Genomic DNA, 57,671 nt, shown 5'->3' with positions numbered 1-57,671 from the left:
TGATGCTGCGGGCCGGGGCGCTGCCCGCGCCCGCTCACGTGGTGGAGGAGCGTACCGTGGGCCCGACCCTGGGCCAGGACTCCATCGAGCAGGGCTTCAATTCCATCGTCATCGGCTTCCTGCTGGTGGTGGCCTTCATGGCCGTGTACTACCGGCTGTTTGGCCTGGTGGCCAACGTGGCCCTGGTCCTCAACCTGGTGTTCATCGTGGCCGTCATGTCCCTGCTCCAGGCCACCCTGACCCTGCCCGGTATCGCCGGTATCGTGCTCACCGTTGGCATGGCCGTGGACGCCAATACCCTGATCTTCGAGCGCATCCGCGAGGAGGTGCGCGTGGGCAACACCCCCCACGCCGCCATCAACGCCGGCTACGGCAAGGCCCTGTCCACCATCGCTGACGCCAACATCACCACCCTGATCGCGGCCCTGGTGCTGTTCCAGTTCGGCAGCGGCCCGGTGAAGGGCTTCGCCGTTACTTTGTCGGTGGGCATCCTCACCTCCATGTTCACCGCCATCATGGTGACCCGGGCCATCATCAATCTTTCCGTGGGCCGCCGTCGGCTCGCGCGGCTATCCATCGGGGAGGGCTGAGCCATGCACCTGGTACCCCAGGACACCCATTTCCCCTTCCTTGGGCATCGCCGCAAGGCCTTCGCCTTCTCCATCCTGCTCCTGCTGGTGGCTATGGGCAGCCTCCTGACGAAGGGGCTGAACTTCGGCATCGACTTCACCGGCGGCACCCTGGTGGAGGTGGGCTACAGCCAGGAGATCTCGGTGGCGGAGGTGCGCGAGGACCTGCACGCGACCGGGATCGACCGGGTCATCGTGCAGACCTTCGGGGCCCCCGAGGACATCCTGGTGCGGGTACCCACCACCCAGGGCCGGGATTCGGCCACGGTCTCCAACGAGGTCCTCGAGGCCCTGCGTACCGGGGCCCCCGAGGGGGTCTCGGTGGAAATGCGCCGGGTGGAATTCGTAGGCCCGCAGGTGGGGGAGGAGCTGACCCAGCAGGGCCTCATGGCCTTGCTCTACGCCCTGATCGGCATCCTGATCTACGTGGCCTGGCGTTTCGAGCTGCGTTTCGCCGTGGGCAGCGTGGCCGCCCTGCTGCATGATGTCCTGATCACTCTGGGGGTGTTCTCCCTCACCGGTCTGGAGTTTGATCTGCCCGTGGTGGCGGCGGTGCTGGCGGTGATCGGCTACAGCCTCAATGACACCATCGTGGTGTTCGACCGGATCCGCGAGAACTTGCGCAAGATGCGCAAGGCGGGGACCGAGGAGGTGATGAACGCCAGCGTCAACCAGACCCTCGCCCGGACGGTGGTCACCTCCTCGACCACCCTGCTGGTGCTGCTCAGTCTGTTCTTCCTGGGCGGTCCCGTGATCCACGGCTTCGCCACCGCCCTGATTACTGGCGTGCTGATCGGCACCTATTCCTCCGTCTTCGTCGGCGCCCCGCTCGCGCTGGTCCTCGGGGTGACCCGGAGCGACATGATGAGCCGCAAGCCCAGCGAGGAACCGGAGGCCGGAGAGGTGCACGGTCCCTGAGCCGTTCCCCGCCCGTGTCCTATTGGGCCGTCCCTCCGGGGGCGGCCTTTTTTTACTCCGTGCTCGGAATTCCTCGTCAGCCCCCGCCGTCCACCGGTGTTTGGGGTGTTCTATTTCCGGAACAGCCAGATCACCAGACTGACCAGCAGGCTGATGAGGATGGAGGTGGTGAGGGGGAAGTAGAAGTGGAAGTTGTCCCGCTGGATGACGATGTCCCCCGGAAGGCGGCCCAGCCCCGCCTTCTGGAGCAGGGGCCAGAGCAGGCCCGCGGCGATAAGGACGACACCGAGGACGATCAGGATCCGCGACATCCGGCTCCGCTCCTTGCCAGGGTGGGGAAATACGAAGATGGGGCCGGAGGAGGCGCTTGGCAAGGCCGGGTTGGAGCCGGATGGGCGTGGGGAGCGGGCCGGACTCAGGAGCGCAGGGCGTCGATCTTGGCGGCGAGGATGAAGTCGTTCTCGGAGAGGCCGCCGATGGCGTGGGTGGTCAGGCGGACCACCACCTTGCCGTAGCCCACTTCCAGGTCCGGGTGGTGGCTCTCCTCCTCCGCGACGTCCTTGATGCGGTTGACGAAGTCCACCGCCTCCACGAAGTTCTTGAGCTTGAAGCCTTTCTTGAGCTGCCGCTCGTCCGCGGTTACGGTCCAGGGGGTCTTCTGGGCCTCGGCAGAGGCGTTGAGCTCCTGGAGCAGGGACTGGGCCTCCTCGCCGGAGAGGGGAGGGGTGCCGCCCTCGCAAGGGGCGCAGCGTTTATCGGTCAGTTCCATGGGATCGGCTCCGTTGGGGTTGGCCGGCCGGGCGTACCGCCGGGATCCGTTATATCCTGGAACAGGTACCATTGGCCCAGAGGCGGGTCAAACCGGGCCCCTTCGCCGGCCCGGTGCCCAGCAGGCGAGGTATGGCGCATGGAAGATCGTCTCTACACCGCTGAGGAGGTCCGCCGTCTGGACCGGGCGGCCATGGACGCCGGCATCCCGGGCCTGGTGCTCATGGAGCGGGCCGGGGAGGGGGTCGTGGACGCCATCGACACCCGCTGGCCGCGGATTGGCGAGCTCCGCGTGGTGGTCCTGGCCGGGGGCGGCAACAACGGCGGTGACGGCTACGTGGTGGCGCGCCGGCTCCGCGAGCGGGGATGCCGGGTGGACCTGATCGCCGCCTCGGACCCCGACCGTTTGCAGGGGGATGCGGCCCAGGCCGCCCGGCGCTGGCGGGAGGAGGGCGGCGAGGTACTGCCGGCCTCCGCCTCCCCGGCAGGGTACGATCTGGTGGTGGACGCTCTGCTGGGTACCGGCCTGGATCGGGAGGTCCGTCCGCCCTACCGCGAGCTCATCGAGGCGGCAAACGCGGACACGGCCCCGGTGGTGGCCGTGGACATTCCCTCCGGGCTCCATTCCGATACCGGGCAGGTTCTGGGGGTGGCTGCCGCGGCCGAGCTGACGGTTACCTTCGTCGGCCTGAAGCGGGGCCTGTTCACCGCCGAGGGGCCCGGGACCGCCGGGGAAGTGCGCTTCGAAGGGCTGGGCATTCCCGAGGGGATCCGTTCCGCCCGGCCCGCCGCGGGCCGTCGCCTGGTCGCCGCGGCCCTACGGCTCGAGGCGCGGCGCGGGAACGCCCACAAGGGCGATTTCGGCCGCGTGGTGGTGGCCGGTGGGGCGACCGGGACCACCGGCGCCGCGGTCATGGCCGCCTGGTCGGCCCTGCGGGGCGGAGCCGGGTGGGTGGTATGCTGCCTTCCGCGGGAGGCCTCCGCGCAGGCGACCGCCAGTCGCCCCGAGCTGATGACCGCGGCGTGGGATTCGGACACGGGGTTGCCCGAGGCGGCCACCGCGCGGTCCGGGGTCCTGGCGGTGGGGCCGGGGATGGGGCGCTCCGCCCAGGCCCTCACCCTGCTGGAAGACGCCCTGGCCCAACCCGTACCCGTTGTCGTGGACGCCGACGGCCTGAACCTGCTGGCGGAGCACCCGCATCTGGTCGAGGCCGCGGCCTGCCGGGACGCCCCGACGGTGCTCACCCCCCACCCCGGGGAGGCCGCGCGGCTCCTCGGGACGGAGCCCGGCCGCGTCCAGGCGGATCGCTTCGAGGCCGCCCAGCGGATCGCGGAACGCTACGATGCCGTGTGCTGCCTGAAGGGCGCGGGTTCCGTTGTCCGCGCCCCGGATGGCCGCTACGCGGTGAATCCCACCGGCAATCCGGGGATGGCCATGGCCGGCCAGGGGGACGTTTTGACCGGGATCGTGGCGGCCCGCCTGGCTGCGGACCGGGGCGATGCTTTCCAGGCGTCCTGCCGCGCCGTCTGGGCCCACGGACGGGCGGCCGACCGGGTTGCCGAGGAGCGTGGGCCCTTCGGATACACCGCCACGGAATGTGCCGACGCGCTGCCCGGGGTCTGGGCGGAGCTTGTCCCTGCACCCCGCGCAGCGGCCAACAACTAGAACGGAGCAAGCATGCCCAAAGCACGCGAGATCATGACCCCGGACCCGGTAACCGTTACCGAGGACACCGGAGTCCAGGAGGTGGCCGAGCTGCTACTGGAGACGCAGCACCACGGCGTCCCGGTGGTGGATGAAGACAACCGCCTGGTGGGCCTGGTCACCGATTCGGACCTGGTGGACAGCAACAAGCGCATCCATCTGCCCACCATGATCACCATCCTGGACACCCTGATCCCCATCTCGGGGGTCAAACAGTACGAGGAGGACTTGCGCAAGGCCACCGCCACCACCGCCGGGGACCTGTGCACCCGGGACGTGGACTACGTGACCCCCGAGGCCGATCTCTCGGAGGTAGCCACCCTGTTGTCCGAGCACCACATCCACATCGTTCCCGTACTCGATGAGGACCAGAAGCTCCTCGGGATCGTCACCAACACCGACATCATCCGGGCGCTCAGCCAGCGGGGATAGCGTCCTTGGAAGCGGAGCGCCGCATCGAGGGGGAACGGGTCCAGGAGGGGCTGGGGGAGCATCTGGCCGCCTCCCTGCGCCCGGGCATGGTCATCCACCTGCGCGGGGAGATCGGAGCGGGCAAGACCACCCTCGTGCGCGGACTGCTGCGCGGACTGGGGGTCGAGGGCCCCATCAAGAGTCCCACCTATACGCTGGTGGAACCGTACAAAGGGTATGCCGGACCCATTTACCATTTTGATCTGTATCGGCTGTCCGACCCTGAAGAGTTGCAATTTTTTGGGGCCGAGGAGTACTTTTGCCCGAGATGCATTTGTATTTTGGAATGGGCGGAACGGGCCGGGGGTGTCCTGCCCCCTCCGGACGCAATTATTGAAACCAGCTACCTGGATGCCGAGGGCCGGAGGATCCGGTTGAAGGCGGGATCCGAGGCTGGACGCTCCCTGGTGGAGGCTTTCACCGGCTATGGCGGGGATACCGATGCGGATTAAGATTCCGGGCCGTTTCCTGGGGATGGCCCTTATAATGGTAATTCTTTTCCCGTGGTCCCTTGCCGCTAGCGGAAATACCGTAAGGGATATCCGGATGTGGACGGCCCCGGACCACACCCGGGTGGTCCTGGATCTGGACGGCCAGGTGGACCATCGCCTCTTCCGCCTCAAGGACCCTGCCCGGGTGGTGGTGGACCTGGAAGGGGTGGAGAGCCGGGCCGACCCCGAGGATCTGGAGCTCCCCGACCCCGTCCTGGAAGCCGTGCGCACCGGCTATCCGGAAAGCGGCACTTTCCGGGTGGTGATGGACCTGCGGCAGGACGTCAAGCCCAAGACCTTCCAGCTCAAACCCCACGGCCGGCACGGACACCGTCTGGTGATCGACCTCTACCGTGAGGAGGGGGGCGATCGCCCGGTGGCCGAGGCCCGCGAGCGCACCGGTGCGGACGAGGTGCTGGTGGCCGTGGACGCCGGGCACGGCGGCGAGGATCCCGGGGCCATCGGCCCCGGTGGGGTGCAGGAGAAGGACGTGGTGCTCGAGCTCGCCAAGCGGGTGGCGCGGGAGCTTGACAGGAAGCCGGGTGTCCGGACTTTCCTGATCCGGGACGGAGACTATTTCGTGGAGCTGGAAGAGCGGACGAAGATGGCCCGGGAGGCCAACGCGGACCTGTTCCTGTCCGTCCACGCGGACGCCTTCCACACCCCCAATGCCCGGGGGGCCTCCGTGTACGCCCTGTCGCGCAAAGGGGCCACCGACGAGGCGGCGGCCTGGCTGGCGCGCAGCGAGAACAAGGCGGACCTGGCTGGGGGGGTGGATTTGGGGAAGGTGGACGAGGTGGTGGCCTCGGTACTCCTCGACCTGTCGCAGACGGCCACCATCAGCGACAGCCTGGCGTTGGGAAGCGGCATCCTTGATCAGTTGGAGAGCTTCACCCGGCTGCACAGCGATGAGGTGAGCCAGGCCCCGTTCCGGGTCCTGAAGTCCCCGGACATCCCGTCCATCCTCATCGAGGCTGGCTTCATCTCCAACCGGGAGGAGGCGCGGCGCCTCCAGAGCGACCAGTACCAGAACCGCATCGCCCGGGCGGTCGCCAACGGCAGCGCCCGCTTCCTGAAGGAACGGGGCATGCAGCCGATGATCGCCAGCGGGAATGGCTCCGCCATCGAATACACCGTGCAGGAGGGGGACACCCTCTGGTCCATCGCCGAGCGCCACCAGACGAGCGTTTCCACCATCAAGAAGGCCAACGACCTCCAGGGCTCCACGCTCCTGGTGGGGAAGGTGCTGGAGATTCCCTGAGGGGTTAGAATGGCGCCCCGGAAGGGGCGCCGCCCCGCAACCACACGGTCTCCGGACCCCTGCCCCGAACGACCCGTTATGTCCATACGCCAGTTGCCCGAGCACCTTGCCAATCAGATCGCTGCCGGGGAGGTCGTGGAGCGCCCCGCCTCCGTGGTCAAGGAGCTGGTGGAGAACAGCCTGGACGCGGGGGCCGACCGCATCGCCATCGAGGTGGAGCAGGGCGGCGGGAAGCTGATCCGGGTGCGGGACAACGGGCAGGGCATGGACCCCGAGGAGGCCCCGCGCGCCCTGGCTCCTCACGCTACGAGCAAGCTCCGGGACGTCGCCGACCTGAGCCGGATCGCCACCCTCGGCTTCCGGGGGGAGGCGCTGCCGAGCATCGCCTCCGTGTCGCGTCTAACGCTCACCACCCGCGAGGCCGGCGGGGAGGAGGGCGTGAAGGTGGCTCCTGGTGCGGACGGGCTGGAGGTGGTCCCCTCGGCCCATCCGCCGGGCACCACCGTGGAGGTCCGGGACCTGTTCCACAACACCCCCGCCCGGCGCAAGTTCCTGCGCACCGAGAAGACCGAGCTCAGCCACGTGGTGGAGGCGGTGCGCCGGGCTGCCCTGGGCACCATGGACACGGCCTTCATCCTGTCCCACAACGGCCGCAGCCACTTCCAGCTGCCGGCGGTGGAGACCTGGGAGGACGCCGAGCGCCGGGTGGGGCGCCTGCTGGGGGACCAGTTCGCCGAGAACGCGGTGCACCTGGTGCAGGACAGTGGCGACGGCCTGCGACTGTCGGGCTGGGTCATACTCCCCACCGCCGCCCGGGGCCAGCGGGACCAGCAGTACTTCTTCGTGAACCGGCGCCCGGTGCGGGACCGGTTGTTGGGTCATGCCGTGGCGGAGGCCTACCGGGACGTGCTCTACCAGGACCGCCACCCCGCCTACGCCTTGTTCCTGGAGGTGGATCCCGCGGAAGTGGACGTCAACGTCCACCCCACCAAGCACGAGGTGCGCTTCTCCGACGGCCGGCGGATCCATGCCTTCATCCGCCACGCGGTGGAGGAGGCCCTGGGGGCGGTTCGCCCGGGGGAGCCCGCGGCCCGCCGGGAGCAGGCCGAAAGGGCGCCCGCGCCGGGGTCCGCAGGCGGCCCCGGCGGGCGGCCGGATGGCTCGGGTTCCCCTCCGGCGGGGGGCCAGGCGCGTCTCGGCCTGCGCGAGGCCTCCGCCGCCTACGCGGAGCTCTACGGGTCCGCAGCCCTGGCGCCCGCCGTCGAGGAAGCGGAGGCCGGGCCCGGGGAGGGGCCGGAATCCCCCGGGAGCGCGGATGAGGGTGGTGCCCCGGCCCTCGGCCACGCGCTGGCCCAGATCCACGGGGCCTTCATCCTCGCCCAGACCGAGGACGGGGTGGTGCTGGTGGACCAGCATGCCGCCCACGAGCGGATCACCTACGAGCGCCTGAAGCGGGCCTACCAGGAGGAAGGGGTGGAGCGCCAGGCGCTGCTGGTGCCGGTTGCCGTCAATCTCGCCGAACGGCAAATGGTCCTCCTGGAGGAGGAGGCCGGGACCCTGGAGCGCCTTGGCTTCCAGGTGGACCCCGCCGGACCGCGCCGCGCCCTGATCCGGGAGGCACCGGCCATGCTCGCGGAGGCCGACCTGGGGCTCCTCCTGGAACGGACGCTGGACACCCTGGCCCGGTACGGCTCCGGGGCCCCCGTGGCCGAGGCGGCCAACGAGGTGCTGGCGGAGATGGGCTGCCACGGCTCCGTGCGGGTCAACCGGCGCCTCACCCGGGAGGAGATGGACGCGCTCCTGCGGGACCTGGAGCGCACCGAGCGGGGCGGACAGTGCAACCATGGCCGGCCCACCTACGTACACCTGTCCATGCAGGCCCTGGACCGCTTTTTCCTGCGCGGGGAGTAGCTGGTGGGGGAGCGCTGCGCGCTGTTCCTCATGGGGCCCACCGCCACCGGCAAGACCGATCTGGCCCTGGCGATCGCCGACGAATTCCCGGTGGCCCTGATCAATGCCGACTCCGCCCAGGTGTATCGGGGCATGGACGTGGGCACCGCCAAGCCCTCCCCGGAGGTGCGCGCCCGGTATCCGCACGCCCTGATGGATTTCCGCGATCCGGCCGAGCCCTTCTCGGCGGGGGGCTATGCGCGGGCCGCGCGCCGGGAGGCGGAGGCATGCCTGGCCCGGGGCCGGGTGCCGCTGCTCGTGGGCGGGACGGGATTGTACTTCCGCGCCTTCGCCGAAGGGCTGGCGGAGCTGCCAACCGCGGACCGGGAGCTGCGGGACCGGCTGCGGGGGGAGGCCGAGCGCGAGGGGTGGGCCGCCCTGCACGAGCGCCTGCGGCGCCTGGATCCGCAGGCCGCGGCGCGGATCCATCCCCGCGACGGCCAGCGCGTCCTGCGCGCCCTGGAGGTCTGCGAGGCCACGGGAAGACCCCTTTCGGAGCTCCAGCAGGAGGAAGGCCTGCCTCCCGCGGATTTCCCTATCCTGCGCCTGGCCCTGTGGCTGCCCCGGAAGGAGCTGTGGCGGCGTATCGAGGCGCGCTTCCGTGCCATGCTGGAGCAGGGGCTCGAGGAGGAGGTCCGCGCCCTGGTGGAGGCCGGTGTGGATCCGGACTCGCCAGCCCTGCGCTCCGTGGGCTATCGGCAGGTGCGGGAATGCCTGGAGGGGCGGCGGAGCCGCGAGGAGCTCCTGGAGGCGGGCGTGGTGGCCACCCGGCGGCTGGCCAAGCGTCAGCTTACTTGGCTGCGGCGCGAGCCGGGGGTGGAATGGTACCGCCCCGAGGAGCGGGAGGCGGTGCTGGAGCGGGTGCGGGAGTTTCTTCGTCCTCTGGGCTGGACAGGCCGGTGAGAAGGCTTGTCCTGTGCCTTTTTCCCCCCTAAACTGCCCGATTCTACGGTAACTGCAATGCACTTGATGGCCACTTCAGGAGGGTGAACGTGGCATGGAATGAGCCCGGCGGCCCCAACAAGGGAAACGACAAGAACCCCTGGGGGCAATGGGGCGGGGGCGGCAGCGGTGGCGGCGGCCAGCAGCCCCCCGACCTCGATGAGATTATCCGCAAGCTCAAGGCCAAGTTCGGCGGCTCCTCCGGAGGTGGCGGGGGTGGAATCCTCGGCGGCGGTGGGCCCGGCTTCAGCGGTCGTGGCATCGCCATCGTGGTCGGCATCGCCCTGCTGTTGTGGTTGGCCAGCGGCATCTATGTTGTGAACCCCGCCGAGCAGGGCGTGGTGAAGCGGTTCGGCAAGCACACCATTACTACCGAGCCGGGCCTCCACTATCACCTGCCGTGGCCCATCGAATCCGTCCATACGCCCAAGGTCACCCAGGTTCGCCGCATCGAGGTGGGCTTCCGGGACCGGCCCGGCCGGCAGGACTCCATGCACGTTCCCAAGGAAGCCCTGATGCTCACCGGGGACGAGGCCATCGTGGACCTGCAGTTCGCCGTGCAGTACCACATCTCCGATGCCGCCAAGTACCTCTTCGAGGTCAGCGACCCCGACGGCACTGTGCGCTCCGCGGCGGAGACGGCCATCCGCGAGGTGGTGGGGCAGCGGCCCATCGACGACGTCCTGACCCAGGCCCGGGCCGAGGTCGCCCAGCAGACCCAGGAGCTGATGCAGTCCATCCTCAACCACTACAACACCGGCCTGCAGGTGGACGACCTCGCCCTGCAGAGCGCCCAGGCGCCTGATCCGGTGCGGCCGGCCTTCCGTGACGTGATCAGCGCCCGGGAGGACCGCACCCGGGCCGTGAACGAGGCTCAGGCCTACGCCAACGACATCCTCCCTCGGGCCCGTGGTCAGGCCGAGCGGATTCTCCAGGAGGCCGAGGGCTACCGGGCCCGTATCGTGAACGCCGCCCAGGGCAGCGCCTCCCGCTTCCGGGACGTCTTCGAGGAGTACCAGAACGCCCCCGAGGTCACCAGCCAGCGCCTGTACCTGGAGACCATGGAGCGGGTCCTGGAGCGTAACGAGAAGGTGATGGTGGACATCCCCGAATCCGGCAACCTCCTCTACCTGCCCATCCAGGAGGTGCTGAAGCAGCGCCAGGGCGACTCCGGCAAGGCCCAGAACGGCCAGGACCAGCAGGCTTCCGGGCAGGACGAGGGGCAGGCGGGACGCACCGAACGGGTCCGGCAGCAGTTTGAACGACGTCTCGAGCGTATCCAGGAGGGAGAGAGCCGATGAACCGCATAGTCGGAATCGCCATCGCCGTGGTCCTGGTACTCGGGGCCATCACGGCGGCCTTCTCCCTCTTCACCGTGGACGAGACCGAGTCCGCGGTGGTGCTGCAGTTCGGCGAACCGCGGGCCTCCGTGACCGAGCCCGGGCTGAACATCAAGCGGCCCTTCGTCCAGAACGTGAAGTACTTCGACGCACGCGTGCTGGACTTTGACGACGAGGCGCGGACCTACGTCACCAGCGACAAGAAGAACCTCATCATCGATTCCTACGCCAAGTGGCGGATTCGGGATCCGCTGCGGTTCTACATCAGCGTGACGAACCAGATGACCGCCCGCAGCCGCCTGGGCGATCTGATCCGCTCCCAGCTGCGCGAGGAGATCGGCCGGCGGAACCTCCAGCAGACGGTATCCGGGGAGCGCCGGCAGGTGATGGAGAACCTCACCAGGGTGGTGAGCCAACAGGCGGAAAAGATGGGTATCGAGGTTCTGGACATCCGCATCAAGCGGACCGACCTGCCGGAGGAGAACGAGCAGGCCGTCTACGACCGGATGATCAGCGAGCGCGAGCGCGAGGCCCGCGAGTACCGGGCCGAGGGCGCCGAGCAGGCCGAGGAGGTGATGGCCAAGGCGGACCGGGAGCGCGAGGAGATCCTCGCCGAGGCCCGGCGCAAGGCGGAGGAGGTCAAGGGTCAGGCGGACGCCGAGGCCACGGAGATCTACAACTCCGCCTACACCCTGTCGCCGGAGTTCTTCGCCCTCTACCGTTCCCTGCAGAGCTACGAGAAGGCCTTCGACGGTGGCGAGCTGATGCTGCTCAGTCCGGAATCGGAGTTCTTCCGCTACTTCCAGAAGTCGGAGGCGACGGAATAAGAAGCCCGCACCGTGTGGCAGGAGCTGCTGTCTGCGATTGCGCTGGTGATGATCCTGGAGGGACTGCCGTACTTCATCAGTCCCTCCGCCATGCGCCAGGCGCTGGCCCGGATCTTTACCCTGCCGGACCACGTCCTGCGGAGCGCCGGGCTGACCTTCATGGTCCTCGGCGTGCTCCTGCTGTTCCTGGTGCGCCGGTTGCTGTAGCCGCGCGTTCGCATTCTTCGACGTAAGCCACTAGCCTTCGGGACGGGGGGATCCGATGGGGCTTCCATGGGCACCACCATCCGGCTTTGAGGGCGCATCCCCGTGGCGAAGCTCAAGAAAATCCGTCTGGGCGACCTCCTGGTCAAGTACGGGGTCATCTCCGAGGCCCAGCTCGGCGAAGCCCTGCGTATCCAGCAGGAAAGCGGCAAGAAGCTCGGCAAAATCCTGGTCGAACGGGGCCTGATCACCGAGCAGCGGCTGCTCGAGTTCCTTGCCGACCAGCTGGACGTGGAGCTTGTCGACCTCGCCCAGTACCGGGTGGACCCGGACGCCGCCCATTCCCTCTCCGAATCCCAGGCCCGCAGGTTCCGGGCTCTTCCCCTCAAGCGAAAACCGAACGGCACCTACCAGGTGGCCATGGCCGACCCCACCAACGTCATGGCGGTGGACCGCCTTGAGCACCTTCTCGGTGCGGAGGTGGAGCCGGCGGTGGCGTCGGAGTCGGCCCTCCTGCGGGCGCTGGATCGGGTGTTCACCCGGAGCCACCAGATGAGCTCCCTCGCCGACGAAATCGGCGCGGAGCTCGGGGAGGAATCCCAGCGCGGTCTCCCCGAGGTGGAGCCGGGCTCCGAGGACGCCCCGGTGGCCCGCCTCATCAATGCCCTGTTTACCCAGGCCGTGCAGATGGGCAGCTCCGACATCCATGTAGAGCCCGACGAGGACGCCCTACTGGTCCGCTGCCGGATCGACGGTGTGCTGCAGGAGCGGATGCGGACCGATCGGCAGGTGGCCGAGGCGGTGGTCTCGCGGCTCAAGCTGATGGCCGAGCTCGACATCGCCGAGCGCCGCCTCCCCCAGGACGGGCGCTTTCGGATCACGGTAGGTGGGCATCGCCTTGATGTGCGGCTGTCCACCATGCCCATCCAGAACGGCGAGGCCGCCGTGATGCGCCTCCTTGACCAGTCCGCGGGCCTCATCGGGCTGGAGGAGCTGGGCATGGAGGAAGAGGTCCGCCGGCGGTTCGAGCACCTCGTGCGGATTCCCCACGGCATGGTGCTGGTGACCGGGCCCACCGGCTCCGGCAAGACCACCACCCTCTATGCCGCCCTGAACCGGATCAACGACACCGGCCAGAAGATCATCACGGTGGAGGATCCGGTGGAGTACCAGCTGCCCCTGGTCAGCCAGGTGCAGGTGAATCCCCGCATCGACCTTACCTTCGCCCGCGTCCTGCGCTCCATCCTGCGCCAGGACCCGGACACCGTCATGGTGGGCGAGATCCGCGACCAGGAGACGGGCAGCATCGCCATCCGTGCCGCCCTGACCGGCCACCTCGTGTTCTCCACGCTCCACACCAACGACGCACCCGGCACCGTCACCCGCCTGATCGACATGGGCCTGGAGCCCTTCCTGGTGGCCTCCAGCCTCCGCGGTGTGGTGGCCCAGCGGCTGGTGCGCCGCATCTGCCCCAGCTGCCGGGTGGAGGACCGGCCCTCCGCGGCCGTCCTCCAGGGGTTGGGCCTGGATCCACGGGAGGCCGAGGGCACCATTTTCTACCGCGGGGAGGGCTGCGTGGAGTGCAACAACACCGGCTTCCGGGGTCGGGTGGGGATCTACGAGCTGATGGAGGTGGACGGGCCGGTGCGGGAGGCCATCAGCCGCAACGATCGCGGGGCGGTGGAGTGCGCCCTGGAGGGCCAGGAGGCCCACCGCACCCTGCGCGAATCGGGCCTGGCGAAGGTCAGAGCCGGCGTCACCAGCCTGGAGGAGGTGCTGCGGGTCACCGCCGAGGACCAGGAATACGCCCACCTGGGAACGCCCTGAATGCCTACCTTCCGCTACCGGGCCCAGGACGCCCAGGGCCAGACCGTCATCGGCACCCTGGAGGCCGAGTCCTCTCGGGACGCTGCGGACCGTCTGTCGGCGGACAACGCCGTGCCCCTGGAGATCGTGAAGGCCCGGGGCGGGGAGGGGGCGGACGGGGCGGCGCTGCGCAACCGTCTGCTTTCCCGTAAGGTTCCCCTGGAGGCGCTCATCCTCTTCAGCCGCCAGATGGCCACCCTGCTCCGGGCTGGGGTGCCCCTGCTGCGGGCGCTGGCTGGCCAGGTGGAATCGGTGCCCAATCCGCGCCTGGGCGAGGTCCTGCAAGGGGTACGTGAGACCGTGGAGGCCGGCCGCACCCTGGCCGACGGCCTGGAGCAATATCCCGACGTCTTCCCCGAGCTCTTCGTCCACATGGTCCGGGTGGGCGAGGCGAGCGGCGAGCTCGCGGAGGCCTTCGAGCGCCTCGCCGGCTACCTGGAGCACGAGAAGGACACCCGCGACCGCGCCAAGCAGGCTTTGCGCTATCCGGCCATGGTGGTGGTGGCCATCGCGGTCGCCATGGTGATCCTCAACGTGGTGGTCATCCCCAAGTTCGTGGGCCTGTTCGCCGACCTGGACACCGAGCTGCCCCTGCCCACCCGGCTATTGATCGGCTTCTCCGACTTCACCCGCAGCCAAGGCTGGCTGGTGGCCCTGCTTGCCATCGCCGGCCTCCTCGCCTTCCGCCGCTACATCGCCACGGAGGGGGGGCGACGGCGCTGGGACCGCTGGAAGCTGCGCCTGCCGGTGGTGGGGGACATCCTCTACAAGCTGGCCATGGCCCGTTTCACGCGCACCTTCGCCACCACCGCCGCGTCCGGGGTGCCGGTGGTGGAGGGGCTCACCGTCGCCGGCCGCGCCGTGGGCAACCGCTACGTGGAGGAGCACGTGGCGTCCATGCGGGCGGGGGTGGAGCGGGGCGACTCCCTGCACCGCGCCGCCCGGAGGGAGGAGCTGTTCCCCCTGACGGTGCTGCAGATGATCGAGGTGGGGGAGGAGGCCGGGGCCGTGGACGAGATGATGGACCGGGTGGCCGACTACCACGAGCGCGAGGCGGACCTGCGCATCGACACCCTGTCGAGCCTGATCGAGCCGGTGCTCATTGCCGTCATTGGCGCCATGGTCCTGGTGCTGGCCCTGGGGGTATTCCTGCCCATGTGGGACATGGCGCGGGCCGTCTAGCATGGCGGGAGCCGGGTACGCAGCAGGCGCCGGGGAGGAAAGGGCGAGGGATGCGGGACGCCTGGAGGGCCGCGGTGTCCTGACCCTAACCCTGCTGGCCGCCGCCTTCGGCACCGGCCTGTTCTTCAACGGGCTGCACATCCCCCTCCTCGCCGCCACCGGGATCCTGCTGGCCTTCTGCCTGGCCCTGGCCCTGGGCCCGGGCATCCACGCCGGCTGGCGGGTTCCGCGCTCGCCCGCCGCTGGGTGCCTGGTGACGTGGTGGGTCTTTCTGGCGGTCAGCCTGGCGTGGTCCACCGTGGTCTACACCAGCAGCCTCTACTACTGGTGGTTGAGCGCCCTGCCGCTGACCTTCTTTACTCTGGTGCTGGCGCCGCGTCCGGAGGTCTGGACCCGGGCGGCTCTGGGCGGTTTCTTCGTGGCCGCCGGGCTCCTGGCCCTGTGGGCCCTGGTCCAGTTCTTCGCCCTCCCCGAGGTCTACGGCTACCGGGCCCACCATCCCCTGATCAACCCCAACAACCTGGCCGGGCTGTTCAATCTGGCCCTGCTGCCGGTGGTGGCCGGCTACCTGCGCACGGCCGGGCGCCGCCGCGCCGGCTGGCTGCTGGCCGGGGCGTTGCTGCTGCTCGCCGGGGTCATCGCCACCCAGAGCCGGGGTGCCTACCTGGGGGCCGGCCTGGGGCTGGCGGTGCTGCTGGCGGTCTCCCGGGGGGCGCCGGGGGCGACCTGGCCGCGGCTGGTGGCCCTGGCCCTGGGCGGCGGAGCGGTCTTCGCCTTCATGAACGGCTGGGCGGGTGGGGTGGTGGGTCAGCGTCTGGAGACCCTGGGGGCGGTGGGGGCGCAGACCAGCCTCCTGACCCGGTTCGCTATCTGGGAGGGGACCTGGCACATGGTCCTCGACCGGCCCTGGCTGGGCACCGGGCTGGGCACCTTCTTCCTCTACTACCCCCGCTACCGCCTGCCGGAGGACAGCGGATCGGGCGGCTTCTACGCCCACATGGACCCGCTGCAGCTCTGGACGGAAGTGGGGGTCGCCGGACCTGCGCTGTTCTACCTGTTCCTGATCGCGGTGCTCGTGCAGACGGTGCGGGCGGTCCGTGCCGAGGGTGTCGGGCCAACCGGGCGCCTGCGGATCCTCGGCCCCTTCGCCGGCCTGCTGGCGGTGGCGGTGCACACCCACGCGACCTTCCACCTCTACATCCTGCCCATCCTCATCGGCGCCGGCGTGGTCCTGGCCGCCTGGCAGCTGCGCTGCGAGGCGGCGCTGGGCCGGGAGCGGGCGGCCGTGGCCCTGCCGCGCCGGGCCCATCCGCGGGTCTGGGCCGCCATCCTGGCGGGGGGGGTGGCCCTCGTGGGTATGAACCTGGGCGCGGCCGCCGCCGGGGATCGGCTGATCCGCTGGGGCAAGGCGGCGGTGGAGGCGGGCGAAACCGGGGAAGCACTGCGCTACTTCCGCTACGCCCGGGCGATCATCCCCAACAGCGACACCCCCTGGGCCCTGGGTGCCGAGATCCGGGTGGCCGCCCTGGGGGCCCCGGAAAGCGGGCTGGACGTCGGCCAGCGCCGGGCCATCTACCGCGAGGCCCACCACCTGCTCGATCGCGCCCAACGGCGCAACCCGGCCCGGGCGGAGCTGGACCGGCTTCGTGCCCGGCTCTATCAAGTGGCCCCCGAGGCCATGGAGGACGCGCCCCGGCAGCGGGCCGCGGCCGCCTTGGAACGCGCGCTGGCCAAGGACCCGCGGCTCTTCGGGGCCCGTCTGGCGCTGGCGGACCACCATCAACGGTCCGGGCGCCTCGAGGCGGCCCGGACCGTGCTGGAGGAGGGGCTGCCGTGGCGGTACCCGGGCACGCAAGGGGCGCAGCTCCTCCTGCGCAGCGCGGAGCTGCGGGAGCGCACCGGCGATCCCGCCGGCGCCCTGGCTCTGACCCGGTCGGCCCTGGCGCGGGTGCCGGAAGGGTCCGGGGAGGCCCGGTCCGCCCTCCGCACGCGCATCCGGGACATGGAGGACGGGCTTGGAGCGCCTTGACGTCCGGCCCCACCGCGCCCGGGCCCTGGAATGGGCGCTGGTGCTGCTCTTTATCCTCATCATGAGCGGCGTGGTCCTGGACCGCTACGAGGCCCTGGAGGAGCGCGGCCTGGCCACGGTGGCCCAGCACGAGCACCGCCTCCTTGAGCTGCGCGTCCAGCTTCACCGCTACCGGCACGGGGAGTGGCCCGGGAGCCTGCGCGAGGTGCTGGGCGAGGACCCCCGGGACATCATCGGTGGCGCCCTCGATCCCCGGCGGGACACCCTGGTGGACGACCGGGGCCGGGTGCTGGACCCCTTCGGCCGCCCCTACCGCTACGACCCGGACAGCGGCGAGCTGGCCCCGCCCCGGGATCTTGAATAACCCCGCAAGGTTTGACGTCTTTTGACAAACGCGTTTTAATCTGTCCGCAATTCGAAGTGTTCTACGGGACGGCGGGGGGGCGATCCCGTTCCAAAGCGACGCGCAAAAGGAGCGGAGAGCCCATGCAGAAGGGACAAGGGGGTTTTACCCTCATCGAGGTGGTGGTGGTGATCGTGATCCTGGGCATTCTGGCCGCCGTGGCCCTGCCCCGGTTCGTGGACCTCACCGACGAGGCCAATCAGGCGGCCTATCAGGGGGTGGAATCCAGCCTGCAGGGAGGCCTGTCTTTGGCCCACAGCAAGTGGTTGGCCCAGGGGCAAAGTGGCGATGTGACCATGGGATCCGAAACTATTACCATGAATAGTAGTGGATGGCCCACCGATGGTTCCAACCTTTTAAACACCCTTCAGAGCAACCCTGCGGACAATTCCAACTGGACTGATGCGGGATGGGGGAGTGATGGGGATCCACTCCTGGATTTCAGCCCGGGTAGTAGCTCGATCTACTACAACGCCACGGCCGGAACTATCAGTTCTGACTGAATTGATGGAGCTGTAATCTTGCCTGTGACGGTGGGGGGAGTTTCGGCTCCCCCTATTTCGTTTGTGGAATGGATTTCCTGCTATGGGGATCCTTGCCAACCTTTTTCCTGGAATATGAGCAGCCTTGGTTGGCGGGTAGGGATTCCATCGGCCCCCTGGTAGAAGGCGCCTGGGCGGTCTTCTTCTATCTTTTGACTTGACTGAAAATGGGCCATATCCCGGGCATGATCCCCCGAAACCAACGCGGCTTCACCCTGGTGGAGATGGCGGCCGTCCTGGTGGTCCTCGGCGTGCTGGCGGCGGTTCTGCTGCCGCGGATGCCGGGGGTAGGGGGCTTCCAGGTGCGGGCCGGTGGTGACCGGCTGGTGTCCGGCCTGCGCTACGCCCAGCAGCAGGCCATGTCCCGTGCCCGCTACGTCCGGGTCTCGCCCGGGGACCCCGGGTCGGGGGCCTTCCGTATAGGGCGGTGCGCGAGCGGGGCGCAGCGGCCCGCCGACTGCGCCTGGGAGCCGCTGCCGCCCCCCGGCGGAAACGGCGCGCATTGGACCCTGGGCCCGGGCTTGGCCTTCGGCGCCGCGGACACGGTGTACTTCGACCCCCTGGGCCGCAGCGTGGACGGTGATGGCGCGGTGGTCGACCGGGGGCTGTCGGCGGGCGGGGGCCGGGTGTCGGTCACGGTCCTCGGCGAGACCGGCCATGTCCGGGATGGCTAGGCCGGAGGCGGGGCTGACGCTGGTGGAGCTGGTGGTGGCCATGGTGGTCATCGCCGTGGGCGCCACCGCCGTCCTTCTGCTGCTCGGCCAGGGCTTCCGCTCCAGCCCCGATCCCCAGCTGCGCATCAAGGCCGTGGAGCTGGGGCAGTCCTACATGGAGGAGGCCTTTACCAAGGCCTGGGACGAGGCCACGCCCCCCGGCGGAGGCTGCGTGGACGCCGGCGACACCGCCTGCTCCGGCGGCCCGGCGGCGGTCTGTCCCGGTTCCTGCGGCCGCGACGGCGGGGAGGACCGCGGCACGGAGAACGACGTGGACGATTTCCACGGCCTCGCAGAAGGGACGGCGTGTGGCCACGCCGCGCCGCTGCGCGACGCCTCCGGGAACGAGCGCCCCGGCCGCTACGCCGGCTATTGCGTGGAGATCGCTGTGGCCGTGGGGGTAGGTTCGGAGCTGCCGGACGTCCGGCCCGACGACGCCAAGCGCATCGACGTGACCGTCACCGACCCGCGCGGCCTTTCCACCACCTTCTCCACCTACCGCCTGAACTTCTAGCCATGCTCCCCGCGCGCCATACCGACTCCCGCGGCTTCACCCTGGTGGAGCTGGTGGTGGTCGTGGTGCTGGTGGGGATCCTGGGCTACGTGGGGGCCAGCCTCCTCGGCGGCATGGTGCGGGGCTATACGGACGCCGAGGCTCGCCAGGATCTGGCGGGAAGCGGGCGGGTGGCCGTGGAGCGTGCGGTCCGCGAGCTGCGTCGGGGGGTTCCGGGCTCTTACCGCTGCGACGACGGCGCCTGCGACGGGGCGGCGCGCATGAGCTTCCTGGCCGCCAGCGCGGGGGGGCGCTACGTGGCCACCGGACCCGCCGCCTCCCGGCTGCAGGTCCGCCGGGACGGCGACACCTTCACGGCCTTCGGCCTGGAGGGCCTGGGGCCGGACTGGCAGTTGGTGGTGTACCCCTTGGACGGCGACGATCTCCACACCGGGGCGGGGCAGGGACCCCGCTCCCGGATCGCTGCGGTGGACGACCGCTCCTCCGGCGAGACCATCGAGCATCGCCTCACCCTGGACGGCTCCGATTCCTTCCCGCGCCATTCGCCCGCCCGCCGGGTCTACGCCGTGGACCGGCAGGTCACCCTGTGCTGCGCCCCCGCGGAGGGGGAGCTGCGGCTGGCGGTGTCCGGACCCCTGGGAGGGATGGACGGGCTGGACTCCCCCACCGACCATTGCGCCGCCCACGGCGTGGTGCTCGCCGAGGGGGTGGCCGAGTGCCGCTTCACCCACAAGCCGGCCACCCCGACCCGCAGCGCCCTGGTGCGCCTCTATCTGGCCCTGGAGCATCCCGGCTCCGGGGAGACGCTGGATTTCCTCCAGGAGGTGCAGGTCCGCAATGCGCCCTGACTGCCGAAACGAGCGAGGAGTGGGCCTGATCGCCGCCATCTTCGTCATCGTGGTGCTGGCCATGCTGGGCACGGCCCTGCTGCGTCTGGTGACCACCGAGCAGCGGGCCGTGTCCCGGGAGATGGCCTCCATCCAGGCCCTGCACGCGGCGGAATCGGCGGGGCAGTGGGGGCTGTATCAGGCCCTGGCCCGGGGCCGGTCGGACCTTGGCCCCGAGGGCGACCTGCTGGCCGGGGCCGCGGGCGGCCTGTCCCCCTGTGGCCCCACGCGCATCGGCGGCAACGATCCCAATGGGCTGGAGCGCTTCGGGACGGTAACCGCGCCGGGTGGCGAGGTGGCGCTCTTTCGCATGGAGGTGGTGGGCGAATGCCATCCGGGGGATGCCGACATGCTGACTCGGCGGCGGCTGGAGGTGCGCTTCCAAGAATGAAGCCCATGACCGGATACAAGTCCCGCTTCCCAAGCGCGACGGGCCGGGTGGCGGCGCTGGCGGCGGTTGTCCTCCTCTTGGCCGCCGGGCCGGCCGGCGCGGATGTCTCCCTGCCGGGCGAGCAGCACATCGGCGACGACGAGCTGGGCGGAACCTTCGTGCCGTTGGACCCGGTGCTGTTCGACCGGATGGGGGTTTATCCCACCCATTTCCACCTTACCGAGGAGGTGACCGTTACCGAGGTCCGCTTCGAGGGACTGGTCATGGAGAACGACAATGGCCGGCCCTACGTGACCATCGACGGCACCGACTACAGCGGCAACTGGGATGCCGGGAACGACACCCTGGCTCTGGACCCCGCCCCGACCCTTGCCCCCGGCCTGCACACTCTGGCCGTCACCAGCGACTGCATCAAAAGTAATGGCGGTATCGGAAACTGCACGGGGGTCAGCCGGACCGAGAACGACCTGAGCTTCTCGGAAATGACCCTGGTGACCCAGTCCGGGGCGGCCACCCAAAGCATGCATTGGGTCCGCCGGCGGCATGCCGGGGACGGCCAGGATCTTCAAGACGACGACTACGAAGACCTGGGCAATTCCGGTCAGGAGCCGTTTTTCTACCCGGATTCGGGGGAGGGAGGTCCCATCACCGTGGGCTTCTCGTTGGGGGCGGATACCTATTTCAATGCGCTCTGGATGTTCCGGCTTCGTGAGGTGACTGGGTCAGGCGGCGAGCTGACGCTGCGTCGGGGCGGGACCGAGGTATGGAGCGACACCATTACCGGGGACAGCCCCGACCTGCAGGACACGCCGGCCGCCTTCCCCATCGATACGACCCTGGAGGCGGGCGACTATACGCTCGAGATCGCCGCGTCCGAGGATTTTTCCTGGGACAGCGTCATCCTGAAGGCACCCGGCCCCACCTCCGGCACGGTAGGGCTGGGGGGGTTCAACGCGTTGGAACCGGGTGCCGACGCCATCGACGGGCCCCTCCACACCAAGGTTTCTGGGGGCAGCTTCGACGTGGACTTGGTTTCCCTGAACAACGCCGGAAACCCCCAGAATTTCAATGGGGATGTGGAGCTGGAGCTGGTGGACGCCACCAGCGCCTCCGACTGCGCCGACCTGACGGCGGTGGCCTCCTTAGGCACGGCCACCTTCAACAACGAGAGCCGGACCACCGTTTCCGGGCTCACCTACGGCAATGCCATCGGGGCCGCCCGGATCCGCGTCACCGAGGCCAATCCGGGAGGGAATTCCGCCCCCGCCCAGGGCTGCAGTCAGGATTCCTTCACCGTCCGTCCCCACCACCTGACCGTTGAAGCCCGGGACGCGGACTGGGAGACGGCCGGCACCGGACGCCGTCTGGACGGAACCAACGACGCTGCATGCCAGGCCGCCGGCGGCTCCGAGCCCTGCCACAAGGCCGGGCGGGCCTTCACCCTGGAAGGGGCGGCCTTCACCGCCGGCGGTACCGCCGTCAGCGGCTTCGACCAAGCGACCTCCATGAACTGGGGCCTTATGGAGCCGCCCCACGATGGCGGCGACACCCTGGGTACCCGCAGCCCCTCCCAGGTGACCTTCGCCGGGGACAGCACCGGCTACCGGACCGACAGCGCGAGCTACGAGGAGGTGGGGGTCCTGGAGCTGACCCTGACCGACCAGGGCAACTTCGCCGCCCGCAGCGGGGACCGCTCCGACGACCATTGCGTCACCGGATCGAGCAGCAATGACCCGAGCGCGGACCCGGCCGGAGAGGGCCGCTTCGGCTGCCAGGCCGCCACCGAGGCGCCGGCCACGGCCGGCCGTTTCGTTCCCGACCGCTTCGAGCTGGCCCATTCCGGGTTCGCCTTCGAGCCGGCCTGCGCCGGGGGCTCCACCTACTTCGGCGAGCCCTTCGGCTGGGCGGGTGCGCCCGAGGTGGTGGTTACGGCGGTGGCGGGCGACGGTTCCACCACGCGCAACTACGAGGACCCCTTCTGGCGCCTACCGGACTTCGCCGACCGCTACGAGGACGACTCGGGGACCGAGGAGGCCGCCGACGACGGCGACGACCACGCGCTGGATGCTTCCGGCGCCACCCATCAGCTCCCGGACACCGCCGAAACCGCCGGCCAGGCGACCATCCCCTACCAGGGCACCCTGGTCTACGACCGTCCCTCCGCACCCGCGGCCCCCATCGGGGCGGGGGACCAGTGGGTCAAGCTGCGCTTCGACGTGGAGGATGGGGACGGCATCCGTTACGAGGGCGGGGCCAGCCCGCCCACCTACGAGATCTCCCCCATCCGGGGAGCCGGCCCGGTCCGGTTCGGGCGCCTGGCCCTGGAGAACGCCCACGGCTCGGAGCTCACGGACCTGAACGTCCCGGCCCGCGCCGAGTACTACGACGGCGAGCGTTTCGTGGCCAACCGCGAGGACGATTGCACCCCCATCAGCATGAGCGGGGCCGCCGATGCCGTCCGGCTGCAGCTGGACGATGGGGGTTCCTGGGTGGCCGCCGAGGGGGAAGTGGGCCTGCTGGGGGGCACCGGAGGGACCACCCAGGGCACGGCGACAACCGGCCTGGCCGGTGGGTACGGTACCCTGACCCTGGCGGCGCCGGGCGAGGGGAGCACGGGATATGTGGACGTTCGCGCCGACCTGGTGGAGCTGCCCTGGCTGGAGGTGGACCGCGACGGCGACGGCTCCTTTACGGAGTACCCGCAGGTGCGCGCCACCTTCGGCCGCTACCGGGGGGATGACCGGATCCTGTACTGGCAGGAGGTTTTCCCTTAGGGGTTAATCCTTAGACCGGGTGGAAGTTTTCCTATAGGATTAGGGTAGATCTGTGCCGGGGGGGATTCCAGCAACGGATCTTTCCGGGCTCTGGGGGGAGGCAGGAAGGCATCCGGAACATTTTTCGGGGATATCCGGCCAACCACCAGGACTCCGGCTCTGCAATTGCCCATCTTCAAGAAGAAGCGCCGCTGCGAAGGCCTCAGCGTTGCGGTGGATGTGCGCCAGGACGCTCTGCTCCTGGCAGCCCTGCGGGGCGGCGGATCCGTCCCCCTCTCGGCTTCCCTGTCCCGTATCCCACTGCAAGGTACCGGGAGGCCCGGCCCGGAGCGACTGACCCAACTGCTGGCCCCGTTCGTGGAGCGCCTCGGGCTTCGGGGCTGCCCTGCCGTTTCCCTGCTTTACCGTCCCCAGTTCCACCTCATCCTGACCGACGCCCCCGACCGCGTGGAGGAGGCGGACCTGCCCGCGGCCATGAGGTGGCGGGTACGGGATCTGCTCGACTTCCCGGCGGACGAAGCCGTGGTGGATGTCTTGCCCATTCCGGTTCGGGAGCTCCCCGGGGAAGGGGCGCCGGTGTTCGTGGTGGCCGCGCGCCAGGAAACCGTACGGTCCCGGGTGACCGCCTGTCGGGAGGCAGGGCTGGAGCTGCGGGATGTGGACATCCCCGACATGGCCCATCGCAATCTGGCCCTGCTCCTGCCCCGGGAGGAATCCCCGGGAACTTGCCTGGTAATCCTCAACCCCGAAAGCCCGCTCATCACCATCAGCCGGGACGGCGAGCTGATCTTCAGCCGTCTCCTGGGCGTGGACGTACGGGAGGAGCTGGGCGCCCTGTCCCTGGCCGGTGAGGAAGCCACGGAAGCCGAGGGGGACGGGGGCCTGCATTTCGAGGAGGGGCCTTCGGAAGGGGAGCGAGAAAGCCGCCAGGAGGCCTTGACCGGCTACGCCGAGCGTCTGGCCCTCGAGATCCAGCGCTCCCTGGACTACTACGATTCCCGCTTCCGGGAGGCCGGGGTGCAACGGATCCACCTGGCCGGGGAGGGGGCCCTGGTGGAGGGGCTGGTGGAGCGCCTTGAGGAAGTGCTGGGACGCGGCTTCCGCTTCCTCGATCCCCGGGACCTTATGGACATCTCCATGGATTCCGAGCCGGAATCCGACCCCGGGGAGGTGCGGGCCCAGGAGGCCATCTACGCCCTCGGGGCCGCCTTGCGGCTACAGGGTACGGAGGCGCCCTGATGCGGCAGATCAACCTCAACAAGGCCGAGCTCTGGCCCCGCCCCGTCCCCTTTGCGGCCCGCCGCATGGCCCAGGCCGGCCTGGTGCTGGCGGCCCTGGTGGGGGTGGTTCTGGGCGGCGCGGTCTACCTGGTGGAGATGCAGGGCGAGGCCCGGGAGGAGGCCCAAGCGGAACGGGCGGAGGCGGAGGCGCGACTCGCCCCCCTACGGGAGGCAATGCGGGAACGGCGCGCTGAGCTGGACCGGCTCCAGGAGGGGAACCGGTCCCTCGAGGGGGAGCTGCGCTCGTTCCGGCGGGCCCGCAGCGCCCTGGAGGGGCGTCTGCGTGCCACCGGGCACAAGGCGGCCCTGGTCCGGGACCTGGGCATGGCGAGCTCCGGCCTTCAGGACCTCTGGCTGACCCGCTTCCGGCTCAATGGCGTCGAGGAAGTGGCCATGGAGCTGGAAGGACAGGCCCGCACGCCGGAGTCCATCCCCCGATACCTCCAGGCGGTGGCCGACCGGATCGGGTTCCCGGGTGGGGACTTCCGGGAGCTTTCGGCCCATTCCCTGGAGAACGGGGGAGGGGCCGGAGGGCTGCTCGAATTCACCGCGCACACCCGGTTTCCCTTTAACGGGGGCGAGGGCGGTGGGGGCGATCCATGAGGGAGGGCTTGAGGCGGCTGGCGGCCACCCTCGATGGCCGGACCCTCCGCGAGCGGGTCCTGATCTTCGCGGCGGGCGGGGCGCTTTTGCTGACCGCCGCGTATCAGCTCGCTCTGGGGCCAGTCCTCGCCCAATGGCGGGAGCTGCGCGGCGATACCGAGCGCATCCGGGCCGAGGCGGCGGAGCTGCGCGCCGAGAGGTCCCGTCTGGAGGGCTCGGCGCTTCAGGCGGAACGGGCCGAGCTGGAGTCCCGGCGGCAGGAGCTGTCCGGCCGGCTCCGCGAACAGCGGGAAGGCCTGCGGGAGCAGGTGGGGAGCTTCATCCGCCCCGCCCGGCTGATGGGGTTCTTTGAGGAGCTGCTGGACTCGCGGACCATCGGCAATTGCGAGGTTAAGCGGGTCACCGGCCTGGAGCGGGAGGAGCGCAGCTTCGGGGGCTCGGGCGGGGGACAGGCCCCGCCGGTGACGCTGGTCCGGAAAGGCGTTGAGGTGGTGGTGGAGGCGGACTTCCCCAACGCCCTGCGCTTCCTGAAGGAGGTGGAGGAGCTGCCCTGGGCCGTGCAGGTAACCACGCTCGATTACGAGGTGACCGAATATCCGCGCGCCCGCATGAAGCTCAAAGCCCATACCTTCCTCCTCGGCACACGGGAGGCCGGAAATGCGGGTTAGGTGCCTCCGGAGGCCGGGCGGCCCCGTCCTGTTACCGGCCGCCTTCGCGGTGCTATTCGCGGCGAGCCCCCTGGCGGCCGGCGAGCCGTCCCTGCCGGATCCCACCCGGCCCCCGGAGGTTACCGGTGGATCCGGACCCTCCCCGGAGACCGTGGGGCCACCCGAGGAATTGAATCTGCAGTCCCTCCTGCACGGCGGCGAGCGCGCCCTGGCGATCATCAATGGGCGGAGCCTGCGGGTGGGGGACCGCATCCACGGTTACACCGTAGAGGAAATAGGGCGGGACCGGGTGGTGCTCGCAGGGGGGGAAGGCACGCGGGTCCTGCGGTTGATTTCCACACCAGGAATGAAAAAGGTCCCCGAGCATTGATCCCCCGCATCCCCATCCTGCTGTTTACGGTCGGTCTGCTGGCCGGCTGCGGCACCACCCAGCCTGCGCGCGACCTTCCCGGTAGCCTCCCCGGGCAGGGGAGCTCCGGACCCGCGGCCAATGACCGGCAGGCCGCCGCCGAGGAGTCCACCCGCGATTCCGCTCCCAACACCCGGGAGCCCGCGCCACCCGCGGAGCAGGCGCCGGAGGCGAAGCGTTTCGACCTGGCTGCGCGGGGGGCGCCGGTTCGGGAGGTGCTCCTGGGGCTCGTGGACGGGACGGACTACAGCGTGGTCATCGACCCGGAGGTGAGCGGCGAGGTGGCCCTGGACCTCCGGCAGGTGACGGTGCCGGAAGCCATGGACTTCCTGGCCCGCAGCTACGGCTACGGGGTGGAACGGGTCGGCCGGCGGTTCCTGGTTCAGCCGGCGGACTTCCAGACCCGCACTTTCCGGGTTAACTACCTCAGCATGGACCGCAGCGGCTCCAGCCAGACCCGGATCAGCTCCGGGCAGGTAACCCAATCGGCGGCCAACGATTCCAACCGGGGGGGCAACGGATCCGACAGGGTCATGGGCAGCCGCATCGAGACCGACTCCGAGGAGGACTTCTGGGGACAGCTTCGGGAAGGTCTGGAGGCCATCCTCGCCGACGGCCCCGGCGATGAGAGCCATCTGGTGATGCACCCCGGCGCGGGCGTGGTGCTGGTGCGGGCCATGCCGGCCACCCTCCGAAACGTGGGGGAATATCTCGAGGCGGTGGAAGGGGGGGCACACCGGCAGGTGGTTATCGAGGCCAAGATCCTCGAGGTGCGCCTGGACGACGCCTTTGAAAGTGGCATAGATTGGGCCACCCTGGGCAGAGCCGGGGAAGCCGGTATCGCCACCCGCATGACACCGTCCGAGCGTGGCGGGGCGACCGTGGGCGAGGCCCTGGTGAACGGCGGCGAAGGGCCGGGGCTGCTGCCCCAGCTCCAGGGCCTGGAGAGCGAGGGAGTCTTCTCCGCTGCGGTGGCCATGGACAACTTCTCCGCCGTGCTCTCCCTGCTGGAGACCCAGGGCGACGTCAACGTGCTTTCCAGCCCCCGGGTGGCGACCGTCAACAACCAGAAGGCGGTAATCAAGGTCGGACAGGACGAATTCTTCCTGACCGACGTGGACCTCCGGGATACCATCACCTCGGCGGGAGAGCGGCAGAACTTCGATGTGGATCTGACCCCGTTCTTCAACGGGATCGCCCTGGATGTTACCCCCCAGATCAGCCGCGAGGGCATGGTAACGCTCCACGTCCATCCCTCGGTGACGGAGGTGACCTCCCAGCAGAAGGTGTTCCAGCTCGGTGAGGATCGGGTCTTTCAGTTCCCGCTCGCGCGCAGCGACGTCCGGGAGTCCGATTCCGTGGTCCGCGCCCGGGACGGGGAGATCGTGGTCATCGGTGGCCTGATGTCCGAATCCACCACCGAGAACCAGACCAAGGTGCCTGTGCTGGGGGACATCCCCCTGCTCGGGGCGCTGTTCCGCCACCAGGAATCCGTCCAGACCAAGCGCGAGCTGGTCATCCTCCTGCGCCCCCGGGTCGTTTACGGGACGCCCCAGGATGGAGCGCGCCGCGAATCCCTGCGGCGGATCTGGGAGCGTGGACTGGAGGAGGGGCAGTCGAACCGATGAGCGCGGCCGCACAGCAAAAAGGGGAGGGCCGGTGTACAGGGATTTCTACGGACTGCGGGATGAGCCGTTTGCCCTGACCTCGGATACGGCGTTCTTCTTCAACGATCCGGTCCGTCGGGAGGCCTTCGGCACCCTGGTGCAGGGCGTTCGGTCGGGAGGCAGCCTCATCAAAATCGTCGGCGAGGTGGGCACGGGGAAGACCACCCTGGGGCGGCGCTTCCTGCGGGTCATGGAAGGCGAGGCCGCTCTGGCCTACATCCAGGACCCCGTCCTACGTGGGGGGGAATTGGTGGGTGCCCTGGCGCGGGAGCTTGGGCTCAACCCCGAGGGGCGCGATCTGGCCGATCTGCTGGAGGCCGTCAAGGGCAGCGTGCTGCGGTCGTGGGAAGGGGGCCGGCCGGTGGTGCTCGTGCTGGACGAGGCTCAGGCCCTGCCCCTGGAGACCCTGGAGCAGCTGCGTCTCCTGGCCGGACTGGAGACGGCCCGGGCCAAGCTCCTGCGCATCGTGCTCATGGGCCAGCCGGAGTTGGACCTCCGGCTGGAGGACCCCGCCCTGCTTCCCCTGCGGGAGAAGGTGACGCATTCCTTTCGGCTCGTGCCGTTGCGCCGCGAGGACCTGGGCAGCTATCTGGAGCACCGGCTGCGCGTGGCGGGCCGGCGGGGCGACCCCCTGTTTCGGGCGGATGCCTTGCAGGCCCTGTACCGGCGCACCCGGGGAATCCCCCGTCAGGTCAACATCCTCGCCCACAAGGCCCTGCTGGCCGCTCACGCGGAGGGCGAGCCCCAAGTTCGCAAGCGCCATGTCCGCGCGGCGGACCAGGAGGCGGAGGTGGGGCCGCCCGCGGGGGGACCGCCCCTGGGCGGTGCGTGGGCGCCGCCGTTCCTGCTCTCCGGGGAGATGGTGCTCCGCATGGCGCGGATGGCCGGCAAGGCCTAGGTTGCCGCGATTGACACCGACTCCCAGGCGTGGTTTCGTTTGCGCCTTCAATACGCCATCCTAGCAAGGCACACTGGCTGTTCGGGATGGGGCGGCGCCCTGTCTCGGCGTCCTGCGTAGTCTTGCTGGATGGGAGGCCGGCTGCCCGCGCCTCCGCCAGCCTCCCCGGATCCGCGGCGGAGGCGGTCCCCCGCCCGACCTTGGCCAGGAAACCAGGCGCGTCGGACCCGCGATCGGGGTCCGGCGCATCCGGAAAGGAATGACCGCGAATATGAACCGTTGGCTCCTCCCGCAGGGGATCGAGGATGTGCTCCCCGATCGGGCCGAGGCCATAGAGGGCCTCCGCCGGAGGGTTCTGGACCTCTACCACCGATGGGGGTACGCCCTGATCATGCCGCCGGAGGTGGAGTTCCTGGACTCTCTCCTGACCGGGGTCGGCGGCGACCTCAGCCTGCGCACCATGAAGGTGGTGGACCAGGCCAGCGGCCACCTCATGGGGTTCCGGGCGGACATGACTCCCCAGGTGGCGCGCGTGGACGCCAGCCGGCTCGAGGGCGAGGGTCCCCGCCGGCTCTGCTACGCGGGCACGGTGCTGCGCGCCCAGCCGGACAACTACGGACGCTCGCGGGCTCCGCTGCAGGTGGGGGCGGAGGTCTTCGGCGTTCCGGGCCCCACCGCCGACGCCGAGGTGATCGGCCTGATGGCGGCCACCCTGAGCGAGGTGGGCATCCGCGATTTCACCCTGGACCTGGGCCACGTGGGCCTGTATCGGGCCCTGGTGGAAGACCTGGAGCCGGACGCGGACCGGGAGGCGCTCCTGCGCGATGCCATCCGCCGCAAGGACGCGGGCGCCGTGGAGGAGGCCCTGGAGGGGCTCGGCGCGGACGCGGCGCGGCGGGAGGCCCTGAAGGCCCTGCCGGCCCTGCACGGCGGCGAGGAGGTCCTGGAGGCCGCGGCCGACTGCGCCGTCACCCCCCGGGCGGAGCGGGCCCTGGAGGAGCTGAAGACCCTGGTGGCCCACCTGCACCGGCGGGAGCTGGGGGACCATCTCTGCTTCGACCTGGGCGAGGTGCGCGGCTACGACTACCACACGGGGCCGGTCTTCGCCGCCTATGTAGCGGGGCAGGGCGAGGCGGTGTTCTACGGCGGCCGGTACGACGGCATCGGCGCCGCCTTCGGCAAGAGCCGGCCGGCTACGGGGATCAGCGGCGACCTCAAGCTCCTCGCCGACCTGATGCCCGCCGAGGCGGGCGCCCCCGTGGGCGTGCTCGCCCCCGCCGAGGGCCCCGACGACCTGCAGCGGACCATCCAGAGCCTGCGCGCCCAGGGCGTCCGTGTGGTGCAGGTTCTGGAGCCCCTGGCTGAGGAGGCCTTCGAGGCGGAGGCCCGGCGTCTGGGGTGCGCCCAGATCCTGGCCCACGACGGCGAGCAGGGCTGGCGGACCCGACCCGTTGAGCCGCAAGAAGACGAATAACCCGGAAAGCGAAACGAATGGATAGGAACGTCCTGGTTGTAGGCACCCAGTGGGGGGACGAGGGCAAGGGTAAGATCGTCGACCTCCTCACCGAGCAGGCCGACGTGGTGGTCCGCTTCCAGGGTGGCCACAACGCCGGCCATACCCTGGTGATCGGCGGGGAGAAGACCGTTCTGCACCTGATCCCCTCCGGGATCCTGCATCCCGGCGTGGAGTGCCTGATCGGCAACGGCGTGGTCCTGGAGCCGGAGGCCTTCCTGGCGGAGGTGGAGCAGCTGGAGCAGGCCGGACAGGACGTCCGGGGCCGGCTGTACGTCTCCAACGCCTGCCCGCTGATCCTGCCCCACCATCACCTCCTCGACCAGGCGCGCGAACGGGCGCGCGGCAGCCAGAAGATCGGCACCACCGGCCGCGGCATCGGCCCCGCCTACGAGGACAAGGTGGCGCGCCGAGCCATCCGGGTTGCGGACCTGTTCCACCGCGAGGTGCTGGCTGCCAAGCTGGGCGAGGCCCTGGACTACCACAACTTCGTCCTGGAGCACTACTTCCGAGCCGAGACCGTGGACTTCCAGAAGGCCCTCGGTCGGCTGGTGGAGCTGGCCGAGCGCCTCGCGCCCTTCGTGGATGATACGGTGGAGCGTCTGGACCGCCATCGTGGGGCCGGCAAGCGGATCCTGTTCGAGGGGGCCCAGGGCACCTGGCTGGACGTGGACCACGGCACTTATCCCTACGTGACCTCCTCCAACACCGTGGCCGGTGGTGCCAGCCCGGGGGCCGGAGTGGGGCCGAGCGCCCTGGGAACCGTGGTGGGCGTGACCAAGGCCTACACCACCCGGGTGGGGGAGGGTCCGTTCCCCACCGAGCTGGACGACGAGGACGCGGAGCACATCGCCGCCCGGGGCGGGGAGTTCGGCGCCACCACGGGCCGCGCCCGGCGCTGCGGCTGGTTCGACGCCGTGGCCCTGCGCCGCTCCGTGGCCGTTAACGGCGTGCACCAGCTGTGCGTCACCAAACTGGACGTGCTCGACGGCCTGGACCGCATCCGGGTCTGCACGGGCTACCGCTGCAACGGCACGGTGCAGTCCACGCCGCCGGTGGGGGCCGAGGCCCTCTCGGAATGCGAGCCGGTCTACGAGGACCTGCCCGGCTGGAGCGGCTCCACCTCCGGGGTGTGCACCCTGGAGGAGCTGCCGCAGGCGGCCCGGGACTACCTGAACCGTCTGTCCGAGCTCACGGGCGTTCCCATGGTGATGATCTCCACGGGCCCCGAACGGGACGAGACCATCATGCTGGAGCACCCGTTCGGTGGCTGACCCCGGGGAAACGGACACAAAAAAGCCCCGCGGAGCCGCGGGGCTTACTGCTTTGGAGATGGTGCGGATGCTGTAGAGCATCCACCTCGGCAGAGTTTCGTCACACTTCAGCGTGCGAGAGGCTGCCGGAGGGCAGTCATCCCGGAAAGGGCTTGTCCGCCCCGGGGGCCGGGGCTTGGACAGGAAGACAGCTTTGTCCTCGCCCTCCGCATACGGCCAGGGGGACACGCGGGCCGCGGCCGAGCCGGCCCGGCCCGCGAGCCCGGAGAGGGCAAGGGGCCTCCCCCGAGCGCGAGGCGGGCGATTTAATAACACCGATCAAGGTTGGGTCAATGGCCAGATTCGAAGAAGATCCCCAGCAGGAGCAGGAAGCGGAGCGCTACGAGCGGCCCATTCCGAGCCGTGAATACATCCTCGACTTCCTGCGCGAGCACACCAACGCCCCCGTGAGCGAGGAATACGTCGCCGACGGGCTGGAGCTGGAGGACGAGGAGCAGCGAACGGCCCTGAACCGGCGGCTCCGCGCCATGGAGCGCGATGGCCAGCTCATCCGCACCCGCCGCAACCTGTACGGCCTGCCCGAGCGCATGGACCTGGTGCGCGGCAAGGTGACCGCCCATCCCGACGGCTTCGGCTTCCTGGTCCCCGAGGAAAAGGACCAGAAGGATCTCTTCCTGTCCCCCCGCGAGATGCGCCAGGTCATGCATGGCGACAAGGTGGTGGCCCGGCTGGTGGGCTTCGACAAGCGCGGGCGGCCGGAAGGCGCCATCGTCCGCATCGTGGAACGGGGCCAGCACAAGATCGTGGGCCGCCTCGACGAGGAGGACGGCATCAACTTCGTGGTGCCGGACGAGAAGCGCCTTAACCAGAACATCCTGGTCCCGCCCGGGGAGGAGGGCGGTGCCCAGCCCGGCGAGATCGTGACCCTGGAGATCATCCACCACCCCACGCAGAAGAAGCAGCCCACCGGGCGCGTGATCGAGATCGTGGGCGAGCACCTGACCCCCGAGGTGGAGGTGGAGATCGTCATGCGCAAGCACGGCATCCCCCATGCCTGGCCCGACGAGGTGCTGGCGGCGGCCGAAAAGGTGCCGCAGAGCGTGGCCCCCGAGGATATCGGCGACCGCGAGGATCTTCGTGCCCTGCCGCTGGTGACCATCGACGGCGCCGACGCCCGGGACTTCGACGACGCGGTGTTCGCGGAGCGGGCGGGGGACGGCTATCGCCTGATCGTGGCCATCGCCGACGTCTCCAGCTATGTGACGCCGAACTCCCACCTGGACAAGGAGGGGTACCACCGGGGCAACTCCACCTACTTTCCGCAGCGGGTGGTGCCCATGCTGCCGGAGGCGCTGTCCAACGGCATCTGCTCGCTCAACCCCGGCGTGGACCGGCTCACCCTGGCCTGCGAGATGCACGTCACCAGCGACGGCCAGGTGGATCAGTACCGCTTCTTCGAGGCGGTCATGCATTCCCACGCCCGGCTCACCTACCACCAGGTGGCGGCCATGATGGAGGACGGCGACGAATCGGTGCGCGAGGAATACTCCCACCTGCTTGGCCAGCTCGAGGTCCTCTACGAGCTCTACCGCACCCTGCACGCGGCTCGCGTGGAGCGGGGCGCCATCGAGTTCGAGGGCCTGGAGACGCAGATCGTCTTCGGCGAGAACAACCAGATCGAGATGATCGTGCCCTACGAGCGCCGCGACGCCCACCGCCTCATTGAGGAGTGCATGCTGGCGGCCAACGAGAGCGCCGCGCGGCTGTTCGCGGAAAAGGAGGAGCCCGCGCTGTTCCGCGTCCACGAGCCGCCCGCCGAGGAGAAGCTGGAGAACCTGCGCGACTTCCTGAAGACCATCGGCCTTGATCTCGGCGCGGAGGATCCGCCCTCGCCCAAGTCCTTCGGCCAGGTGCTGAACCAGGCCCGCGAGCGGCGTGACGCGCACCTGATCGAGACGGTCATGCTGCGCACCATGAAGCAGGCCCAGTACCGGCCCGACAACCACGGCCACTTCGGCCTGGCCTACGACCACTACACCCACTTCACCTCGCCCATCCGGCGCTACCCGGACCTGGTGGTGCACCGGCGCATCAAGGACATCGTGGCCGGTCGCCGGGTGAAGGAGGCCAAGAAGGAGGCCTTCAAGGCCAACCTGGCCGAGATCGGTGAGCACACCTCCGTCACCGAGCGGCGCTCCGAGCTGGCCGAGCGGGAGACGGTGGACTGGCTGAAGTGCCAGTACATGCAGGACCACCTCGGCGAGGAGTACGACGCCGTGATCGCCGGGGTGACCGGCTTCGGGGTCTTCGCCGAGCTGACCGGGGTGTACGTGGAGGGGCTGGTGCACATCACCAACCTCGAGGACGACTACTACCATTTCGATCCGGTCCATCACCTGCTGCGCGGCGAGCGCACGGGCCGCATCTACCAGCTCGGTGATCCCCTGCGCGTCAAGGTGACGCGGGTGGACGTGGACGACCTGAAGATCGACCTGGGCCTGGTGAAGAGCCCGGCGGAGATGGGCGCGCACCGGGACGAGGAGGGGGAGCCCTCCGCCGCCGACGAATAGCGGGGAGCAGCCATGTGGGAGTGGCTGGGCAGCGGGCTCCGGACCGAGCTCTATGCCATCGTCGGCCATGTGCTGACCGGGGTCTTCATCCTGCTCATCCTCTCCTCCCGGGAGGAAACCCAGTCCCCTTTCGGCTGGCTGCTGGCCGTGGTGTTCATCCCCTGGGTCGCCGGTCCCGCCTATCTGATCTTCGGCGGCTACCGCGTGCGGCGGGTGGCCAGCCTGCGCCTTCTCCGGGACTGGCAGTTTACCCTGGCCCTTCCCGCCAAGCTGGGCGGGGCGCCGGAAAAGGCCCCATCCGGCCCCGAGCCGGTGTTCCGCAAATCCGCACTGGACGACTACCCCAACGCCACGGGCAACAACGTGGACGTGTTCGGCCACGGCGAGGAGAAGTACGCCCGCCTGGAGGAGGACATCCGCGGGGCCGAGGACCACATCCATCTGGCCTACTACCTGTGGGCCAACGACCGCACGGGGATGTGGCTCCGCGACCTCCTCACCGAGAAGGTGCGGGAGGGGGTGGAGGTGCGGGTCCTGTACGACGCCTGGGGCGCCACCACCGCCGGCTGGCTGCTGCGTCCCCTGCGGAAGGCGGGGGGCCGGGTGCGCGCCTTCGCGCCCCTGCTTTCCCCCTCCACGGTCCTCGGGGCAAACCTCCGCAACCACCGCAAGATCGTGGTGGTGGACGGCCGGGTGGCCTACACCGGCGGCATCAACATTGGCAACGACTACCGGGGGCGCGAAGGGCCGCGGCTGTGGAAAGACCTCCACCTCCGCATCGAGGGCCCGGTGACCCGCCAGATCGCCACCATCTTTGCCAAGGACTGGCACTACGTGGTGGGGGAGGCGTTGGTGGACGAGCGCTTCTATCCGCGCATGCCGGCGGACGGTCCCAGCGTGGCCCGGGCCCTGCCCTCCGGTCCGGGCCAGTACTGGCGGGCCTTTCACGAGACGGTATTCAACGCCATAACCTCGGCCCAGGACTGGGTCCAGGTGGTGACGCCCTACTACGTCCCCGATCAGAGCGTCCAGATGGCCCTGGCCAGCGCTGCCCGGCGGGGGGTGCGGGTGCGAATGCTCGTGCCCCGGCACAACAACCACCCCATGGTGGCCCTGGCCAGCAACGCCTTCTACGAGGAGCTGCTCAAGGCGGGCGTGGAGATCTACCGCAGCGGGCAGGGCATGGTGCACGGCAAGCAGGTTACCGTGGACGGCCGCTGGGCCACCGTGGGATCGGCCAACCTGGACGCTCGCTCCTTCTACCTGAACTACGAGCTGAACGTGATCCTCAAGGACCAGGGACCCATCAACCGGCTGTCCACGCTCTTCGAGGAAGAGCTCCACTCCGCCAGTCCCATCACCCTGGATGACTATCAGCAGCGTTCGGCCTTGCGGAGCGGCCTGGAGGGCCTGGCCCGCACCCTGAGCCCCATGCTATGAGCGATCGGGACGACTACCTGTTTGGCATCCACGCCGTGACGGCGGCCCTGGAGTCCGGCACCGCCCTGGCTGAGGTGCGCATCGCCAAGGATTTCCACGGCAAGCGCCTGGGGCGCCTGGAGAACGAGGCCAAGCGACGCGGCGTGCGCGTCCGGCACGTGCCCCGGGAGGACCTGGACCGCCGCGCCGAGGGTGGCCGCCACCAGGGGGTGGTGGCGCGGGTGGAGCCGGTCGCCCTGTGGGGCGAGCGCGACCTGCACGCCCACCTGGACAGCCTCGCCGAGGAGCCGCTGCTCCTGCTCCTGGACGGCGTTACCGACCCCCGCAACCTGGGGGCCTGCCTGCGCACCGCCGACGCCGCCGGCGTCCACGCCGTGGTGGTGCCCCGCGACCGCTGCGCCCCCGTGAACGCCACCGCCCGCAAGGTAGCCAGCGGCGCCGCCGAGACCGTGCCGGTGGCCGCGGTGGCCAACCTGGCGCGGGCCATGGACACCCTCAAGGAACGGGGGATCTTCCTGCTGGGCACCTCCGACCAGGCGGACGAGCCCTGGTACCGGGCCGAAGGAACCGGTGCCGTCGCCTGGGTGCTCGGCGCCGAAGGGGAGGGCATGCGCGACCTCACCGCCCGAAAGTGCGACGCCCTCTACGCCATCCCCATGGCCGGCCACGTAACCAGCCTCAACGTCTCCGTGGCCACGGGCGTGGTGTTGTTCGAGACGGTGCGGCAGCGTTCCCTACCCCCGGCGGAAAGCCGCTAGGCCGGGCCCGCCTCCGGACGCGGGCGGCGGCCCCCAGGCCGGGGCTTGGCGAATACCCCCGGAAGCCCTACAATGCCCCGTTTTCCATCCTTGCTCTGCCGGTGTCGGTAGGGCTTTATCCGTAAGGAGAGGAAGTCGTGAACCATTACGAGATCCTGTTCATCGTCCATCCTGACCAGAGCGACCAGGTCCCGCCCCTCGTCGAGAAGTACAAGGGCATGCTCACCCAGAACGGGGGCACAATCCACCGCGAGGAAGACTGGGGCCGGCGCAAGCTCGCCTTTCCCATCAATAAGGTTCACAAGGGCCACTACGTCCTCCTGAACGTCGAGTGCGACGCCGCCGAGGTGGACGAGATGGCCGAGGCCTTCCGCTTCAACGACGCCATCCTGCGGCACATGGTGGTGCGCAAGGAGCACGCCGAGACCGAGCCCACCCAGATCTACAAGTCCCAGAAGGAAAAGGACAAGGGGTCCGGGGGCGGCGAGCGCTCCGAACGGCCTGAGCCCAGCGAGGAAAAGCCGGAAGCGACTCCCGAATCGCCCGAGTCTCCGGAATCCGCTGAAGCCACCGAATAAGGCCGGGGTCTCATCGCGGGATGTCCGAGCCCGAAAACCGGATCCGCCTGGAGGGCACGGTGCTGCCCGGGGCGGAGACGCGCTGGACCCCCGCGGGGATTCCCCTGGTTCGCTTCGAGCTGGAGCACAGCTCCCGGGTCACCATCGCCGGAATGGAACGCGTGGTGCACTGCCGAGTGACGGTGGTGGCCCTCGGGGAGGCCTTGAGCGGCCAGGCGAAGGGCCTGGCCGACGGGCAGCACTGCCGCGTGGAGGGAGTCCTCGGGCAGCGCGTCCGGCGCCGCCGCGGCGAGGAGCCCCTGTACGGGCGCCTCGAGGTGCACGCCACCGCCCTGACCCCCTTGGCGGGGCCTCCCTCCGAACCCGAATGACCGATTGATCAGGAATAGGAGCCTAACCAATGCGCCCGAGCTTTCGTCGTCGTAAGGTCTGCCGCTTCTGCGTGGACGGCGTGAACGAGATCGATTACAAGGACGTTCGCACCCTGGAGAGCAACATCACGGACCAGGGCAAGATCGTCCCCAGCCGCATCACCGGAACCTGCAGCCGCCATCAGCGGATGCTGGCCAAGGCCATCAAGCGCGCCCGCGCCATCGCCCTGATCCCGTTCACCGTCCGGTAAAGGGTGGAGCGCCTCGCCCGGATCATTCTGGGAGGGCGGCTGCCGGCGAGCGTGATCGCCGCCGGCCTTTTTCTGGCCGCCGCCCTGGTCCCCGCCCTAGGGGGTCTGCTCGGTCTTGTGGCGGCGGCCCCGGCTGTGGTTATCGGCTGGCACGTAGGCGCGCGGGGGCTGGTGGAGGTGGGCCTGATCGCCGGCCTTCTCATCGGCCTCGCCACCCTGGCACCCCTCATGCCCGTCCTCTGGCTGGCGGCCTTCTGGCTGCCGGTGGGGCTCGCCGCCGTGGTCCTGCGCCGGGGGCCCCTGTTTCCCGCGGTGGGGCTGGCCCAGGTGCTGGTTATCCTCGCGGGCGTGGGGGGCTGGGTCCTGAGCGTGGAGGGCGATCCCCAGGCGCTGGTGGGCAGCTGGGTCGGTAGTGTCCTGGAAGGCTGGGTGGAAAGCCGCGATCTGCCGCAGGATCAGACTCGGGAGCTGATGGGCGAGCTCGAGTCCAGTATGGTGCCGGCCCTGGCCCGGTTCCTGCCCGGCGTGATCGGCGCCGGGATCCTGCTGACCTGGTGGATAAACAGCCTGGCAGGCCTGTCGCTGGCCACCCGAGTGGGGGAGAACCCGGATCTTGCCGAGAGCCTGCGGGACTTCCGGCTCCCCGACGCCACGGTTTGGCTGGTGGTGGCCCTGGGCATCCTGGCCTGGGCCGGGGCGGGAAGCGACCTGGGGTACTGGGCCGGCAACGGGCTGATCGTGGTGGCCATGCTCTTTTTCGCCCAGGGGCTGGCGGTGGTGCACAGCGCCCGGTTGGCCTATGGCCTGGGCCAGGGCTGGCTGGTGGCGTTCTATGTCTTTGTGGGCCTGTTCGTGCAGCTGACCATGGCGGTGGCCCTGCTGGGCTTGGCGGACGTCTGGGCCGATTTCCGAAACAAGATCAAGGGTGCCGGCAGCGCCTGAGGCGCGGCACCCCGAATACCGAATAAGGAGGGTTCGATGGAGGTCATCCTGCTGGAGAAGGTGGAGAATCTGGGAGGCCTTGGCGACGTGGTCAACGTGGCCCCGGGCTACGCACGCAACTACCTGGTGCCCAAGGAGAAGGCGCTGCTCGCCACCGAGGGCAACAAGAAGCGCTTCGAGGCCCAGCGCAAGGCCTTCGAGGCGCGCCAAGCCGAGCTCCTGGAGTTTTACCAGAGCCTGGGCAAGAAGATCGACGGCACCACCGTGCAGCTGGACCGGCGGGTGGCCGAGGCCGGGCGCCTGTTCGGCTCGGTGGCCAACGCCGACATCGCCGACGCCCTCAAGGAGCAGGGCTACGAGGTGGAGCGCGGCATGATCCTGCTGCCGGAGGGCCCCATCAAGGAGGTGGGAGACCACGAGGTGCAGGTGCGGCTTCACCCGGATGTTATTGTGACGATCACGATCTCCGTGGCCGGCATCTAGGGCCGGACGGCTGCTCATTCCTCCGCGGGGCGCTCCGGCCCCGCGCGGGGCGCGGAAAGCGGGGTAGTGCGGTGTGCTGAATACGGATGAGCTGAAGGTCCCGCCCCACTCCGTGGAGGCGGAGCAGTCGGTGCTGGGCGGTCTGCTGCTCGACGAGAACGCCTGGGACCGGGTGGCGGATGTCCTCAGCAGCGAGGCCTTTTACCGCCACGACCATCAGCTGATCTTCGACGCGGTGGGCCAGCTGGTGGACCAGAACCGGCCCGCGGACATCGTTACCGTGGCGGAGGTCCTGGAGCGGCAGGGCAAGCTGGAGGAGGCGGGCGGCACCGCCTACCTGGCTACCCTCGCCAACAACACGCCCACCACCGCCAACATCGTCCACTACGCCAACGCCGTCCGGGAACGGGCGGTTCTGCGCTCCCTCATCCAGGTGGCGGGGGACATCTCGGACAGCGCCTTCCATCCCGGCGAGCAGTCCGTCGCCGAGATCCTGGACAGCGCCGAGCAGCGGATCTTCCGCATCGCCGACCAGTCGAACCAGCGCCAGGGCGGTTTCTCGCCCCTGCGGGATCTGCTGCGCGAGAGCGTGGAGCGCCTGGATGAGCTGTTCCAGCGCGACGATCCCATCACCGGCCTGCCCACCGGCTTCGAGGACCTCGACGACAAGACCTCGGGCCTCCAGGCCTCCGACCTCATCATCATTGCCGGCCGGCCCAGCATGGGCAAGACCTCCTTCGTCATGAACATGGCGGAGTCGGTGTGCCTGCAGGGCAGCGCGCCCGTGGCCATCTTCAGCCTGGAGATGCCCCGCGAGCAGCTCACCATGCGGCTGCTCTCCTCGCGGGCCCGCATCGACGCGCACAAGATGCGCAACGGCAATCTGCACCCGGACGACTGGCCGAAGCTTACCAAGGCCGTGGGAGAGCTTTCCGAGGCGCCCCTGTTCATCGACGACACCCCGGGCCTCGGGCCCATGGAGATGCGCGCACGCTGCCGGCGGCTGAAGCGCGAGCACGGCCTCGGCCTGGTGATCGTGGACTACCTCCAGCTCATGCAGGGCTCCTCCGACGCCGAGAACCGGGCCACGGAGATCTCCCAGATCTCCCGGTCGCTGAAGGCCCTGGCCCGCGAGCTGGACGTGCCGGTGATCGCCCTGTCCCAGCTGAACCGAAGCCTGGAGCAGCGCCAAGACAAGCGCCCCATGATGTCCGACCTGCGTGAATCGGGCGCCATCGAGCAGGACGCCGACATCATCATGTTCATCTACCGCGACGAGGTCTATAACCCGGACAACCCCGAGTCGAAGGGGGTGGCCGAGCTGATCATCGGCAAGCAGCGGAACGGGCCGACGGGGGTGGTGCGTCTGACCTTCCTGGACGAATACACCCGCTTCGAGAACTACGCCGGCCCCGAGCTTGCCGAGGGCTTCTGAGGTGGGCCGGCCCTCGCTAGTGCGGGTCTCGGCCCGGGCCCTTGCCCATAACCTGGAGGTGGCGCGGCGGCATGCCATCGGCTCCCGGGTCATGACTGTGGTCAAGGCGGACGCCTACGGACACGGTCTGGAATGGGCCGCGGGCGTGCTGGAGGAGGGCGGCGCCGACGCCTTCGGCGTGGCCTGCATCGAGGAGGGGATCCGCCTGCGGGAGGCGGGGGTCCGCCGGCCCGTCTTCATCCTGGAGGGCTTCTTTCAGCGGGAGGAGCTCCGGGCGGTGCAGGCCCTGGACCTCGGGCTGGTCCTGCACCGCCCGGAGCAGGTGGACGCGGTCCTGGAGGAGGCCACGCCGGAGGCCCCGATCCCCTGCTTTCTCAAGGCGGACACGGGCATGCACCGGCTCGGGCTGGATCACGACGAGGTCCCGGCCCAGGCGGAGCGCCTGGCCCGGGCCCCGGGGGTGGCCTGGCAAGGCCTCCTGAGCCACATGGCCCGCGCGGACACCCCCGACGATCCGTATAATGACCAACAAGTCCGGTGTCTGCGGGAGCTGGGGGCGTCCGTGGACGGGGGCTGTCCGCTGTCCCTGGCCAACTCGGCCGCCGTGCTCGCCCGCCCGGAGGCGCATCTGGACTGGGTGCGCCCCGGCCTGATGCTCTACGGCGCCTCCCCCCTGGAAGGGTGGAGCGGGGCGGACCTGGGTCTGGAGCCGGTGCTGCGCCTGGAGTCCAGCGTCATCACCGTGCGCCATCTGGAGCCGGGGCAGTGGCTGGGTTACGGGACCGCCTTTCAAGCGGAGGAGCCCATGCGGGTAGGGGTGGTGCCACTGGGGTACGGGGACGGTTATCCCCGGCATCTGGGTACGGGGACCCCCGTGCGTGTCGGGGACCGGGAAACCCGCACCCTGGGGCGCGTGTGCATGGACATGATCTTCGTGGACCTGACCTCCCTGCCGGAGGCCGGTGAAGGCGCGAGGGTAGAGCTGCTGGGCCCGGCCGTACCCGCCGAGGCCCTGGCCCGGCAGGCGGGCACCATCCCCTACGAGATCCTCTGCGGCCTGCGCAACCGCCTGCGACGGGTGACCGAGTGATCGGGAAGTCCCTGGGAGCGGTCGGCGGGTGGGCCCTGCACGTCCTGGGGCGCTGGGGGGAGTCCGCCCTGCTCTTCGTGCGGACCCTGGGAGTGACCTTCCGCCCGCCCTTCTACTTCCGTAACTTCATCTACCAGATCGAGTCCATCGGCATCAATTCGCTGCCGGTGGTCCTGCTCACCTCCGCCTTCACGGGGCTGGTCCTCGCCCTGCAGATCTTCTCCGGCTTCGCGCGCTTCGGCGCGGAGAGCATGACGGGGACCGTGGTGGGCTACTCCATCGTGCGCGAGCTGGGGCCGGTGCTGGTGGGGCTCATGGTCGCCGGCCGCGCGGGAGCGGCCATGGCCGCGGAGCTGGGGACCATGCGGGTCACCCAGCAGATCGACGCCCTCTACGCCCTGTCCGCGGATCCGGTTCGCTACCTGATCGTGCCCCGTTTCTGGGCCGGGGTGATTGCTTTGCCCCTGCTGGTGAGCCTCGGCGACTTCATCGCCATCTGGGCGAGCTACGCGCTCACCGTCTGGGTGCTCGGGGCCAACCCCGTCGTCTACTGGGACAGCATGTTCGATTTCATGGAGCTCTGGGACTTCTACTCCGGGCTCATCAAGGCGACCGTGTTCGGGGGCATCATCGCTTTCGTGGCCAGCTTCGAGGGCTTCACCGCCAGGGGCGGTGCGCGGGGGGTGGGCGGCGCCACCACGCGCGCGGTGGTGGGCGCGGCCAGCCTGATCCTGGCCGCCAACTACTTCATCACCTACCTGGTGGTCTGAGATGGCGGAGCCGTTCCTGGACGTCCGCGGCATGCGCAAGGCCTTCGGGGACTTCGTGGTCTGGGAGGAGTGCAACCTTACGCTGGAGGAGGGGGAGACCCACGCCGTAATCGGCGGCAGCGGTACCGGGAAGTCGGTGCTGCTGCAGACCGTGCTGGGGCTCCTGCAGCCGGATTCCGGATCCATCCGCTTCCGGGGGCGCGAGATCGTGGGGGCGGACCCCGCTACCCGCGCGGAGATCGTCCGCGAGGTCGGGATGCTGTTCCAGGACGCCGCCCTGTTCGACAGCATGACAGTAGGCGAAAATGTGGGATTCGAGCTGGCGCAGCTTAAGCTGATGGACCGGGCGGGCATCCGCGACCGGGTGGCGGAAGTCCTGGAGTGGGTGGGTCTTTCGGGCATCGAGGATCGCGATCCCGCCCAGCTGTCCGGGGGCATGCGCAAGCGGGTGGGGCTGGCCCGGGCCCTGGCCAGCGGGCCCCGGCTCATGCTGTACGATGAGCCCACCACCGGCCTCGACCCCATCACCAGCGACGTCATCAACGAGCTGATCATCTACCTCCGGGAGAAGACCCATACCTCCGGCCTGGTCATCACCCACGACATGCCCAGCGCCTACAAGATCGCCGATCGCATCAGCATGCTGTACCAGGGGCGGCTGATCTTCACGGGCACCCCGGAGGAGGTCCAGAACACCGATCACCCCGTGGTCTCCCAGTTTGTCCACGGCCGGGCCCACGGTCCCATCACGGACGGGGCGTAAGGAACTCCCATGTTCGGAACCGAGCAGAAGGTCGGACTCTTCATCGTCGGCACCCTGATCCTTCTGGGCTTCGCCACCTTCATCATTGGCGACATGGATCCCCTCGGTGCCCCGGAACGCAAGACCTATACGGCGGTGTTCTCCGACGTGAAGGGCCTCAAGGAGCAGGCCCCGGTGCGCATGGCCGGTGTGGAGGTCGGTCGGGTGGGGGCCATCCGGCTGGCCAACGGCACGGCGGAGGTGGAGCTGCAGGTTCGGTCCGACGTGGAGATCCCCGAGGGGGCCGGTGTCCTGATCGGCGGGTCGGGCCTCGTGGGGGACAAGTACGTTGTGATCACCTATCCGGGGGGTGCCGAAGGAGGTGAGGAGGGCAGGCCCGGGGTGGCAAAGGCCGAGCCGGACACCCTTCCGGAGGGCTCCACCATCCGCGAGAAGGCGCCCTCCCAGGACCTGGACGACCTCATGCGGACCTACGGGAAGGTCGGGGAGGATGTCCAGGCGCTTACCGGGAGCCTGCGGGAGATGGTGGAGGCCAACCGCGAGGATCTCCGCAGGGTGGTGGCCAATGTCCGCGACCTGACCGAATCCCTCAAGCAGGATCTGCCGCCGATGGTGGAGGACTTCCGGGGCACGGCGGAGAACGCCAACGACATCCTGGCGGAGAACCGAGAGAACGTCCGTCAGCTGGTGGCTCGCCTGAACGATAGCGCCGCCAACCTTGCAGAGATCACCGGCGAGATCCAGGCCGGCAACGGCACCATCGGCAAGCTTTACAAGGAGGAGGCGGTCTACACGGAGCTGGAGACGATCAGCCAGAACCTCGGGGAGATCACCACCAAGATCAACGAGGGCGAGGGGGCCCTGGGCAAGCTGGTCAGCGACGACGAGGTGGGCCGGCAGCTGGAGTCCGCCGTGGCCGGGATCGGCGAATACACGGAGCGGGTGCAGCGCATGCAGACCTCGGTGGCGCTGGATTCGCGCTACCTGACCGAGCAGGAGACCTCCAAGTCCGATTTCAGCATCCGCCTGCAGACCCGCCCGACCCGCTACTACCTCCTGGGGGCCACCTCCGACGGCCTCCCCACCCAGGCCGAGGACGCGGAGGCCGGGGATCCGCTGTTCGGCCAGGAGGAGGAGTTCGGAAGCGACTACAAGTTCACCTTCATGTTCGGAAAGACCTGGCCCGAGTACGGAGTGTCCGGGCGCATCGGGATGCTCCAGTCCACCGGGGGCGTGGGCATGAGCTACTACCCGACCCGCTCCCTGGAGCTGTCGGCGGATCTTTGGGACTTCGGTGGCGCCAACAGCGGCACCGAGTTCGACGGGCCCCAATCCCGCTTCATGGCCCGCTACGCTTTCCTCGACGACCACCTCCTCCTCGAGGGCGGCATGCACAACGCCTTTTCCGAGGAATACCGTTCACCCTTCATCGGCCTCGGCCTGCGCTTCTTCGACGAGGACCTGAAGTACCTGGCCGGCTCGGTGCCTACCGGGGGCCTGTAGGTATCCGGGGATCCTGGGCCATGTAGGAGCGGCCATCGGCCGCGACCGATCCCTCGCTTCCGCTGGATGAAAGGCAGTCATGGCCAAACGCCCCAAGACCGTCTTCGCCTGCACCGAATGCGGTGCCCAGCACTCCAAATGGTTCGGCCAGTGCCCGGACTGCGGGGCCTGGGATGCGCTGACCGAGGAGGCTCCCACCCCCCAGGAGGCGGAAAAGCCCCTCGGCAGTGGGCTCCATGGCGGCCGGCCCACGCCGCTTCCCGAGGTGCAACCGGGCGGCGAAGCCCGTCTGCCCACCGGCATCGGCGAGCTGGACCGGGCCCTCGGCGGCGGCCTCGTACCGGGGGCGGTGGTCCTCATCGGCGGGGAGCCGGGGGTTGGGAAGTCCACCCTGCAGTTGCAGACGGCCGCCCGGCTGGCCAGCGAACGCCGGGTGCTCTACGTCACGGGGGAGGAATCCTCCGCCCAGGTGGCCCAGCGCGCCGACCGCCTTGGGGTCCAGGACAGCCCCCTCCAGCTCCTGGCCGAGACCGACCTCGACACCATCCTCGGCCGCCTCCAGGAGCACCAGGCGGATCTGGCCATCGTCGACTCGGTGCAGACCGTGGCCGACGGCTCCTTGCAGTCCGCTCCCGGTTCCGTGGCCCAGGTGCGGGAGTGCGCCGCGCGCCTGGTGCGCTACGCCAAGCAGACCGGCACCGTGCTATGCCTAGTGGGCCACGTCACCAAGGAAGGCGCTCTGGCCGGGCCGCGCGTGCTGGAGCACATGGTGGACACGGTGCTCTACTTCGAGGGCGAGCAGGGCGGGCAGTACCGGCTGGTGCGCGCCATCAAGAACCGCTTCGGCTCGGTGAACGAGCTGGGGGTGTTCCGCATGACCGGCGGCGGCCTGGAGGCGGTGACCAACCCTTCGGCCCTGTTCCTGTCCGAGCACCAGGAGCCGGTCCCCGGGGCCGCGGTGGTGGCCAGCCAGGAGGGAACCCGGCCCCTGCTGGTGGAGCTGCAGGCCCTGGTGGCCGAGAGCCCGCTCAGTCAGCCACGCCGGGTGGCCATCGGCGTGGAGCGCGACCGCCTGTCCCTGCTGCTGGCGGTGCTGTACCGCCACGCCGGGGTGGCCCTGTTCGACCAGGACGTGTTCATCAATGTGGTGGGCGGGGTGGACCTGTCGGAGCCTGCCGCGGACTTGGCGGTGGCGGCGTCCCTGGTGTCCAGCCTGCGCTCCCGGGCCCTTCCGGAGCGGACCATCATCCTCGGCGAGGTTGGCCTGGCCGGCGAGGTGCGGGCGGTGGGCCGCATCGAGGACCGCCTGAAGGAGGCCGCCAAACTGGGCTTCCAGCGGGCGGTGATCCCGGCGGCCAGCGCCGACGGCCTCGATAACCCCGGCCTTACCCTCCACCCCGTGCGGCGCATCGAGCAGGCCCTGGAGGCTTTGCTCGACTCCTGACCGTTGTCGCACCCCTGCCTGGTTTGTCTGCTGTAGATAAGCAGCCTACGTTTCGTTCCCCGCTGGTTCCTGCCCCCTGCCCGCAATTTCTGTCCGGAATTCCCTCCGAATGTCCGAGTTCTTTGGTGTGCCGAAAGGGACAAAAGTGTCCGAAAAAGAACAGTAAGTATTTGACCCTTCGTTTCGTGCTTGATATAAAACGCGAAGTCAAAGGGGACACATTTGTACACCAGGAACCGGACAAGCACCGCACGGCGGGCAGCGGGGGCGGCCGCGGCTCGACTGTCTCGGGGCATGGGAACCCTTCCGCGGGTTTCCATGTCCGGGCAGGGGCCGTTGTTACGCCCGATATCCCTCTGGAGGGCGTTGGCTCCTCCGGGCGAGGGCGTTTCCCTTCCCGCCTGCATCCGGACCCTCCTTCCTGGCCTTTCTCCCCGTAATGCAGGCTCCCCTCCGGTGGTTCCTTCCGCTTTTTTCCCGACAGAAAACGGTCGAAGCCTTCCCGTTGGTTCGAGCCCCCTGGATAGGAAACCGTCCAGGTGACATTGCGGTTCGGCTCGGTAACCGCCCTCCTGGCTGTGCTGCTTACGGCCGGGGGTCTGGCGTACGTCCAGGGGCAGGGCGGTAACGAGCAGCCCGGCTATCCGGTGGAGCGGACGGTCCGGTACGGGTTCACCGTCCAGAATCTCGATAACCGGGCCGTGGAAACCGTGCGGTTCCGCACCCTCGCCCCGGTCAAGCGCACCCCCACCCAGAGGCTGGAAGGGATCGAGGCCTCGCATCCCTACCGGCTGGAAGAGGACGCCCTGGGGAACCAGGTCCTTCACTTCACCCTTCAGGACCTCCCGCCGCATGGACAGGCGGTTGTCCGGGTCACCGCCCGGCTGCGCCTAGCCCGTGAGCCCAATCCGGTGAAAAAGACCTATCCTTTCGGGGAGCTTCTGAAGCCTTCGGAACTTGCTCCGGCCGACCATCCCCGCATCCGGAAGCTGGCCGATTCCTTAGCCGATCCGGAAAGCCCCCGGGCCACCCTCCGCGGCACCCACCGGTGGGCCGTCGACAACATCGCCTACGAGGGATACATCGCCGAGGACCGGGGGGCCCTGTACGCCCTGGAGAACCGGACCGGCGACTGCACCGAGGCCATGAGCTTGAGCCTGGCCCTGCTCCGCGCCAACGAAATCCCGAGCGTGGGCGTAGCCGGCTTCCCCACCTCGGGCAATAGTGTCCTGTCGCCCGAAGACTTCCACAACTGGGTGGCTGCCTGGCCGGAAGGTGAGGCCTGGGTCACGGATCCGGTCAACGAACGACTCGAAGAAGGAATCCCCGGCCACATCGCCTTCCGCGTTTTCTCGCCGGATGAGGAAGAGGCCGGTCTCTCCGCAACGCAGTCCTTTTTCCGGACCGATCAGGAATCGGTCTCCATCCGGATGGAAGGCTGACCCATGCCTTTAGGGATGCCTGATCGTTTCCTCGACGCCCTCAGTGGCCTGACTGCCAAAGCGGTGGTGACGGCCTTCCTGCTTGTGCTTCCCCAATCCGCCTGGGCGGCCTTCAGCTGCGATTCGGGCACCCTGGACACCACCTGCGAGGTGACCACGGACCAAACCCTGGCCGAGGGGGAGGTGGTCGAGGGGGCTGGCCACCTAATCGTCCGCAACGGGGGCGTCATCCGGACGAACCAGGCGGAAAAGGCCCGTATGGAGATGGGCGGAGATATAACCGTCGAGGACGGCGGCCTAATCCGTGCCAATCTTTCCCTGCTGCAGGCGGCCAACCTGACGCTGGAAGGGGATCAGGGGAATGGCGGGGGCCGGATTGACGTCTCCGGCTGGGGCTATCGGGGCGGTTCCCAGAGGCAGGGTGGTGGCGGTCCGGGGGGCGGTTCGGACTCCACCTATCGGTCCGGCGGCGGCGCGGGCCACGGCGGCGGTGGGGGCGAGGGTCACCCCGGTGCCGGTAGCGGTGGTGGCGCGGGCGGTTCGGAGTACGGGGACCACGAAGCTCCGACGGCACTGGGGTCGGGCGGTGGCGGCGGCAGTTATGCGGCGGGTGGCCACGGCGGCGGTGCGGTCCGGCTGCAGGTGGGCGGCACGTTGATGGTGGACGGGGCCATTGCGGCCGACGGGTATGCCGGGGGGAACTCCGATTGGGACGCCGGCGGCGGCGGTGCGGGCGGCTCGATTTGGGTTGACGCGGGCATTTTGGCGGGATCGGGCGGGATCCATGCCAACGGCGGCGACGGCGGCTCGCAGGGGAGTGGCGCGGGCGGTGGTGGCGCCGGGGGGCGGATTGCGGTGTACGCCGAGTTGGCTAACGGGGACTGGAGCTACTCGGCGACGGGTGGTCGGGGGTACCAGGGCGGCGGTGGCGGGACGATCTACACCGAGACTGGTGCCTCCAGCCCCACCAAGGAATTGGTAGTGGACGCCCGGGGCAGCAGCGACAGTAGCGCCTCCGGGTCGAGCTCTTTGACCCTGGACGCCTCCGCCGGGGATCCGGCGTCCCTGACCCTCCGGGCGGGTGCGCGCATTGTCCTGGAATCCGGGGTGACCGAGTTCCATGTCGGGCGGCTACGGGCGGAAGGCGACGCGGCGTTGCAGCTGGCGTCGGAGACGGCATTCACGGCCGACAGTCTAGCGGTGGAAAAGGGCCGGTTTGTCTTCAGCGTGCCGCTGGATATTGGGCAGCTGCCGCAGGTGGGGTTGGTGGAGGTGGCGGAAGAAGCCGTTCTCTCGCACCGGCGACCCGGTGGTGACCAAGCCTATGGCCTGCTGCTGGCCGTGGACGAGGACATGACGGTGGCCGGGACGGTCGATGTCTCCGGCTGGGGCTATCGGGGCGGTTCCCAGAGGCAGGGTGGTGGCGGTCCGGGGGGCGGTTCGGACTCCACCTATCGGTCCGGCGGCGGCGCGGGCCACGGCGGCGGTGGGGGCGAGGGTCACCCCGGTGCCGGTAGCGGTGGTGGCGCGGGCGGTTCGGAGTACGGGGACCACGAAGCTCCGACGGCACTGGGGTCGGGCGGTGGCGGCGGCAGTTATGCGGCGGGTGGCCACGGCGGCGGTGCGGTCCGGCTGCAGGTGGGCGGCACGTTGATGGTGGACGGGGCCATTGCGGCCGACGGGTATGCCGGGGGGAACTCCGATTGGGACGCCGGCGGCGGCGGTGCGGGCGGCTCGATTTGGGTTGACGCGGGCATTTTGGCGGGATCGGGCGGGATCCATGCCAACGGCGGCGACGGCGGCTCGCAGGGGAGTGGCGCGGGCGGTGGTGGCGCTGGGGGGCGGATCGCGATTTATGTCGATGTTGACAATGCCAACCTTGTAGCCCTGGAGGCCGTCAAAGGGCGGGGTTATCAGGACGGCGAAGACGGCACGGTCCTCAAGAACCCGACGGACTTCACCCCGCCGGAGATCGAAGAGGTCGTATTTGACGACCCCGACGGTGATGGAGAAGTAAGCCCGGGCGATACCTACACCTTCGTCTTTACCGAGCCCATGGCGGCCTCGGTGATCCGGGACGGCACCCAGGACGCCGACACCCACCTTTCTCCCGAAGACCGGTCCTATGGCTCCCCAAACCGGATCGGTTGGAGCGAGCGCAACACCCAGCTGACCATCGAGGTCACCAGTGACTTCACGATTAAGGGGTCGGAGGAGGTCACCCCCTCCGACCGGTTGACCGACGTGGCCGGCAATCCCGTTGACAACACGGCTTCCCTGACCCTGGAGGATTCCGTCCCTCCGGAGCTTTTGGAGGCGCGGGGGACCCCCCAGAATCCGGTTCCTGCGGAGGAGGACTTCCGGGTGGAGATCCTCTTCGACAGCGCCATGGACACCGCGGTGGAGCCCGATGTGCGGCTCCGCACGGACGGAGGCCAGGAGCTTTCCGCTCCCGCCGGCGGGTCCTGGTCCAGTTCCCGTTTCGACAACGACACCTACACCACACCCCCGATCCCTCTGGAATCCGGATGGGAGAATCCGGTGGTGGTGGACGTGGCCGGCGCCCAGGATGCGGGCGGCAACACCACGGCCGAAACCGAGGGCGTGTACGAGCTGGTGATCGAGGGCCCTCCGCCCACGGTTACCAATTACCCACTGGCCCCGGCGGTGACCAAGCTGACCATCACCACGGTCACCCTGGAAGGCGATCGCCCCGACAATACGTCCATTTGGATCGATGGTCGTGAAGCGGTGTCTATCGGCTCCGGAACCTGGTCCGCGGACGTGGATCTGGACCAGGGCGACAACGAAGTTCTGGTCTACGCGAAGGACAGCGACGGAATCCCTTCCGAGAAGCTTCGGGTGCTGTTCTTCGTCGACAGCATTGCTCCCCGCATCGACCGTGTCCAGCCTGGGGCCGGCACCTTCGTGAACGAGGAGCAGGTGATCCAGGTCGATTACACGGAGACCGGCAGCGGCCTCGATCTGGACGAATCCAAGCTGACGGTGACGCGGGGCGGGGCTGAAATGGCGGGCACCACGAGTAAGGACAGCGGCTCAGTCCTTTTCCAGCCGGAAACCCGTCTCAGCGACGACGATTACCAGGTGACCGTCCAGCTTCAGGACGAGCTGGGCCTGACCTCCGAAGTCCGGGAATGGACCTTCACTCTGGACAGGGTTCCCCCCGCGGCACCGGTTCTGGACGATTTGCCCGAGGTCACCAACGAGTCCCGAATCACCCTCTCCGGGACCAAGGACGCCCACGCCTCCATTCGCATTGACGGTCAGCGGGTGGTCGGGAACACCGAAAGCAGCGACTGGCAGGTCGCCCACGATCTGGCCGAGGGTGAAAACACCTTCCAGGTAACCTCCCGGGACCGCGCCGGAAACGAGAGCGAGGCGGTTACGGCAACCGTTACCTTCGACAACGAGGCCCCAGGGCCGGTGACTCCGAGCGCCGAGGCCCTTCCGGACGGCACCTCTGTTGAATTGGACTGGACCGCCTACGATGAGGCCGCCAACGGGGGCGACATTGCCCATTATGCGGTCTACCAAGGCGATACTTCCTTTACCGATATCACCGAAGCCGAAAAGGTGGCCGAGGTCCCAGGCGGCACCCAGCGGCATGAGCTAAGCGGTCTGGTCCGGGACCGGACCTATTACCTGGCCGTGGTGGCCGTGGATGAGCTGGGTAGCCGCAATCCGGAGGTCACCCCGGTCGACGTTACCACCGCCGACACCCAGGCCCCCGGCGACCCCACCGATCTGGAGGCGGAAGTCGATAGCGACCGCATCGCCTTCAGCTGGTCGCCGTCCCCTGACGAGCCCGGCGACCTGGATCATTACCGGGTCTATTTCGACGGCGATACCGACGGCGTCAGCGTCCCGGCCGGGACCACCAGCTACGCGGCCACGGGCCTGAGCCCCGCCACCAGCTATCCCGTTCGCATTACCGCCATGGACGGCTCGGGCAACGAGAGCGAAGGCCTGAGCGGCGAGGCGGTGACCCTGCTTCCCAATCCCGTGGGTGTGCAGGCCCGCAACAACACCACATTGGTCGAGGTCTCCTGGGACCCGGTGGCCCCGGGCGAGCACGTGGACCATTACGCCATATACGCCTCGCCCGACGACTTCACCGGCGTCTCCGGCCTGGAGCCCAAGGCCACCGTTCCCGCCGGCACCACCGAAGGCAGCGTGGCCGGCCTGGAGACGGGCACCACCTACCATCTGGCCGTGACCACCGTGAACGCCTCCGGCGGCGAGGATCCGGCGGTAGCCACCGTCACCGCCACGCCGGAGGAGGACACCAGCGGCCCGGACATCGGCACCGTCTCCCTCAGCGGCGAGGATCTGGGCGCCGGCAGCGTGGTGGAGGCCGCCGGTTTCCTCGCCGTGCCCGCCAGCGATCCCAGCGGCCTGGCGCGAGTGGAGTTCCTCCTCGATGGTGAGGTACTGGGCACGGACGGCAGCGGCAGCTCCCCCGCGCGGACCTACTGGGATCTGGCGAAAACCGCCGACGGCCCCCATGACCTCACCGTTCGCGCCACCGACACCCTGGGCAATACCGCCGAGGAGACCCTGGGATTGGAGGTGGCCCTGGCCCCGCCGGACGCCCCCTCCATTGCCGAGCCGAGCGACGGGCTGGTCACCAATGACGGCTCCGTAACGGTCGCGGGCCAGGCGGGGGATGCCGCCGAGGTGCTCCTCCACCGCAACGGCACCCAGGTGGGTGACCCCGTGGCAGTGGGTAGCGACGGCAGCTTCGAGGCGGCCGTATCTCTCGACGAGGGGACCAACACCATCGAGGCGGCCGGCCGCAACCGGGGCGGCACCGGAGCTAAGAGCGCGGGGGTCACCGTAACCCTCGACTCCTCCATTCCCGATGCCCCCACGGGGCTCGGCCTGGAGGTCCGGGAGCAGGGCGAACTGCGCCTGAGCTGGGACGAGGCCAGCGACGACCGAGTCGCCGGCTACAACATCTACCGCGCCGGGGAGGCCTTCGACAGCCTCGCGCAGGCGCAGCGCCTCAATGTCGACCTGCTGACCGGCACCGGCTACACCGACCTGCCGGCGGAGGAAGGCACCTATTACTACCGCGTGACCGCGGTCAACGACCTGGGCACCGAAAGCGAGGTTTCGGCCGCGGTGGACGGGGTCTCGGACGCCACGCCCCCCACCGCCGCCATCGAGTACCGGCCCCAGGGCGCCTACGACGCCGAGACCGGGCGTTTCGGCACCGGCCTGGTGGAGGTAGACCTGACGGTCTCCGAGCCGCTCCTGGCCACGCCCTTCTTGAGCATCTCGCCCGACGGCGGCACCCCCATCAGCGTCTCCCTCGACCGGGTGAGCGAGACCGAATACCAGGGGGCCTTCCGCATCGAGCCGGACACCCCCTCCGGCACCGCCTACGCCGTGTTCTCGGCCCGGGACGTCATCGGCAACCGGGGCACACAGGTGGAAGAGGGCGCCACCCTGACCCTCGACACCGACGGACCGTCGGTCAGCGAGATCACGGTGAGCCCGTCCTCCCCGATCCGCAACTATGAGGCCAGCCCCGTCACGGTTACCGTGGATCTGGGCCTGACCGAGGAGGCCGCCGGCACCGACGGGCCGAGCCTGGCCTACCGCCTCGGCGACAGCGGCGAGACCCCGGTGGATACCCTGGTGCGCACCGACGAGCGCAGCTGGCGGGGCAGCTTCACCCTGCCGGCCGATGCCGGCCTGGACAGCGCCGAGGAGCTGAGCTTCGCCTTCGAGGCCGCCGACGACCTGGGCAACATCGGCACGCGCATCGAGGGCTCCCCCAGCCTGGAGGTCTACCAGGAAGCGCTGCCGGCGCTGGCGGCTCCCGAGGGCCTGACCGCCGAGGCCGGGCCGGACGGCGCGGTTGAGCTGGCCTGGCGGGCGGTGGAGGATGCCGCCGATTACCGGGTGTACCGCCAGGCCCCCGGCGAGCCGGAGCTGACCGCCCATTCCCTGACCGACAGCCAGACCGCCTTCCCCGACAGCACCGCCCAGGAGGGCGAGTACACCTACGCCGTCACCAGCATCCGGGAGGCCAACGGCCAGCAGGCGGAAAGCGACCTGAGCGCCACCGCGACCGTGACCGCTGATGCCACCGCGCCCCCGGCGCCCACCGGCCTCTCCCTGACCATGACCGGCGACGGCATCGAGGCCGTCTGGCAGGCCCCGGACACCGAGGAAGCCGTCGCCTATAACCTCTACCGGGCGGAGGGGGCCGAGATCACCAGCGTGGACGGCCTGGAGCCCCTACAGACCGGCCTCGCGGACACCGTGACGGTGGACGGCTCGCCCTCCACCGACGCCCACACCTACGCGGTGACCGCGGTGGACGGGGCCGGCAACGAGTCCGCCCCCTCCGGGTCGGAATACCTGAACGTCGACCTGCTCCCGGTAAGCACCTTCCACGTGAGCCAGACCGGCACCGAGGACCCGGCGCTCAGCTGGAGCCACCCCAATCCCGACCAGATCGCCGGCTACGACCTGGCCGTGGGACCGGAGGGCCTGGCCGTTTCCTTCACCGACGAGCCCCTGGAAGCCACCGGCTACACCGACGCCGGCTACAGCGGCAACCAGCGCCGCTACGCCCTGACGGCGGTGGACGCCAACGGGGCCGAGAGCGCGTCGCGGATCCTGGTCCTGCCGGACGTGGCCCTGAACCTGCGGACCGAGTCCATCCGGCGGGGCGTGATGAACCGGGTGGAATACGAGGTGGTCAACGAGGGCTCGGCCCCGGTGGACCGGGCCCGCCTGGAGCTCAACCTCGGCGGCCACGCGGTGGTCAGCCCGGAATTCGCCCTGGGGGCCGGGGAGGGCAAGACGGTTCCGGTGGTGGTCGGCGGCCATGACACCTTACCGGCCGAGGCGGACCTGGAGGCCACCTTCCGCAGCCGGCCCGCCGCCGGCTCCAGCGCCCGCCTGGTCCGCAGCGGCAGTCTCACCGTCCGCGAGGGCGGCCTCGCCCTGGAAGTCTTGACCAAGGACTTCGTGCGCGGCGCCGAGGGCCAGGCCCGGTTCGCCCTGACCAACACCGGCGATGCCCCGGTGGAGCTGATCACCGCCACCTCCGGCGGCAGCCGGCCCAGCGACGAGGTGCGCTTCCGGCTCACCGACGCCGACGGCAACGTGCTGGCGGTGCAGCCCCTTCGGCAGGCAGTGGGCAGCCTGGTGACTACCCGTGCCGACGGCCGCTCGGTGGCTCGCATCCCCGCCGGGGAGACCTTCACCACCGACTGGCAGCCCATGGCGGTGCCTTCCGAGGCCCCGGACGAGGTGACCCTGGCCGCGAAGGTCGACCGCGTCCACTACAACCTCGGCGAACCGTCTGCCGCCAGCATGGCCGGGCCATCTAGCCGCAAGGATCTGTCCCTTGTGAGCACCGCCTACAAGGGGGAGGTCACTGGGGTCGAGCCCGAGCAGGCCTTCGAGGCCCGGGACTTCGTCATCAGCGGCCGGGCCCTGGCGCGCGATACCGGCGACCCCCTGGCCTCCGTGCCCCTGACCCTGGCCATCCGGAACGCCGGCTTCGAGCGCACCTACGAGGTCTACACCGACAGCGAAGGAGCCTTCAGCCACACCTTCACTCCGCTGGAAGGGGAATCCGGGGTCTACGAGGTGAGCGCCGTCCATCCGGACGTGGTGGACCGGCCCGACCAGGCCCGGTTCGTCATAAGCCGGGTGTTCGCCGCGCCCAGCGCCGTCGACCTGCGGACGGTGCGCGACCGGGCCGAGGAGATCCCCGTCACCGTCGAGGCCGGGGCCGGCACCACGGCCACCAACCTGCACCTGGAATACGTCGAGGCCGACCAGCCCTCCGGCTCCTTCCTACCCGGACTGTCCATAGATCCTGGCGGTTCGGTGGACCTGAACCCCGAGGCCAGCGACGAGATCCGGGTCGGGTTCGAGCCCGGCGCCGACGCCCCGGACACCGGCACGGCCGTGCTGCGGCTGGTGAGCGACGAGGCCGGCGATACCGTCCTGGAGACGATCACGGTGGACTTCGAGCTGGCGGCCGCCGAGCCGGTCCTGACCCACAGTCCCGATTTCATCGAGACCGGGGTCCAGCAGGGCGGCAGCATCCAGGAGCGGATGGTCCTGGAGAACGAAGGCCTCGCGCCGCAGCCCGACGTATCCCTGGCGCTGGTGGAAGAGGATTCCGGCGCTCCCGCACCCGACTGGATCGACATCGTCACCACCCGGAACCCGGGCGAGCTGGCCGTGGGCGATTCGGAAGAGGTTCTGATCCAGGCCGAGCCCGGAACCGGGGTGGAAGAGGGGGTCTACCGCTTCCTGCTGCGGGTGATGAGCGGCGGAAGCGTGGTTACCGACATCCCGGTGGTGGTCTCCGTCACCCTCGACGGGGAGGGCGGGGCCCTGTTCAAGCTCTCCGACATCTACACCGGCACCCAGGACGACGACGGCACCATCATCCCGGGCCTGTCCGGGGCCACCGTCGAGATCCAGAACGAGAACGTCCTGAGCGTCGAGCGCACCGCCACCACCGACGACCAGGGCGAGGCCCTGTTCGAGGCCCTGCCGGCGGGCACCTACCGCTATCGCGCCAGCGCCTCCAACCACGAGGCCAAGTCCGGGTCCTTCCGAGTGCGGGCCGGGGTCACCGGGACCCACGAGGTGTTCCTCGACTACAACCTGGTGACCGTGGAGTGGTCCGTCACCGAGGACACCATTGAGGATGTCTATGAGATCGAGCTGGATACTACCTACGAGACCGACGTCCCGGCGGCGGTGGTGAGCGTCGAGCCGAGCAGCGTCAACCTGCCGACCATGGAGGCCGGGGACGTCTACAACGGCGAGCTTGTTCTGACCAACGAGGGCCTGATCCGGGCCGACAACGTCGAGCTAACCATCCCGGAGGACGGTACCCACTACCACTACGAGCTCATGGACAGCCTCCCGGACTCCCTGGAGGCCGGCGAGACCGTGCGGGTGCCCTACCGGATCACGGCCCTGCAGCCCATCGAGCCCGACGGCTCCGGAACCGGCGGCGGCTGCGAGCCCTACCAGCACTGTGGAGGGGTTACCTACGACTACGAGTGTGCCAATGACACGACCACCAGCGGAAGCTCCGGGGTATGTTGGTTTTATACACCTTCTTCCTGTAAAGAAAGGGAAATTATCCATACTTCCCCGGGCAAGTGCCTGAATTGCGGGGAAGATGAGTGGGCCGTAGGGGAGGAAACCACGCCCTCTTACGAGTCCCTGGGCGGCTCCGGGGATAACTGTCCTCCGGAATGTCCGTACGAGGACAGTTGTGTGTGCAATGTAGGCGGAACCGGAGCCGGAGGTTGAGGGGGTCATGAAAGTGGGGCCGGATGCGGAAGCGTCATTTGTGAATTCTTTTGCCGGTGCGGGAAAGGCCCAAAAGGGGAAAAAGTGGCAGCAATGATGGACGGGCGGATCGCGCGGAAGGGGCTCGGGGCCGGGGTCCTACTGGCTTTGAGTGCGGTATCCGGAAGCGCCTGGGGTGCAGAGGCCGCAACCACCGAAGAAATGGACTCTCCAAACTTCGGGCAGCACATCGAAACGCAGGAGGACCTCAAGATAAAGGTCCTTGGCGGCTATGTGCGCATGAAGCGGACCTGGGTTCAGGGTCAATGGGAGTTCAACCGGCGCTGGAAAGGGCTGTCAGCCGGTTTTTCTTCCGGGGACAAATACGCGCCGGGAGTGAGCCCGGAAAAACCGGGAACCCCTGAAATCTTAATTCGGAACGGGAGCGAATACGAGGAAAACGGGGACCATTTCGTTCCGGAAAAAGACCCAACCAAGCGCATCGTTCCCCTGGAAAACGGAGGCTACCGCTGGGAGGACACGGCGGGCAACTGGATCCGCTACAACGCCGAACGGCGGGCCGTCGCCTACGGCAATTCCAACGATATACAGGTTACCCTCGAGCGCGACAACGATGGCCGACTACTCCATGTTCTTGACCACCACGGCAACCGGGTCCTCACTTTTTCCTACAACACCGACGACCGCCTGACCCTGGTGGAGGATAGAGCAGGGCGAACCGTACGTTATGCCTACACCGATACCACATACGACCACGGCCCCAAGCTCGCCGAGGTAACCGACGTCCGCGGCAACACCTGGAGCTACGAGTATTCCGGTGATCGCCTTTCCGCCAAGACCGATCCCAAGGGCCGCACCACCGAGCTCGAATACAATCCCAACGGCACCCTCAAGGGCGAGACCACCCCGGGTGGCTTTACGGTGCAGACGAGCTACGACCATGACCCCGCCGAGGGTGCGTTCGTCAAACGGGAAGAGAGTCCGGAAGGGCTGGTTACCGAGACCACCTACAACAAAGACGGTGATCTCATCCGCATCCGGAAGAACGGCGAGCTGGTGCGCGAGCACCGCTACGGGGACCGCAAGAAGATCACCATCGACGCGGCCGGCAACCGCACCGTTCGCGAGTATGACGAGTGGGACAACCTGATCCGAGTTACCCACCCGGATGGTTCCAGCCAGCGCTACGAGTACCGGGCGGGGACTGACCTTCGGACCAGGGAGGTGGACGAGCTCGGCAATGTCACACGCTACGAATACGACGCCGACGGAAACCGGACACGGGTCGTGGAGGCGGTGGGGACCGAGGCCGAGCGGGAAACTTCCTACGAATACGACCAGTACAACAGAGTAACTACTGTCACGCGTGGAGGTGACGCCGT

Annotated in this window: 48 protein-coding genes (2 of these 48 cut by a window edge); 46 read left to right on the top strand and 2 right to left on the bottom strand. The window is 69.2% G+C overall.

The window, feature by feature from the left end:
* Positions 1-590, top strand: partial view of a protein translocase subunit SecD gene (secD, locus tag AN478_RS08760; protein ID WP_054966232.1) — the final stretch only. Its footprint begins 1,222 nt before the window's first position; the window shows 590 of its 1,812 coding nt (coding positions 1,223-1,812); its start codon lies beyond the left edge, outside the window; it ends in the stop codon at positions 588-590.
* 3 nt (positions 591-593) lie between these two features.
* Complete coding sequence (gene secF / locus AN478_RS08755; protein WP_054966231.1) at positions 594-1,547, top strand: protein translocase subunit SecF; 954 nt, start codon at positions 594-596, stop codon at positions 1,545-1,547.
* 110 nt (positions 1,548-1,657) lie between these two features.
* On the opposite strand, the gene AN478_RS08750 is transcribed toward secF, so the two are convergent.
* Positions 1,658-1,858 (bottom strand): DUF2905 domain-containing protein, encoded by a 201-nt coding sequence (locus tag AN478_RS08750; protein WP_054966230.1) that lies wholly within the window; start codon positions 1,856-1,858, stop codon positions 1,658-1,660.
* 104 nt (positions 1,859-1,962) lie between these two features.
* On the bottom strand, positions 1,963-2,316 hold the full coding sequence (locus tag AN478_RS08745) for a 4a-hydroxytetrahydrobiopterin dehydratase (RefSeq protein ID WP_054966229.1): 354 nt from the start codon (positions 2,314-2,316) through the stop codon (positions 1,963-1,965).
* A 138-nt stretch (positions 2,317-2,454) separates the two neighbouring features.
* On the opposite strand from AN478_RS08745, the gene AN478_RS08740 reads away from it, so the two are divergent.
* The 44 genes from AN478_RS08740 to AN478_RS13600 form a co-directional block, all read left to right on the top strand.
* A complete protein-coding gene (locus AN478_RS08740; protein ID WP_054966228.1) occupies positions 2,455-3,981 on the top strand; it encodes an NAD(P)H-hydrate dehydratase in 1,527 nt (508 codons plus the stop codon).
* A 12-nt stretch (positions 3,982-3,993) separates the two neighbouring features.
* Positions 3,994-4,452, top strand: coding sequence for a CBS domain-containing protein (locus AN478_RS08735; RefSeq protein WP_054966227.1), 459 nt, complete (start codon positions 3,994-3,996; stop codon positions 4,450-4,452).
* 5 nt (positions 4,453-4,457) lie between these two features.
* Positions 4,458-4,943, top strand: a complete 486-nt coding sequence (tsaE, locus tag AN478_RS08730) for a tRNA (adenosine(37)-N6)-threonylcarbamoyltransferase complex ATPase subunit type 1 TsaE (protein WP_054966226.1) — start codon at positions 4,458-4,460, stop codon at positions 4,941-4,943.
* A gap of 94 nt (positions 4,944-5,037) precedes the next feature.
* On the top strand, positions 5,038-6,243 hold the full coding sequence (locus AN478_RS08725; RefSeq protein ID WP_176758716.1) for an N-acetylmuramoyl-L-alanine amidase: 1,206 nt from the start codon (positions 5,038-5,040) through the stop codon (positions 6,241-6,243).
* 78 nt (positions 6,244-6,321) lie between these two features.
* On the top strand, positions 6,322-8,154 hold the full coding sequence (gene mutL, locus AN478_RS08720; protein ID WP_054966224.1) for a DNA mismatch repair endonuclease MutL: 1,833 nt from the start codon (positions 6,322-6,324) through the stop codon (positions 8,152-8,154).
* A gap of 3 nt (positions 8,155-8,157) precedes the next feature.
* Positions 8,158-9,096 (top strand): tRNA (adenosine(37)-N6)-dimethylallyltransferase MiaA, encoded by a 939-nt coding sequence (gene miaA / locus AN478_RS08715; protein WP_231627366.1) that lies wholly within the window; start codon positions 8,158-8,160, stop codon positions 9,094-9,096.
* An 89-nt stretch (positions 9,097-9,185) separates the two neighbouring features.
* Positions 9,186-10,436 carry an FtsH protease activity modulator HflK gene (gene hflK / locus AN478_RS08710; RefSeq protein ID WP_054966223.1) on the top strand — a complete coding sequence of 417 codons (1,251 nt, stop codon included), beginning with the start codon at positions 9,186-9,188 and terminating at the stop codon, positions 10,434-10,436.
* Positions 10,433-11,302: a protease modulator HflC gene (gene hflC, locus AN478_RS08705; RefSeq protein ID WP_054966222.1), complete on the top strand. Its 870-nt coding sequence runs from the start codon at positions 10,433-10,435 to the stop codon at positions 11,300-11,302. The genes hflK and hflC overlap by 4 nt, the downstream gene beginning before the upstream one ends.
* 12 nt (positions 11,303-11,314) lie before the next feature.
* Positions 11,315-11,509, top strand: coding sequence for a DUF2065 domain-containing protein (locus AN478_RS13605; protein WP_074471211.1), 195 nt, complete (start codon positions 11,315-11,317; stop codon positions 11,507-11,509).
* Between the two features lie 102 nt (positions 11,510-11,611).
* Positions 11,612-13,333, top strand: coding sequence for a GspE/PulE family protein (locus tag AN478_RS08700; protein WP_143004048.1), 1,722 nt, complete (start codon positions 11,612-11,614; stop codon positions 13,331-13,333).
* The gene (locus AN478_RS08695; protein WP_054966220.1) at positions 13,334-14,554 is read left to right on the top strand and encodes a type II secretion system F family protein; all 1,221 of its coding nucleotides are present in this window, start codon (positions 13,334-13,336) and stop codon (positions 14,552-14,554) included.
* Between the two features lies 1 nt (position 14,555).
* Positions 14,556-16,583: an O-antigen ligase family protein gene (locus AN478_RS08690; protein ID WP_054966219.1), complete on the top strand. Its 2,028-nt coding sequence runs from the start codon at positions 14,556-14,558 to the stop codon at positions 16,581-16,583.
* On the top strand, positions 16,570-16,947 hold the full coding sequence (locus tag AN478_RS08685) for a hypothetical protein (protein WP_054966218.1): 378 nt from the start codon (positions 16,570-16,572) through the stop codon (positions 16,945-16,947). Before AN478_RS08690 ends, AN478_RS08685 begins: the two co-directional genes overlap by 14 nt.
* A gap of 122 nt (positions 16,948-17,069) precedes the next feature.
* Positions 17,070-17,489: a prepilin-type N-terminal cleavage/methylation domain-containing protein gene (locus AN478_RS14735; RefSeq protein WP_054966217.1), complete on the top strand. Its 420-nt coding sequence runs from the start codon at positions 17,070-17,072 to the stop codon at positions 17,487-17,489.
* A gap of 224 nt (positions 17,490-17,713) precedes the next feature.
* Positions 17,714-18,202 (top strand): GspH/FimT family pseudopilin, encoded by a 489-nt coding sequence (locus tag AN478_RS08675; protein WP_176758717.1) that lies wholly within the window; start codon positions 17,714-17,716, stop codon positions 18,200-18,202.
* Positions 18,186-18,755, top strand: a complete 570-nt coding sequence (locus tag AN478_RS14730) for a type IV pilus modification PilV family protein (protein WP_054966215.1) — start codon at positions 18,186-18,188, stop codon at positions 18,753-18,755. The genes AN478_RS08675 and AN478_RS14730 overlap by 17 nt, the downstream gene beginning before the upstream one ends.
* Before the next feature lie 2 nt (positions 18,756-18,757).
* Complete coding sequence (locus tag AN478_RS08665) at positions 18,758-19,603, top strand: prepilin-type N-terminal cleavage/methylation domain-containing protein (RefSeq protein WP_054966214.1); 846 nt, start codon at positions 18,758-18,760, stop codon at positions 19,601-19,603.
* Complete coding sequence (locus AN478_RS08660; RefSeq protein ID WP_143004049.1) at positions 19,593-20,033, top strand: pilus assembly PilX family protein; 441 nt, start codon at positions 19,593-19,595, stop codon at positions 20,031-20,033. Before AN478_RS08665 ends, AN478_RS08660 begins: the two co-directional genes overlap by 11 nt.
* 5 nt (positions 20,034-20,038) lie before the next feature.
* Complete coding sequence (locus AN478_RS08655) at positions 20,039-22,807, top strand: DUF6701 domain-containing protein (protein ID WP_054966212.1); 2,769 nt, start codon at positions 20,039-20,041, stop codon at positions 22,805-22,807.
* A 165-nt stretch (positions 22,808-22,972) separates the two neighbouring features.
* Complete coding sequence (gene pilM, locus AN478_RS08650; RefSeq protein ID WP_054966211.1) at positions 22,973-24,046, top strand: pilus assembly protein PilM; 1,074 nt, start codon at positions 22,973-22,975, stop codon at positions 24,044-24,046.
* Positions 24,046-24,690 carry a hypothetical protein gene (locus AN478_RS14725; protein ID WP_054966210.1) on the top strand — a complete coding sequence of 215 codons (645 nt, stop codon included), beginning with the start codon at positions 24,046-24,048 and terminating at the stop codon, positions 24,688-24,690. Before pilM ends, AN478_RS14725 begins: the two co-directional genes overlap by 1 nt.
* The gene (locus tag AN478_RS08640; RefSeq protein WP_143004050.1) at positions 24,687-25,358 is read left to right on the top strand and encodes a type II secretion system protein M; all 672 of its coding nucleotides are present in this window, start codon (positions 24,687-24,689) and stop codon (positions 25,356-25,358) included. The genes AN478_RS14725 and AN478_RS08640 overlap by 4 nt, the downstream gene beginning before the upstream one ends.
* Complete coding sequence (locus tag AN478_RS08635) at positions 25,348-25,728, top strand: hypothetical protein (protein ID WP_054966208.1); 381 nt, start codon at positions 25,348-25,350, stop codon at positions 25,726-25,728. The genes AN478_RS08640 and AN478_RS08635 overlap by 11 nt, the downstream gene beginning before the upstream one ends.
* Complete coding sequence (mshL, locus tag AN478_RS08630; protein ID WP_054966207.1) at positions 25,725-27,395, top strand: pilus (MSHA type) biogenesis protein MshL; 1,671 nt, start codon at positions 25,725-25,727, stop codon at positions 27,393-27,395. Before AN478_RS08635 ends, mshL begins: the two co-directional genes overlap by 4 nt.
* 31 nt (positions 27,396-27,426) lie before the next feature.
* On the top strand, positions 27,427-28,332 hold the full coding sequence (locus AN478_RS08625; protein ID WP_054966206.1) for an ExeA family protein: 906 nt from the start codon (positions 27,427-27,429) through the stop codon (positions 28,330-28,332).
* 271 nt (positions 28,333-28,603) lie between these two features.
* The gene (locus tag AN478_RS08620; RefSeq protein ID WP_231627365.1) at positions 28,604-29,806 is read left to right on the top strand and encodes an ATP phosphoribosyltransferase regulatory subunit; all 1,203 of its coding nucleotides are present in this window, start codon (positions 28,604-28,606) and stop codon (positions 29,804-29,806) included.
* Positions 29,807-29,823: 17 nt separating this feature from the next.
* Positions 29,824-31,119 (top strand): adenylosuccinate synthase, encoded by a 1,296-nt coding sequence (locus AN478_RS08615; RefSeq protein ID WP_054966204.1) that lies wholly within the window; start codon positions 29,824-29,826, stop codon positions 31,117-31,119.
* Between the two features lie 332 nt (positions 31,120-31,451).
* On the top strand, positions 31,452-33,689 hold the full coding sequence (rnr, locus tag AN478_RS08610) for a ribonuclease R (RefSeq protein WP_054966203.1): 2,238 nt from the start codon (positions 31,452-31,454) through the stop codon (positions 33,687-33,689).
* 12 nt (positions 33,690-33,701) lie between these two features.
* Positions 33,702-35,129 (top strand): cardiolipin synthase, encoded by a 1,428-nt coding sequence (gene cls, locus AN478_RS08605; protein ID WP_054966202.1) that lies wholly within the window; start codon positions 33,702-33,704, stop codon positions 35,127-35,129.
* On the top strand, positions 35,126-35,887 hold the full coding sequence (rlmB, locus tag AN478_RS08600; RefSeq protein ID WP_054966201.1) for a 23S rRNA (guanosine(2251)-2'-O)-methyltransferase RlmB: 762 nt from the start codon (positions 35,126-35,128) through the stop codon (positions 35,885-35,887). The genes cls and rlmB overlap by 4 nt, the downstream gene beginning before the upstream one ends.
* 137 nt (positions 35,888-36,024) lie before the next feature.
* Positions 36,025-36,465: a 30S ribosomal protein S6 gene (gene rpsF / locus AN478_RS08595; protein WP_054966200.1), complete on the top strand. Its 441-nt coding sequence runs from the start codon at positions 36,025-36,027 to the stop codon at positions 36,463-36,465.
* Between the two features lie 20 nt (positions 36,466-36,485).
* Entirely contained in the window at positions 36,486-36,836 is a 351-nt protein-coding gene (gene priB / locus AN478_RS08590) for a primosomal replication protein N (RefSeq protein WP_074471213.1), read from the top strand.
* Between the two features lie 29 nt (positions 36,837-36,865).
* Positions 36,866-37,087 (top strand): 30S ribosomal protein S18, encoded by a 222-nt coding sequence (gene rpsR / locus AN478_RS08585; RefSeq protein WP_054966199.1) that lies wholly within the window; start codon positions 36,866-36,868, stop codon positions 37,085-37,087.
* A gap of 3 nt (positions 37,088-37,090) precedes the next feature.
* Complete coding sequence (locus tag AN478_RS08580) at positions 37,091-38,029, top strand: DUF2232 domain-containing protein (protein ID WP_054966198.1); 939 nt, start codon at positions 37,091-37,093, stop codon at positions 38,027-38,029.
* Positions 38,030-38,065: 36 nt separating this feature from the next.
* A complete protein-coding gene (rplI, locus tag AN478_RS08575) occupies positions 38,066-38,512 on the top strand; it encodes a 50S ribosomal protein L9 (RefSeq protein WP_054966197.1) in 447 nt (148 codons plus the stop codon).
* 73 nt (positions 38,513-38,585) lie between these two features.
* Positions 38,586-39,947 (top strand): replicative DNA helicase, encoded by a 1,362-nt coding sequence (dnaB, locus tag AN478_RS08570; protein ID WP_054966196.1) that lies wholly within the window; start codon positions 38,586-38,588, stop codon positions 39,945-39,947.
* A gap of 1 nt (position 39,948) precedes the next feature.
* Positions 39,949-41,037, top strand: a complete 1,089-nt coding sequence (gene alr, locus AN478_RS08565) for an alanine racemase (protein ID WP_054966195.1) — start codon at positions 39,949-39,951, stop codon at positions 41,035-41,037.
* Positions 41,034-41,807, top strand: a complete 774-nt coding sequence (locus AN478_RS08560) for an MlaE family ABC transporter permease (RefSeq protein WP_054966194.1) — start codon at positions 41,034-41,036, stop codon at positions 41,805-41,807. The genes alr and AN478_RS08560 overlap by 4 nt, the downstream gene beginning before the upstream one ends.
* A gap of 1 nt (position 41,808) precedes the next feature.
* Positions 41,809-42,570: an ABC transporter ATP-binding protein gene (locus AN478_RS08555; protein ID WP_054966193.1), complete on the top strand. Its 762-nt coding sequence runs from the start codon at positions 41,809-41,811 to the stop codon at positions 42,568-42,570.
* Between the two features lie 9 nt (positions 42,571-42,579).
* Complete coding sequence (locus AN478_RS08550) at positions 42,580-44,073, top strand: MlaD family protein (protein ID WP_054966192.1); 1,494 nt, start codon at positions 42,580-42,582, stop codon at positions 44,071-44,073.
* A gap of 79 nt (positions 44,074-44,152) precedes the next feature.
* Positions 44,153-45,517, top strand: coding sequence for a DNA repair protein RadA (radA, locus tag AN478_RS08545; RefSeq protein WP_054966191.1), 1,365 nt, complete (start codon positions 44,153-44,155; stop codon positions 45,515-45,517).
* Positions 45,518-46,056: 539 nt separating this feature from the next.
* Positions 46,057-46,959, top strand: coding sequence for a transglutaminase-like domain-containing protein (locus AN478_RS08540; protein ID WP_143004052.1), 903 nt, complete (start codon positions 46,057-46,059; stop codon positions 46,957-46,959).
* 3 nt (positions 46,960-46,962) lie between these two features.
* Positions 46,963-56,289: a fibronectin type III domain-containing protein gene (locus AN478_RS14720; RefSeq protein WP_197289212.1), complete on the top strand. Its 9,327-nt coding sequence runs from the start codon at positions 46,963-46,965 to the stop codon at positions 56,287-56,289.
* A gap of 93 nt (positions 56,290-56,382) precedes the next feature.
* Positions 56,383-57,671 carry the start of an RHS repeat-associated core domain-containing protein gene (locus AN478_RS13600; protein WP_074471327.1) on the top strand. The gene runs 2,740 nt beyond the window's last position, so the window shows 1,289 of its 4,029 coding nt (coding positions 1-1,289); its start codon is at positions 56,383-56,385; its stop codon lies off the right edge, out of view.

The sequence above is a fragment of the Thiohalorhabdus denitrificans genome (assembly GCF_001399755.1).
Classification (GTDB): domain Bacteria; phylum Pseudomonadota; class Gammaproteobacteria; order Thiohalorhabdales; family Thiohalorhabdaceae; genus Thiohalorhabdus; species Thiohalorhabdus denitrificans.
Note: the sequence above shows the minus strand (reverse complement) of the source record. Positions and strands in the feature narration are given on the sequence as shown.

What these genes read in the sequence shown, in the direction of transcription:
- AN478_RS08660 (WP_143004049.1), top strand. Translation starts at nt 19,593, where the DNA reads ATGCGCCCTGACTGCCGAAACGAGCGAGGAGTGGGCCTGATCGCCGCC.
- AN478_RS08640 (WP_143004050.1), top strand. Translation starts at nt 24,687, where the DNA reads ATGAGGGAGGGCTTGAGGCGGCTGGCGGCCACCCTCGATGGCCGGACC.
- hflC (WP_054966222.1), top strand. Translation starts at nt 10,433, where the DNA reads ATGAACCGCATAGTCGGAATCGCCATCGCCGTGGTCCTGGTACTCGGG.
- rpsR (WP_054966199.1), top strand. Translation starts at nt 36,866, where the DNA reads ATGCGCCCGAGCTTTCGTCGTCGTAAGGTCTGCCGCTTCTGCGTGGAC.
- cls (WP_054966202.1), top strand. Translation starts at nt 33,702, where the DNA reads ATGTGGGAGTGGCTGGGCAGCGGGCTCCGGACCGAGCTCTATGCCATC.
- AN478_RS08750 (WP_054966230.1), bottom strand. Translation starts at nt 1,858, where the DNA reads ATGTCGCGGATCCTGATCGTCCTCGGTGTCGTCCTTATCGCCGCGGGC.
- AN478_RS08620 (WP_231627365.1), top strand. Translation starts at nt 28,604, where the DNA reads ATGAACCGTTGGCTCCTCCCGCAGGGGATCGAGGATGTGCTCCCCGAT.
- AN478_RS08655 (WP_054966212.1), top strand. Translation starts at nt 20,039, where the DNA reads ATGACCGGATACAAGTCCCGCTTCCCAAGCGCGACGGGCCGGGTGGCG.
- AN478_RS08550 (WP_054966192.1), top strand. Translation starts at nt 42,580, where the DNA reads ATGTTCGGAACCGAGCAGAAGGTCGGACTCTTCATCGTCGGCACCCTG.
- AN478_RS08735 (WP_054966227.1), top strand. Translation starts at nt 3,994, where the DNA reads ATGCCCAAAGCACGCGAGATCATGACCCCGGACCCGGTAACCGTTACC.
- AN478_RS08695 (WP_054966220.1), top strand. Translation starts at nt 13,334, where the DNA reads ATGCCTACCTTCCGCTACCGGGCCCAGGACGCCCAGGGCCAGACCGTC.
- AN478_RS14730 (WP_054966215.1), top strand. Translation starts at nt 18,186, where the DNA reads ATGTCCGGGATGGCTAGGCCGGAGGCGGGGCTGACGCTGGTGGAGCTG.
- AN478_RS14735 (WP_054966217.1), top strand. Translation starts at nt 17,070, where the DNA reads ATGCAGAAGGGACAAGGGGGTTTTACCCTCATCGAGGTGGTGGTGGTG.
- AN478_RS08635 (WP_054966208.1), top strand. Translation starts at nt 25,348, where the DNA reads ATGCGGGTTAGGTGCCTCCGGAGGCCGGGCGGCCCCGTCCTGTTACCG.
- AN478_RS08740 (WP_054966228.1), top strand. Translation starts at nt 2,455, where the DNA reads ATGGAAGATCGTCTCTACACCGCTGAGGAGGTCCGCCGTCTGGACCGG.
- AN478_RS08555 (WP_054966193.1), top strand. Translation starts at nt 41,809, where the DNA reads ATGGCGGAGCCGTTCCTGGACGTCCGCGGCATGCGCAAGGCCTTCGGG.
- rnr (WP_054966203.1), top strand. Translation starts at nt 31,452, where the DNA reads ATGGCCAGATTCGAAGAAGATCCCCAGCAGGAGCAGGAAGCGGAGCGC.
- rlmB (WP_054966201.1), top strand. Translation starts at nt 35,126, where the DNA reads ATGAGCGATCGGGACGACTACCTGTTTGGCATCCACGCCGTGACGGCG.
- AN478_RS08690 (WP_054966219.1), top strand. Translation starts at nt 14,556, where the DNA reads ATGGCGGGAGCCGGGTACGCAGCAGGCGCCGGGGAGGAAAGGGCGAGG.
- radA (WP_054966191.1), top strand. Translation starts at nt 44,153, where the DNA reads ATGGCCAAACGCCCCAAGACCGTCTTCGCCTGCACCGAATGCGGTGCC.
- AN478_RS08745 (WP_054966229.1), bottom strand. Translation starts at nt 2,316, where the DNA reads ATGGAACTGACCGATAAACGCTGCGCCCCTTGCGAGGGCGGCACCCCT.
- priB (WP_074471213.1), top strand. Translation starts at nt 36,486, where the DNA reads ATGTCCGAGCCCGAAAACCGGATCCGCCTGGAGGGCACGGTGCTGCCC.
- AN478_RS14720 (WP_197289212.1), top strand. Translation starts at nt 46,963, where the DNA reads ATGCCTTTAGGGATGCCTGATCGTTTCCTCGACGCCCTCAGTGGCCTG.
- mutL (WP_054966224.1), top strand. Translation starts at nt 6,322, where the DNA reads ATGTCCATACGCCAGTTGCCCGAGCACCTTGCCAATCAGATCGCTGCC.
- AN478_RS08675 (WP_176758717.1), top strand. Translation starts at nt 17,714, where the DNA reads ATGATCCCCCGAAACCAACGCGGCTTCACCCTGGTGGAGATGGCGGCC.
- AN478_RS08725 (WP_176758716.1), top strand. Translation starts at nt 5,038, where the DNA reads ATGTGGACGGCCCCGGACCACACCCGGGTGGTCCTGGATCTGGACGGC.
- AN478_RS14725 (WP_054966210.1), top strand. Translation starts at nt 24,046, where the DNA reads ATGCGGCAGATCAACCTCAACAAGGCCGAGCTCTGGCCCCGCCCCGTC.
- AN478_RS08665 (WP_054966214.1), top strand. Translation starts at nt 18,758, where the DNA reads ATGCTCCCCGCGCGCCATACCGACTCCCGCGGCTTCACCCTGGTGGAG.
- AN478_RS08615 (WP_054966204.1), top strand. Translation starts at nt 29,824, where the DNA reads ATGGATAGGAACGTCCTGGTTGTAGGCACCCAGTGGGGGGACGAGGGC.
- rplI (WP_054966197.1), top strand. Translation starts at nt 38,066, where the DNA reads ATGGAGGTCATCCTGCTGGAGAAGGTGGAGAATCTGGGAGGCCTTGGC.
- secF (WP_054966231.1), top strand. Translation starts at nt 594, where the DNA reads ATGCACCTGGTACCCCAGGACACCCATTTCCCCTTCCTTGGGCATCGC.